General features: G+C 38.0%; 51 protein-coding genes and 1 other RNA gene. 32 read left to right on the top strand and 20 right to left on the bottom strand.

Going from position 1 to position 57,671, the window contains the following annotated elements; translation table 11 throughout:
* The first annotated feature begins 130 nt into the window (after positions 1-130).
* Together H4J59_RS03440 and H4J59_RS03435 are read left to right on the top strand one after the other, a co-directional pair.
* Positions 131-481, top strand: a complete 351-nt coding sequence (locus H4J59_RS03440) for a ribonuclease E inhibitor RraB (RefSeq protein WP_182138052.1) — start codon at positions 131-133, stop codon at positions 479-481.
* Positions 482-497: 16 nt separating this feature from the next.
* On the top strand, positions 498-710 hold the full coding sequence (locus H4J59_RS03435; protein ID WP_182138053.1) for a hypothetical protein: 213 nt from the start codon (positions 498-500) through the stop codon (positions 708-710).
* Between the two features lie 58 nt (positions 711-768).
* Here the strand turns inward: H4J59_RS03435 and H4J59_RS03430 are convergent, their stop codons facing one another.
* Both H4J59_RS03430 and H4J59_RS03425 read right to left on the bottom strand, forming a co-directional pair.
* Entirely contained in the window at positions 769-1,443 is a 675-nt protein-coding gene (locus H4J59_RS03430) for a nitroreductase family protein (protein ID WP_182236829.1), read from the bottom strand.
* Positions 1,444-1,572: 129 nt separating this feature from the next.
* Positions 1,573-1,800, bottom strand: a complete 228-nt coding sequence (locus H4J59_RS03425; protein WP_182236827.1) for a hypothetical protein — start codon at positions 1,798-1,800, stop codon at positions 1,573-1,575.
* A gap of 357 nt (positions 1,801-2,157) precedes the next feature.
* Between H4J59_RS03425 and H4J59_RS03420 the strand changes: the two genes are divergently transcribed.
* Positions 2,158-3,030 carry a universal stress protein gene (locus H4J59_RS03420; protein WP_182236825.1) on the top strand — a complete coding sequence of 291 codons (873 nt, stop codon included), beginning with the start codon at positions 2,158-2,160 and terminating at the stop codon, positions 3,028-3,030.
* Positions 3,031-3,128: 98 nt separating this feature from the next.
* Here the strand turns inward: H4J59_RS03420 and purL are convergent, their stop codons facing one another.
* Positions 3,129-7,064, bottom strand: coding sequence for a phosphoribosylformylglycinamidine synthase (purL, locus tag H4J59_RS03415; RefSeq protein WP_182236824.1), 3,936 nt, complete (start codon positions 7,062-7,064; stop codon positions 3,129-3,131).
* A gap of 196 nt (positions 7,065-7,260) precedes the next feature.
* Between purL and mltF the strand changes: the two genes are divergently transcribed.
* Both mltF and H4J59_RS03405 read left to right on the top strand, forming a co-directional pair.
* Positions 7,261-8,697 (top strand): membrane-bound lytic murein transglycosylase MltF, encoded by a 1,437-nt coding sequence (gene mltF / locus H4J59_RS03410; RefSeq protein ID WP_182236822.1) that lies wholly within the window; start codon positions 7,261-7,263, stop codon positions 8,695-8,697.
* Between the two features lie 830 nt (positions 8,698-9,527).
* Positions 9,528-9,908: a hypothetical protein gene (locus tag H4J59_RS03405; RefSeq protein WP_182236820.1), complete on the top strand. Its 381-nt coding sequence runs from the start codon at positions 9,528-9,530 to the stop codon at positions 9,906-9,908.
* Between the two features lie 111 nt (positions 9,909-10,019).
* Here the strand turns inward: H4J59_RS03405 and tadA are convergent, their stop codons facing one another.
* The 7 genes from tadA to H4J59_RS03370 all read right to left on the bottom strand — a co-directional run bounded on the left by tadA (position 10,020) and on the right by H4J59_RS03370 (position 15,621).
* A complete protein-coding gene (gene tadA / locus H4J59_RS03400) occupies positions 10,020-10,622 on the bottom strand; it encodes a tRNA adenosine(34) deaminase TadA (protein WP_182236818.1) in 603 nt (200 codons plus the stop codon).
* 3 nt (positions 10,623-10,625) lie between these two features.
* The gene (gene hemW / locus H4J59_RS03395) at positions 10,626-11,771 is read right to left on the bottom strand and encodes a radical SAM family heme chaperone HemW (RefSeq protein ID WP_182236816.1); all 1,146 of its coding nucleotides are present in this window, start codon (positions 11,769-11,771) and stop codon (positions 10,626-10,628) included.
* Positions 11,772-12,371 (bottom strand): XTP/dITP diphosphatase, encoded by a 600-nt coding sequence (locus H4J59_RS03390; protein ID WP_182236814.1) that lies wholly within the window; start codon positions 12,369-12,371, stop codon positions 11,772-11,774.
* A gap of 333 nt (positions 12,372-12,704) precedes the next feature.
* Entirely contained in the window at positions 12,705-13,145 is a 441-nt protein-coding gene (locus tag H4J59_RS03385; protein WP_182236813.1) for a DUF4426 domain-containing protein, read from the bottom strand.
* 66 nt (positions 13,146-13,211) lie between these two features.
* A complete protein-coding gene (locus tag H4J59_RS03380) occupies positions 13,212-13,760 on the bottom strand; it encodes a YggT family protein (RefSeq protein WP_182236811.1) in 549 nt (182 codons plus the stop codon).
* A gap of 178 nt (positions 13,761-13,938) precedes the next feature.
* Positions 13,939-14,751, bottom strand: a complete 813-nt coding sequence (proC, locus tag H4J59_RS03375; RefSeq protein ID WP_182190334.1) for a pyrroline-5-carboxylate reductase — start codon at positions 14,749-14,751, stop codon at positions 13,939-13,941.
* Between the two features lie 195 nt (positions 14,752-14,946).
* Entirely contained in the window at positions 14,947-15,621 is a 675-nt protein-coding gene (locus H4J59_RS03370) for a YggS family pyridoxal phosphate-dependent enzyme (RefSeq protein ID WP_182236809.1), read from the bottom strand.
* A 70-nt stretch (positions 15,622-15,691) separates the two neighbouring features.
* Here H4J59_RS03370 and H4J59_RS03365 point away from each other — a divergent pair, with 70 nt between their 5' ends.
* The 3 genes from H4J59_RS03365 to H4J59_RS03355 all read left to right on the top strand — a co-directional run bounded on the left by H4J59_RS03365 (position 15,692) and on the right by H4J59_RS03355 (position 18,742).
* Entirely contained in the window at positions 15,692-16,735 is a 1,044-nt protein-coding gene (locus H4J59_RS03365; RefSeq protein ID WP_182236807.1) for a type IV pilus twitching motility protein PilT, read from the top strand.
* A 35-nt stretch (positions 16,736-16,770) separates the two neighbouring features.
* The gene (locus H4J59_RS03360; protein WP_182236805.1) at positions 16,771-17,898 is read left to right on the top strand and encodes a PilT/PilU family type 4a pilus ATPase; all 1,128 of its coding nucleotides are present in this window, start codon (positions 16,771-16,773) and stop codon (positions 17,896-17,898) included.
* 298 nt (positions 17,899-18,196) lie between these two features.
* Positions 18,197-18,742 carry a DsrE family protein gene (locus H4J59_RS03355; RefSeq protein WP_182236803.1) on the top strand — a complete coding sequence of 182 codons (546 nt, stop codon included), beginning with the start codon at positions 18,197-18,199 and terminating at the stop codon, positions 18,740-18,742.
* Positions 18,743-18,783: 41 nt separating this feature from the next.
* On the opposite strand, the gene H4J59_RS03350 is transcribed toward H4J59_RS03355, so the two are convergent.
* The 9 genes from H4J59_RS03350 to H4J59_RS03310 form a co-directional block, all read right to left on the bottom strand.
* A complete protein-coding gene (locus H4J59_RS03350) occupies positions 18,784-19,716 on the bottom strand; it encodes an AEC family transporter (protein WP_182236801.1) in 933 nt (310 codons plus the stop codon).
* 92 nt (positions 19,717-19,808) lie between these two features.
* A complete protein-coding gene (ruvX, locus tag H4J59_RS03345; RefSeq protein ID WP_182185091.1) occupies positions 19,809-20,246 on the bottom strand; it encodes a Holliday junction resolvase RuvX in 438 nt (145 codons plus the stop codon).
* Complete coding sequence (locus H4J59_RS03340; RefSeq protein WP_182185092.1) at positions 20,246-20,800, bottom strand: YqgE/AlgH family protein; 555 nt, start codon at positions 20,798-20,800, stop codon at positions 20,246-20,248. The genes ruvX and H4J59_RS03340 overlap by 1 nt, the downstream gene beginning before the upstream one ends.
* Positions 20,801-20,877: 77 nt before the next feature.
* Entirely contained in the window at positions 20,878-21,831 is a 954-nt protein-coding gene (gshB, locus tag H4J59_RS03335; protein ID WP_182236799.1) for a glutathione synthase, read from the bottom strand.
* Positions 21,832-21,954: 123 nt separating this feature from the next.
* On the bottom strand, positions 21,955-22,701 hold the full coding sequence (gene rsmE, locus H4J59_RS03330; protein WP_182236797.1) for a 16S rRNA (uracil(1498)-N(3))-methyltransferase: 747 nt from the start codon (positions 22,699-22,701) through the stop codon (positions 21,955-21,957).
* 581 nt (positions 22,702-23,282) lie between these two features.
* Positions 23,283-24,470 (bottom strand): methionine adenosyltransferase, encoded by a 1,188-nt coding sequence (gene metK, locus H4J59_RS03325; RefSeq protein ID WP_182138075.1) that lies wholly within the window; start codon positions 24,468-24,470, stop codon positions 23,283-23,285.
* Between the two features lie 198 nt (positions 24,471-24,668).
* Positions 24,669-25,523, bottom strand: coding sequence for a glutamate racemase (gene murI / locus H4J59_RS03320; protein ID WP_259369374.1), 855 nt, complete (start codon positions 25,521-25,523; stop codon positions 24,669-24,671).
* Positions 25,524-26,130: 607 nt separating this feature from the next.
* Positions 26,131-26,312, bottom strand: a non-coding RNA gene (gene ssrS / locus H4J59_RS03315) — 6S RNA.
* Positions 26,313-26,451: 139 nt separating this feature from the next.
* Positions 26,452-26,757, bottom strand: coding sequence for a cell division protein ZapA (locus tag H4J59_RS03310; protein WP_182236795.1), 306 nt, complete (start codon positions 26,755-26,757; stop codon positions 26,452-26,454).
* A 235-nt stretch (positions 26,758-26,992) separates the two neighbouring features.
* Here H4J59_RS03310 and H4J59_RS03305 point away from each other — a divergent pair, with 235 nt between their 5' ends.
* From H4J59_RS03305 to H4J59_RS03235, 15 genes are all read left to right on the top strand, one after another.
* Positions 26,993-27,562 (top strand): UPF0149 family protein, encoded by a 570-nt coding sequence (locus tag H4J59_RS03305; protein WP_182236793.1) that lies wholly within the window; start codon positions 26,993-26,995, stop codon positions 27,560-27,562.
* Between the two features lie 162 nt (positions 27,563-27,724).
* Entirely contained in the window at positions 27,725-29,062 is a 1,338-nt protein-coding gene (gene pepP, locus H4J59_RS03300; protein WP_182236791.1) for a Xaa-Pro aminopeptidase, read from the top strand.
* A gap of 144 nt (positions 29,063-29,206) precedes the next feature.
* The gene (locus H4J59_RS03295) at positions 29,207-30,607 is read left to right on the top strand and encodes an FAD-dependent monooxygenase (protein ID WP_182236789.1); all 1,401 of its coding nucleotides are present in this window, start codon (positions 29,207-29,209) and stop codon (positions 30,605-30,607) included.
* Positions 30,608-30,998: 391 nt separating this feature from the next.
* Positions 30,999-32,087, top strand: a complete 1,089-nt coding sequence (gcvT, locus tag H4J59_RS03290) for a glycine cleavage system aminomethyltransferase GcvT (RefSeq protein WP_182236787.1) — start codon at positions 30,999-31,001, stop codon at positions 32,085-32,087.
* A gap of 179 nt (positions 32,088-32,266) precedes the next feature.
* Positions 32,267-32,656, top strand: a complete 390-nt coding sequence (gene gcvH, locus H4J59_RS03285) for a glycine cleavage system protein GcvH (RefSeq protein ID WP_182236785.1) — start codon at positions 32,267-32,269, stop codon at positions 32,654-32,656.
* 306 nt (positions 32,657-32,962) lie between these two features.
* Positions 32,963-35,863, top strand: coding sequence for an aminomethyl-transferring glycine dehydrogenase (gene gcvP, locus H4J59_RS03280; protein WP_182236783.1), 2,901 nt, complete (start codon positions 32,963-32,965; stop codon positions 35,861-35,863).
* Positions 35,864-36,901: 1,038 nt separating this feature from the next.
* Positions 36,902-38,293, top strand: coding sequence for a tetratricopeptide repeat protein (locus H4J59_RS03275; RefSeq protein WP_182236781.1), 1,392 nt, complete (start codon positions 36,902-36,904; stop codon positions 38,291-38,293).
* Between the two features lie 107 nt (positions 38,294-38,400).
* The gene (locus H4J59_RS03270) at positions 38,401-38,772 is read left to right on the top strand and encodes a DUF4160 domain-containing protein (RefSeq protein ID WP_182236779.1); all 372 of its coding nucleotides are present in this window, start codon (positions 38,401-38,403) and stop codon (positions 38,770-38,772) included.
* A 473-nt stretch (positions 38,773-39,245) separates the two neighbouring features.
* Positions 39,246-40,298, top strand: a complete 1,053-nt coding sequence (locus H4J59_RS03265; protein ID WP_182236777.1) for a hypothetical protein — start codon at positions 39,246-39,248, stop codon at positions 40,296-40,298.
* A 17-nt stretch (positions 40,299-40,315) separates the two neighbouring features.
* Positions 40,316-41,389 (top strand): hypothetical protein, encoded by a 1,074-nt coding sequence (locus H4J59_RS03260; RefSeq protein ID WP_182236775.1) that lies wholly within the window; start codon positions 40,316-40,318, stop codon positions 41,387-41,389.
* Between the two features lie 33 nt (positions 41,390-41,422).
* On the top strand, positions 41,423-42,220 hold the full coding sequence (locus H4J59_RS03255; RefSeq protein ID WP_182236773.1) for a DNA/RNA non-specific endonuclease: 798 nt from the start codon (positions 41,423-41,425) through the stop codon (positions 42,218-42,220).
* A 20-nt stretch (positions 42,221-42,240) separates the two neighbouring features.
* Positions 42,241-42,858 (top strand): hypothetical protein, encoded by a 618-nt coding sequence (locus H4J59_RS03250; RefSeq protein ID WP_182236771.1) that lies wholly within the window; start codon positions 42,241-42,243, stop codon positions 42,856-42,858.
* 333 nt (positions 42,859-43,191) lie between these two features.
* Positions 43,192-43,467, top strand: a complete 276-nt coding sequence (locus H4J59_RS03245; protein WP_182236769.1) for a hypothetical protein — start codon at positions 43,192-43,194, stop codon at positions 43,465-43,467.
* 68 nt (positions 43,468-43,535) lie between these two features.
* Positions 43,536-43,706, top strand: coding sequence for a hypothetical protein (locus H4J59_RS03240; RefSeq protein ID WP_182236767.1), 171 nt, complete (start codon positions 43,536-43,538; stop codon positions 43,704-43,706).
* Positions 43,707-44,368: 662 nt separating this feature from the next.
* A complete protein-coding gene (locus H4J59_RS03235) occupies positions 44,369-45,931 on the top strand; it encodes a hypothetical protein (RefSeq protein ID WP_182236766.1) in 1,563 nt (520 codons plus the stop codon).
* A 490-nt stretch (positions 45,932-46,421) separates the two neighbouring features.
* Here H4J59_RS03235 and H4J59_RS03230 read toward each other — a convergent pair whose 3' ends face one another.
* The gene (locus H4J59_RS03230; RefSeq protein ID WP_182236765.1) at positions 46,422-47,138 is read right to left on the bottom strand and encodes an HNH endonuclease family protein; all 717 of its coding nucleotides are present in this window, start codon (positions 47,136-47,138) and stop codon (positions 46,422-46,424) included.
* A gap of 318 nt (positions 47,139-47,456) precedes the next feature.
* On the opposite strand from H4J59_RS03230, the gene H4J59_RS03225 reads away from it, so the two are divergent.
* The 9 genes from H4J59_RS03225 (at position 47,457) to H4J59_RS03185 (ending at position 57,463) form a co-directional block, all read left to right on the top strand.
* Entirely contained in the window at positions 47,457-47,870 is a 414-nt protein-coding gene (locus tag H4J59_RS03225) for a LexA family transcriptional regulator (RefSeq protein WP_182236763.1), read from the top strand.
* Complete coding sequence (locus H4J59_RS03220) at positions 47,858-49,111, top strand: Y-family DNA polymerase (protein WP_182236761.1); 1,254 nt, start codon at positions 47,858-47,860, stop codon at positions 49,109-49,111. Before H4J59_RS03225 ends, H4J59_RS03220 begins: the two co-directional genes overlap by 13 nt.
* A gap of 628 nt (positions 49,112-49,739) precedes the next feature.
* Entirely contained in the window at positions 49,740-50,075 is a 336-nt protein-coding gene (locus tag H4J59_RS03215) for a hypothetical protein (protein WP_182236759.1), read from the top strand.
* 118 nt (positions 50,076-50,193) lie between these two features.
* Positions 50,194-51,249, top strand: coding sequence for a hypothetical protein (locus tag H4J59_RS03210; protein ID WP_182236757.1), 1,056 nt, complete (start codon positions 50,194-50,196; stop codon positions 51,247-51,249).
* 36 nt (positions 51,250-51,285) lie between these two features.
* Positions 51,286-52,356: a hypothetical protein gene (locus tag H4J59_RS03205; RefSeq protein WP_220469707.1), complete on the top strand. Its 1,071-nt coding sequence runs from the start codon at positions 51,286-51,288 to the stop codon at positions 52,354-52,356.
* Between the two features lie 137 nt (positions 52,357-52,493).
* Positions 52,494-53,057, top strand: a complete 564-nt coding sequence (locus H4J59_RS03200) for a TIR domain-containing protein (RefSeq protein WP_182236755.1) — start codon at positions 52,494-52,496, stop codon at positions 53,055-53,057.
* Entirely contained in the window at positions 53,054-53,890 is an 837-nt protein-coding gene (locus H4J59_RS03195) for a macro domain-containing protein (RefSeq protein WP_182236753.1), read from the top strand. The genes H4J59_RS03200 and H4J59_RS03195 overlap by 4 nt, the downstream gene beginning before the upstream one ends.
* A gap of 140 nt (positions 53,891-54,030) precedes the next feature.
* Positions 54,031-54,783: a hypothetical protein gene (locus tag H4J59_RS03190; RefSeq protein ID WP_182236752.1), complete on the top strand. Its 753-nt coding sequence runs from the start codon at positions 54,031-54,033 to the stop codon at positions 54,781-54,783.
* A 142-nt stretch (positions 54,784-54,925) separates the two neighbouring features.
* Positions 54,926-57,463: a helix-turn-helix domain-containing protein gene (locus H4J59_RS03185; RefSeq protein ID WP_182236750.1), complete on the top strand. Its 2,538-nt coding sequence runs from the start codon at positions 54,926-54,928 to the stop codon at positions 57,461-57,463.
* Positions 57,464-57,671 lie beyond the last annotated feature (208 nt).

The following is a 57,671-nucleotide window of genomic DNA, read 5'->3' as shown; positions in this document are numbered from 1 at the left end:
AAAGCAACTTATTATTCCTGTAAGGAAATATTGACTATAAATATGTTTAATTAAGTGCAATTGCCCTTGGTTTTTAACTTCAGAGAAAGATAAAATACCCGCAACGGTAAAACTAATATGAGCACAAGCTATGCAACGTAACGAAAAATTATTTCCACTTGATAATGTCGGTAATGCACTATGGGAGATGTTAAATAGCGGTGATGATTTAACTATTGAACGCGAGTTTGAATTTTCCACCATTTTCTCAAGCCAAGACCAAGCCTTAAAATTTGGTCAGTTACTGTTAGAAAATAATCAGAAATTATCTTTTTGTCCTTACGAAGGCGATGACAACCTTCCTTGGGAAATTACCGCTTATCCTTTTATGTCAGCGAGTTATGAAAATATAGCCGCTTATCAAGAGCTATTAATGACTAGCGCGACACCCTTTTCTGGCCAATATGACGGCTGGTATTGTGTTGATGCTAGCAAAACCTAAAGGTTGAGAGTTTTTTATGGATGAACAACAGTTTGATCGTCTAAAAAGTGTCAGCGCTAAATCATTTAATGATCAAAAAGCCTTGATAAAAAAAGTGCTAGCGGGACGAGACATGGCATGTAAGCAATGTGGAACATTTATCAGAGTTACTTTGCCTGAAGACAAAAAAACCACAGGTTTATTTTGTGCTAAAGGTTGCACCAATATCGCTTTAGATTTTGTCATATAACGAGTTAAGTGATTTTTTTTAGCTCGTAGGTTTGACCTAGCTCGTTATGTTTTATTTGCTATAAAAATGTTGCTATATCTTCAAGCGCTTTTTTTGTTGTTGCGTGATCTGGAATGGTCGCGTCTTCACTTGGATAACCAACAATAAGCAGCATATAAGGCCGGCTATTATCATCACGACCACAAATTTTACTTAAAAATGACATGGGTTTTGGGGTATGGGTTAAGGTGACTAGGCCGCTTGAGTGTAAGGCATTAATTAAAAAACCGGTGGCGATACCCACCGACTCATGTACATAATAATTGGTGTTTTTATCTTCTGTAGCAACCCCGCCTTTTTTCTCACTGAAAACCGCAATTAACCATGGGGCATGTTCTAGGTAAGGCTTTTTAGCATCTGTACCTAAAGGCTTTAACGCGTCTAACCATTCCGCACTTGCTCGGCCCTGATAGAAATTACTTTCGTGGATCTCAGCTTGCTGGCGTATTTGTTTTTTAACGTCAATATTGTTGATTGCAACAAAATGCCATGGCTGATGATTAGCGCCACTTGGCGCTGTTCCTGCTGCTTTTATACAGTTTTCAATGATCTGTTTTGCCACCAAGCGATCACTAAAGCTGCGAATACTGTGGCGACGTTTAATATTTTCATAAAATTCAGCTGAGCGCTGTAACATTTCGTCAGGGGTGTATTCAATATAATCACTTAAAGGCGATGAGTTATGGGCCTTCATAAACTAACTTCTCTTATCAAATTTTTTTATAGCTTATCGATAAAACTCATCAAAAGGCAAGCTTATGTCAGCATAATATATTTTAAATGAGCGAGGAGTCGCTGGATATATGAGGGGGAGGGTAGTGATTTAAAGATCGTGGTGTTTTTGATGAGATAACTTAATCAAATAGCTATTGAGCCCAATATAACGACGGGTAACTTCAGCGTTATACACGCCAATGAAAAGGAATAGGGTCATAATTAAGCTAATGGTGGGTAAACTCACCGTTTGAATATAGGCAGACAAGAGTGTGGTGATAACTGCACCCACAACGCAATAGCTTAAGGTTATGCGCAACCAGATGTATGTTGCCATTAGTGCTTTCTCTAGATAGAGCGGCTTTATCGATGTGACTTTTTTCAATGGCTGATTTTCTTATATACAAAGTTAATTATTCATTCATAAGTATAATTAACTAAATAGGAATATATAAGTTAATTTATATTCAAAAATAATATATGAAAGAAGTGAAGTTTATAAACTCAGACCGTTTTTTAAGTGCGAGGTTTAAATACTTTATTTCAATAGCTTATGAGGTTTTATTTTTTAATGCTCGCAAGCGTAGTGAAATAAATAAAAAACCACTTGTGCTAGACAGTATAATTATCAACGCAGAAATTTAAATGGACTAAAATTATTCATTAACTCCTTAGGGATAAATAAGGTTTTAAAATGAAAAACTTTAAGAATATTTTAGTGATTACTGAAGATATTGGCCTAAATCAAACATTACTGCACAAAGCGCTGACGCTTGCGCAACGTGCCAAGGCAAGTTTAACTATTATTGCCAATAATCAAGATAAGGAAATAGCGCAGCATCTTGAGTTGATTTATCAACAAAAAACAGCAGATTTAGCCATGCTAAATGGCTATCAAGCATCAAGACTTAACATGGATATAAAATATTGTGTAGCGCCGTTTTCTCACCAAGCTATACTCGCTGAAATTACTGAACATGCTTATGATTTACTGATTAAAGACATTCATTCAGCACATTTTCAGTGGGGTTTATCTTGGTCTGATAATTATTATTTATTGCGCGAAGGTGAGACAAACCTCTTACTCGTTGGTGAAACACAATGGCCAGACAGAGGTAAGATTCTAGCGGCGCTAGAAACAGAAGAGTCAACTGAAAAACACCAACAACTAAACCATTTTATGATAGATGAAAGTCAGTACTTGGCTAGACTATTAAATAGTGAAGTACATTTGCTCAACTGTTATCAAGAACAGCCAAGCATTTCACTGGCTGACCAACTATTTGCCGAAGGGGTTGAAGAGCCATTACAACAGCATTGGCGTCATTTACAATATTCAGCATTGCGCTATGGTTTACCACCAGAGCAAATACACGTTGAACCGGGATTACCTGAGTACGTTATTCCACATGCAGCTAAAAAGCATCATGCCAATATTGTTACCCTTGGGGCTGGTGAGCATCATGGTTTAATCGATTCACTTAAAGGCCACGCTTGCGAGTATGTTGTTGATGGCTTAACTTGCGATGCCCTCATTTTAAAAGCTAATAGGTGTAATGCACAATAGTACTTATTAGGAGGCATAAAAAAGTTAGGAGGCATAAAAAAAAAGCGCCATCAAGGCGCTTTTTTTATGCTGAGACTTTTTTATCTCAGATTGGCGACCTAAGCAATAAACCTACGCGCGTTGCGGAATATACGTACCCAAGGCGAATCTTCTTGCCATTCGTCAGGGTGCCATGAGTTAGCTACGGTGCGAAACACGCGTTCAGGGTGCGGCATCATAATCGTTACGCGACCATCGGTGGTGGTTAATGCCGTAATACCGTCTGGCGAACCGTTAGGGTTTGCCGGATAAGTTTCAGTGATCTGGCCATAGTTATCAACATAACGCATAGCAACTGTGCCAGATGCATTTGCGCTATCAATAGCATCATCAGAACTAAATTCTGCTCGACCTTCACCGTGCGATACGGCGATAGGCATGCGAGAGCCAGCCATACCATCAAAGAAGATAGATGGCGTTGGTTGTATTTCAACTAAACTAAAGCGCGCTTCAAAGCGCTCTGATTGGTTTTGTACAAAGCGAGGCCATGCGGCTGCACCTGGAATAATTTCTTTCAGGTTTGACAACATTTGACAGCCGTTACACACACCTAATGAGAAAGTATTTTCACGTTCAAAGAATGTTTTGAACATGGCTTTGGCATCTTTGTTGAACAAGATTGATTTTGCCCAACCTTCACCAGCGCCTAATACATCACCGTAAGAGAAACCACCACAAGCCACTAAACCATTAAAGTCAGCTAAATCAGTACGACCAGATAAAATGTCTGACATATGCACATCAATCGCAATAAAACCTGCACGATCAAAGGCCGCTGCCATTTCTACATGAGAGTTAACGCCTTGTTCACGTAAAATGGCTATACGCGGATTGGTACCCTGTTGTGCATCTTTTGCAATTAAATGTGCAACAATATCTTCATTGATATCAAAGCTTAAGTCAGCGCTTAGGCCTGGGTCTTCGGTATCAAATTTAACAAAGTGTTCTTGCTGTGCACATTCTGGGTTATCACGTAGTGACTGCATTTTATAGGTGGTTTGTGCCCACGTAGTACGGTAATAAGTACGAGAGTTTTCTAACACCACTTCGCCATCACGGCTGAAGCGGAGTGTATCTTCGTTATTGATACGGCCAATATCAGTACAACAATCGGCAATACCGTACTCAGCAAAAACAGCCTGAATAGCATCAGCATCGCTAGCAAGAATTTGAATTACTGCGCCAAGCTCCTCATTAAATAATACATCAACGTCGTTGCCTGATATGGATGTTAACTGAGATAAGTCGATATCAACACCGGTATGGCCAGCAAAAGCCATTTCAACCACTGTGGTGAATAAGCCGCCATCAGAAATATCATGGTAAGCGATCAGTTTCTCATCACGTACTAATGTTTGCATGGCATTGAAGAAAGCTTTTAAGGTTTCAGGGCTATCAACATCAGGCGTTTCATTGCCTAACTGTTTATAAACCTGAGCTAAACATGAACCCCCTAAACGCTGTTTACCTTTTGATAAATCAATGGCAATAAGTTGCGTCTCGCCTAAATCTATACGTAGTTCCGGCGTTACCGTTTTACGAATATCTTCAACAACACCAAAAGCGGTGATAATTAATGACATTGGCGAAGTAACAGATTTTTGCTCACCGTTTTCATCCCATTGGGTTTTCATCGACATTGAGTCTTTACCCACGGGGATAGTTAAGCCAAGCGCTGGACAAAGCTCTTCACCAATGGCTTTAACTGCTTCATATAAACCCGCATCTTCACCCGGATGGCCTGCTGGCGACATCCAGTTAGCTGAAAGCTTAATGCGATTTAAATCGCCGATATCAGTACCGGCAATATTAGTTAACGACTCAGCAACCGCTAAACGCGCTGAAGCGCCAAAGTTTAATAACGCTACTGGGGTACGCTCACCTAATGACATAGCTTCGCCGTGGTAAGAGTCAAGTGCTGAAGCGGTAACACCACAATCAGCTACGGGTACTTGCCATGGGCCAACCATTTGGTCGCGATTAACCATGCCAGTTACTGAACGATCGCCTATGGTAATGAGGAAGGTTTTTTCTGCAACCGTGGGGAGTGATAAAATACGTTCTGCCGCATCAGCTAAGGTGATGTCAGCAACAGAGAAATTATCGCCAGCGGCCTTTGCTGTTTCCACGTCCTTGAATATTTTAGGGGTTTTGCCTAATAACACTTCAAGCGGTAAATCAATCGGTGTATCGAGTTTATCATTACCGGCAAAGTGGGCATCAGTCACAGTTAAATGTAGCTCTTCGGTCGCACGACCAACGACAGAAAACGGCGCACGTTCACGATGGCATATTTGTTCAAAAGTCGCTAAATTTTTGTCTGATACGGCAATAACATAACGTTCTTGAGATTCGTTACACCAGATTTCATGTGGCGCCATGCTACGTTCATCATTAGGGACGTTACGCAGTTCAAAAACACCGCCACGACCGCCATCAGCGACTAACTCAGGGAAAGCATTAGATAAACCACCCGCGCCCACATCATGAATAAAAGCAATAGGATTTTCCTCTCCTAGCTGCCAACACTTATCAATAACTTCTTGGCAACGACGTTCCATCTCAGGATTCTCACGTTGCACAGAAGCAAAATCTAAACTTTCAGCGGATTGACCTGATGCCATTGAAGAAGCCGCACCGCCACCTAAACCAATGTTCATTGCGGGGCCGCCAAGGGCAATTAAGTTAGCACCGACAATAATTTCGCGTTTTTGTACGTGTTCATCACGAATATTACCTAAGCCACCGGCCAGCATAATAGGTTTGTGGTAACCACGCACTTCACTGCCATTGAATGAATTCACTTGCTCTTCATAGGTACGAAAGTATCCTAAAATAGCGGGGCGACCAAATTCGTTGTTAAATGCCGCGCCACCTAATGGGCCTTCGGTCATTATATCTAAGGCTGAAACGATACGATTGGGTTTGCCAAAGTCGGTTTCCCAAGGTTGTTCAAAACCGGGGATACGTAAGTTTGAAACTGAAAACCCCACTAAACCTGCTTTGGGTTTTGAGCCGATACCGGTTGCGCCTTCGTCACGAATTTCACCACCTGAGCCAGTTGCTGCACCTGGATAAGGAGAAATAGCGGTAGGGTGGTTATGCGTTTCAACCTTCATTAATATTTGAATGTCTTCATGGTGATAACCATAAATATTAGTGTCTGGGTTTGGAAAGAAACGACCGCCTTTATTGCCCACCATAACCGCGGCGTTATCTTTGTAGGCACTTAAGACAAAATCAGGATTGAGTTCATGGGTGTTGCGGATCATCTTAAATAATGATTTCGGCTGTTTTACACCGTCAATAGTCCAATCGGCGTTAAATATTTTATGACGACAATGTTCTGAATTTGCTTGGGCAAACATGTACAGTTCTATATCGTGGGGATTACGGCCAAGTTTAGTAAAATTTTCGAATAAATAATTAACTTCGTCATCGGCTAAGGCAAGGCCGAGTTCACTATTGGCTCGAACTAAAGCGTTTTTACCGCCGTGTTCAATATCAATGCTGGTAAGTTCACCTGGCTCTGCACTAGCAAAAAGTGCGGTAGCGTCATTGAGATCAGTGAAAATGGCTTCCATCATGCGATCATGAATTAAATTATTCAATGTCGATTGTTGCTCTGTCGTCAATGGCACTGCATTTTCGGTACTGACATAATAAGCTAAACCACGTTCAAGGCGAATAACCTTAGTTAAACCACAGTTGTTGGCAATGTCGGTAGATTTTGATGACCAAGGAGAAATAGTACCAGGTCGTGGGGTTACTAAAATAAATTGCCCAACAGGCTCATGTTCTTCAATTGTCGGACCATACTTAAGCAGTTGCTGTAAAACCTGAGACTCTTCAACGTTTAGTGCTGCTGAAATATGAGCAAAGTGGCTAAATTCAGCATAGATATCCGTGACGGGCAGTTGCAGCTCAGCACACTGATTTAATAGCTTGTTTACTCTAAAATCAGAAAGTGCTGGCGCACCGCGAAAGGTTTTCATCAACATCGACATAGACTATTTCACCGGGTTAAATTAATTAAGGAAATTAAGCATAAAAAACGCGCGTATTATAGATGAAACAGGGCGATTAGAGAAATGATTTGTCTCATTTCAAACTAATTTTATGAGGGTAAAGCTGGTTAAGCAGTAAAAAAATAGCTTTTTAAATAACTCAATTCACGTGACAATGGCCACTATGATAAAAAAACAAATAAAATTATTTGCTCATAAAGTGAATGTACATAAGCTGTTAACCTTATTGTTACTGCCCTGTATCTTTATTTTGTCTGCTTGTGAAACACAAAAAACCTCAGCAAATTTGCAGCGTATTATTGATCGCGGCTATGTAACCGTAGGCACACTTTATGGTAACACTAGCTACTATCTTGATGCCGAGGGGCCGGCAGGTTTTGAATACGAACTTGCGCAAGAATATGCTGAATATTTAGGTGTCGAATTAAAAATGATGCCGAGTTACAACTTAAAAGAGTTATTTCAGCAACTCGATAATGGCAGCGTCGATTTACTCGCTGCTGGGCTAGCGGTAACAGATGAACGTCTGAAAAATTATCACTTTTCGCCAAGTTATGATGAAGTCAGCCAAAAGTTGGTTTTCAAGCAAGGTAATATTCGCCCACGTACATTGGCTGATTTAACCGGCACGTTAGAAGTGCTAGAGCAATCTAGTCACGTGGAAAGTTTAGGGCAATTAAAATTATCTAACCCTGAATTGTCATGGTCGACCACTAACGAGTTAGATAGCGAAGAACTTTTGTTACGTGTACTAATGGATGAAATTGACTATACCATCGCAGACAGTAATGCTTTGGCCATTAGTCGCCGATATTATCCAGAGATCAGTATAGGATTTACTATCAATGAAGCAGAGTCTTTAGCTTGGATGATCAATAAAAATAGCGATGATTCCATTTTTGCTAGTTTAATTGAATTTTTTGGTCAAGTTCATCATAACGGCGTTTTGTTAGCGTTGAATGATAAACATTATGGCCACATTGAAGAGTTCAATTATGTCGATACCCGTATGTATATCAAAGCGATTGAAAAAAAGTTGCCTAAATACCAGCCGCTATTTGAAAAATACGGTCAAGGAGTTGACTGGCGCTTATTAGCGGCCATAAGTTACCAAGAGTCGCATTGGGATCCTCATGCCCGTTCTTATACTGGCGTGCGTGGCATGATGATGTTGACCTTGCCGACAGCAAAACAAATGGGTATAAAAAGTCGCTTAGATGCAGAGCAAAGTATTCGTGGTGGTGCTAAATATATTAAACAACTTATTCAACGTATGCCTGCGCGAGTGCCAGAGCCGGATCGACTTTGGTTTGCGCTAGCATCTTATAATGTTGGCTTAGGGCACTTAAACGATGCGCGTAAAATCACCCGACAACAAGGTGGAGATCATGACCGCTGGGTCGACGTAAAAGAACGTTTACCGCTTCTAAAGCAAAAGAAGTTTTATAAAAAAACTCGTTATGGTTATGCTCGCGGTGATGAACCTGTTCATTACGTAGAGAATATTCGTCGTTACTATGATACGTTAACTTGGATAGACAATCAGACTAAGCAACAACAAGCGAAAAGTGAGTTATCAGTGAATGCGGCTCAAGAATAATGGTTAAGGTATACTAGAATATTATCTGTTATGTCACTAAGTTGTCACAAAAGTGGGTAATACTAGGTCTAATACCTAAGGGATTAAATAAAGGATTAAAAATTCAACAAGGATAAATAGTTAAATTCAGATGTTTTTTGTTCCAGACTAAATATAAGTACCTACAGCTATGTTACAACACGGCTGTTCGGCATTAGCAAAGCCTTGTAGCTTGAGGTAAGTCAGTAGAACAAGGCAAAACAAGTGTTGAGCAATAGTTAGTTTTACAATTGCGCACAGTGAAGAAATTTATTATTTAGACAATTTGAAGGTGATCCATTTGCTAATCTGTTTGGTATAACACTACTATTAGCAGTCTATATATTATTAGTTATACTCATACCAAAGAGGTAAATATGAGAATTAAAAAAATTTTATCAAGTAACCAAAGAAAAAGAACATTAAATCGTAATAAAATGAGATTAGTTAATCGCCGTCATACCCAGTTTGCCTTGGATCTGTGTAGTAACGACCGCCCATGGTTAAATAGCGAAAGCGAGCTAGATTTGAATTGATTTGCTAGCCTTTTAGTCGTGCTTGTCGCGGTTCCTGTCGGTTTTTCAGTCGTTTCGCTCCCAGATTAATTGTACCAACTTCCATTGTAGTCGTCACAAAGTCACGCCATCGCTTTAAATAATCAAACATATATTGCAAATACCATCGGCTTTTTCATTTATTAATCAAAGCGAAAACTTCAGCTGTGAAAAAGAGCGTCTAAGTTGGTGTGAAAAAATCTCATTTAAGCTAAACTTAACTTAATAAAATCAATGTTTAATGAGGTCTTTTTAATTATGCATGAACATGGTACTTTTTCGGTTGTACTCGAGGGGAATTTGTTAAGTATTACTTTATTAGGCACGTTTAATGATATTGCAACACTTTCTGCTTGTCAGCAAATAGAAGCTAAAGTTGAAAGCTTGAATGGTAAAGCCTTTGTTATATTGTTTAATTGTATTGGCTATGAAGGTAGTACACCTGATGCACATAAAATATCCAACCAGTGTTTACTATGGTTAAATAAAAGAAACTATATTGCCCTAGCCAGTATTTATAGCCAACGTATTTATGCTGAGATTGTAAAAAATGAGCAAGCGGCATTACTTGAACTGAAAAGCCGTCGAGAGTTTACTGACCTGCAAGAAGCAAAACTTTGGCTTATAAGCCAGTTGTAGTGTGCAATATTTCTAGCACCACACTCCCAGGGCCATATTTTTGTACAATTTGAGCTGTTTTTCCTCGTTATAATCATTTGGCTATGTTAATTGGCGTTATTCAAATAGTGTTTATTCTGGGATTCTTAGCGCTTTTTTTGCCGCTTGTTTTTCAGCTTTTTTTGCTGCTCGTCGACGTTTAAAAAAACTCGACAGCATAGTACTGCATTCATCAGCTAAAAGACCGGCTGTTACGGCCACTTGATGATTATGTTTTTCATGGTTTATTAATGAAAAAGCACTACTGGCAGCCCCAGTTTTTAAATCGTGACTGGCAAATACTAATCGCTTGATGCGGCTGTGTACCAACAAACCAGCACACATTGGACAAGGCTCAAGGGTAACGTATAGGGTGCAATCTAGTAGACGATAATTTTGTAAATTTTTACCCGCATCACGAATGGCCATCATTTCTGCATGTGCTGAAGGGTCATTATTCATAATAGATTGATTAAAACCTTCGCCAACTATTTCCCCCGCACAAACAACTACAGCGCCAACGGGAATTTCATCATGGCTGTCGGCAATTTTGGCTAGTTCAATAGCGCGGTGCATAAACTTACGATCATCATTAGAAAAATCGTCATTAGAAAAACTGTCGTCAGAAAATCCGTCATCATTTGCTTTACTAACGACTTGCTCCTTGTGTTTATCTGCTAAGGTGTTTTTTATCATAAGCTATAAAAACATTTCCAATAAATCATTAAGGTAGCGGTGGCCAAGTGTGCTGACGGACCAATGTCTACCATTAAATACCATTAGGTTTTTATCTTGGGCTTTTAATAATATCGGTAAAACACTGTTAATGCTTAAGCCGGTATACGCTTGATATTCATCAAGTGAGAAACCTGAAAACAAACGTAAACGATTCATCATGTATTCAAAGGGCAATTCTTCATCGCTTACGGTATGCAGTTTATCCAGTGCTTTTCTACTGATATCTAAATAACCTTTTGGATGTTTTACTTTTACCGTACGGTGAATAGTTTGTTTTTCAACATCAGTAATTTTGCCGTGTGCGCCACAACCAATGCCAAGATAGTCACCAAACTTCCAGTAATTAAGGTTATGCTGACATTGAAATTCAGGCTTACTGTAAGCTGAAATTTCATATTGCTGATAACCGGCTTGGTTTAATAACGCAATGCCTTGGTCTTGGATATTCCAAAGTACTTCATCTTGCGGTAATTTCGGTGGCCGAGAATGAAAGGCAGTATTAGGTTCAATGGTTAATTGATACCAAGAAATATGGCTTGGATTTAAGCTAATAGCCGTTTTTAAATCATCAAGTGCATGGGCTACCGTTTGTTCTGGTAAGCCGTGCATTAAGTCAAGATTAAAACTTTTAACCCCACACTCGTGCGCTAATTTTGCCGCTACTTTAGCTTGCTCGCTATCATGAATACGCCCTAGCTTAATTAATTTATCTGAAGCAAAGCTTTGTACACCCACCGATAATCTTGAAACACCACCATTAAAAAAACCGATGAACTTATCTGCTTCAACCGTGCCTGGATTGGCTTCTAAGGTTATTTCGATATCAACTTTATGCTCAAAGCGTTGTAGAACTTGTGTTAGCAGTTGCTCAATAGCGGGCGCAGAAAACAAACTGGGTGTTCCACCGCCAATAAAAATGGAATGTAAGGGCCTGTTGTTGAGCTTGAAACGAGTAATATCACTGTCTAAATCAAGCAACAGCTGCGAAATATAGTCTTGCTCAGGAATCGCATGCTTTAATGCGTGCGAATTAAAATCGCAATAGGGACATTTTTCTACACACCAAGGTATGTGGATATAAAGCGAAAGTGGCGGTGCAATTAACATCTAAACAAGTTCTTCTAAAAGCAGTGGCACCAATTTCTGTAGTGCTTGGCCACGATGGCTGAGTTGGTTTTTTAGCTCTCTTGGTAATTGTGCCGATGTCATCTGATGTTCAGCTTGCCAAAATACGGGATCATAGCCAAATCCTTGCAGACCTATTTTCTCTCTGCCAATACTACCTTGCCACACGCCATGACAAATAAGCGGCGTTGGATCGTTTTCATGGCGCATATAAACTAGCACACAATGAAAACGAGCACTGCGTTGTTCATCAGCAATGTTTTCTAGGGCGCTTAACAGCTTAGTGGTATTGTCATCATCATTGGCATTTTCGCCGGCATAACGTGCTGAATAAACACCAGGTGCGCCGTTTAACGCGTCAACTTCTAGACCTGAATCATCAGCAATAGCGGGTAAACCCGTGATTTTTGCTGCGTGACGAGCTTTAATAATCGCGTTTTCGACAAAGGTTGTGCCTGTTTCTGCAACATCACTTACATTGAATTCGCTTTGCGGCTTAATTTCAATGTTGTGCGTTGCTAGCAAACTGGCAAGTTCGTTAACTTTACCTTTGTTACCTGTGGCTAATACAATAGTGGTCATGGAAAATACCTTTTATATTCCTAGCTAAAAGCCTAGCTAATGTCTGATTAGCGGCCGAGCTTAAACAAGCCGTTTACAACCTAGGATACTGATAAGTAAACGACTCGATAAATTAATTAAAACAATGGCGCGCATAATACCTTAATCTGCATCAAAGAGGGAACATCAAAGACACAATTACCCAGAACTGAGCACAAGAGGGCGATAATGTAATGAGGTTACTATTAGGGCCAAAAGGCTAGTTTATGTTAACAGCAGGCAATAAAAAACGGCAAATTAATTGCCGTTTATTTGGGTTAAGTCTCATTAGGAGCTTAGCTAGTCAATATAAAACTAGTCAACATAAAATTTTTGAGAAAACTTTAAGTTATGTTGCTTACCTTTATCTGTGATATTAATATCAAAATAGATAGTTTCTTCATTGGTATAACTCACTTGTGCAAGATAATAAACCGCATCACCTTCTTTCACTTCGGTAAATTCTAATGATTTAATTTGCCCAACATCGTTTCTAGCTTTACCGTTAATAAAGACTGTTTTTGACGGATTGCCCGCTTGGGTATTATCCAGCACTGAGATATTGACTAAACCTTTATAGCGGCTGCGTTCAATACCATATGCTTTAGCAATTTCAGGAGTTAAAAATGCCGAACCTAAGGCAATGTAATGTACATTAAGACCATCCATTTTCTTCATGTTTTCAGCGCTACTGGTGGTAATAACAGCTAGTGCTAATAAAGTAATTAATACAAATTTGTTGATGATACTTTTCATGTTGATGACCTTATTATTTAAGTCGTTGATGTTTAGTATATATGACAATCTCAAATTAGATAACCGCTACAACATCGCCCAATACGGTATCCAACCTCTAAAGAGAATATTAAGTACGTTCAATAATAAAAAGGCGATCAGCACAGATAAATCAAGTCCACCAATGCTGGGAATAATACGTCTAATCGGCGCTAAAACCGGTGCAGTCAGTTGATGAAAAATCATTTGTGTTGGATTGTAACCTTGAACTACCCAGCTCATTAACGCCATAACCAACATAATGATAAACAGTAATATTCCGGTTTGTTTAATAAGATATATTAAGCCCAAATACAAAGCAGAAACGATATCAATAGGGCCACTATTGATTAATGGAATAATGATAAAAGTTAACGTGGCGAAAACATAAGCTAAAACAATGGTGGCTAAATCAACACCAGCAATACTTGGGATGATACGGCGCAATGGAATAACTAATGGGTTACTCACTTTGACGATAAATTGACTAAAAGGATTATAAAAATCAGCGCGCACTAATTGTAACCACACTCGCAATACTAAAATCATGAGTACAGTGTCAAAGGCAAATTTAAGCAAGTAATTAATTGCTTCCATCTAAAACTCCAAAATTATGAGAAGGGATTTGATCATCATGTAATAGTTACTCAAGTTACTCAAGTTACTCAAGTGACTCAAGTGACTCAAGTGACTATTAGAAATCTACAAGATTAAAAATCAGCATGTTACTAATTTTTATACAGTTAAAATCTCAAACATGATGATAATAATACTATTAACCATTTTTCGCCATTTCTTTAGCACGATCTACAGCACAATTCATGGCATTTGATACCAGTGACTCTAATCCACCTTCAATCAAAGAACTTAGAGCCGCTTGGGTTGTGCCACCTTTAGAGGTGACGTTTTCACGTAGTTTGCTGATCGGCAACTGATTTTCTATCACCATCTTAGCTGCGCCTAAGGCAGTTTGCTGAACAAGATCTCGACTATCCTGTTCGCTAAACCCATAAGCTATCGCCTGTTTTTGCATAGCTTCCATAAATAAGAAGAAGTAGGCAGGGGCAGAGCCTGACACGGCAATGATATGATCAATCTGTTGTTCTGACGTTAACCATTTAACAATACCGACTGATTCCATAAGCGATGTGGTGAATGCTCTTTCTTCGTCATTAGCGTGATCGTTGGCATATATTCCAGACACGCCAAAACCTAGTTGTGAAGGCGTATTGGGCATGGTTCTGATCACAGTGCATGGTTTATTTAGCGCCTGCTCTATTTGCTTTATGGTGCATCCTGCTGCCACAGAGATAAAACATTTACCGGTAATATCCATATGCTCGCTTAAGTGTTGGCAAACATCGCTAATAAGGTAAGGCTTAACGCCAAGCACGATAACGTCAGCAAATGTTGTTGCTTCAATATTATCTGGTGTTTGCTTAATGCCATGTGTTGCTTGTAATGCTAAGCGTTTTTCGGGCGATGGATTCGACACCATGATATTTTCAGGGTTGAAACCGCCATTGATAAGGCCAGAAATAATAGCGCCGTTCATGTTGCCTGCGCCGATAAAAGCTATTTTTTTCATAATTTTCCTTCAAGAATTACTGATTTGATATTTAGTCGTCGCTCAAACACCGGATTTATACCTGTTCCACTTCAAAATACTAAAATCTGCATTTTGAAGTGGAACAGGTATATATTGTAGTAAACCACCACTATTGTTAGTGGCAGATACCTTTTATATTAACATTATTATATTATTTTTTTTGCACTGATTTACTTAGCTTCTAGCGCCAAATATTGCTGAGCCAATACGTACTAAGGTGGAGCCTGCATTAATGGCAAGTTGTAGGTCAGCAGACATGCCCATTGATAACGTATCCATGGTGCGATATTGCTGTTTATGTTCGATGAACAGGTTCTGCATCTTAACAAAACTTGCCTGAGCCGCATTTTTTTCTGGAATGGCCATCAAACCACGCAGGCATAAATTGTCACAAGTTTCGATAACGCCCAACAGTTCAGGAAGCGCCTCGGGTAAAACGCCAGCTTTACTTAATTCGCCACTAATATTCACTTGTAAACAAATGTTTAGCGGAGTATCTTGACCGGACCTATGCTCGTTAAGACGTTTAGCCACTTTAATTCTGTCTATGCTATGTACCCACGAAAAATGGCTAGCGATTAACTTGGTTTTATTGGTTTGAATTGGACCAATAAAATGCCAAATTATATCTGGCTTATTTTGCAAAGCGATAACTTTTTCCACCGCTTCTTGTACATAGTTCTCGCCAAAATTTCGTTGCCCTGCGTGGTAAGCTTGTTCGAGCATTTCAATAGGTTTAGTTTTACTTACCGCCAGCAAAGTGACTTCATCAGAGTTGCGGTGAGCAAGTTGACAAGCAGAAGCAATTTGCAGTTCAACCGCAGCAATATTATCTTTAATAGCAATCATATTGTTTATTTCAGTTCTCAATGACTTATTAAGTTGTTAGTGCAATTATAAATTAGACTAAGAGGTTTGTATGGATATTACCGAATTATTAGCATTTAGTGTCGAAAATAATGCTTCAGATTTACATTTATCAGCGGGAACCCCCCCGTCTATTCGCGTCGATGGTGATGTGCGTAAGCTAAATATACCAGCATTTGACGAAAAAGATGTTAACGCTTTGGTTTATGATATTATGAATGATAGACAACGCAAAGAGTATGAAGAAAATTTAGAGGTCGATTTTTCTTTTGATGTACCTAATCTAGCGCGTTTTAGGGTCAATGCCTTTAATCAAAATCGTGGCCCTGCCGCAGTTTTTCGTACTATCCCGAGCAAAATACTCTCATTGGATGATTTAGGTTGCCCTGATATTTTCCGAGATATAGCCAATCTTCCTCGTGGCTTAGTATTGGTTACTGGGCCTACAGGCTCAGGTAAATCAACAACGCTGGCCGCAATGGTTGATTATATAAATAAAAATAAGCACGATCATATCTTAACTATTGAAGACCCGATTGAATTTGTGCATCAAAGCCAGTCATGCTTGATTAACCAACGCGAAGTTCATCGCGATACCTTAAGTTTTAGCGCGGCATTACGCTCGGCATTACGTGAAGACCCTGACGTTATTTTGGTGGGTGAAATGCGTGATTTAGAAACCATACGTTTAGCAATGACCGCAGCTGAAACCGGCCATTTAGTTTTTGGTACCTTACATACAACTTCAGCGCCAAAAACAATTGACCGTATTATTGATGTATTTCCGGGCGAAGAAAAAGCTATGGTACGTTCAATGCTTTCTGAGTCATTGCGTGCAGTAATCTCGCAAACCTTGGTTAAAAAAGTGGGTGGCGGCCGTGTTGCTTCACACGAAATTATGATGGGTGTGCCGGCAATTCGTAACCTTATTCGTGAAGATAAAATTGCACAAATGTATTCAGCTATTCAAACGGGTATGTCTCATGGCATGCAAACGATGGATCAATGTTTAAAAAACTTGGTCAACCGCGGTATGATAACTAGGCAAGATGCTATGGACACAGCGTATGATAAAAATCAATTTAATGGTTACTAGTCTTGCGGGTATAAAATAAGGCGAAAGGGAATTAAATGAATTTTCATGATTTATTACAAAAAATGGTGCAGCACGAAGCATCAGATATGTTTGTTACAGCTAAATTGCCTGTTAGTGCAAAAATTAATGGTGAACTCATCGCTATTGATGAGCAAGTTTTGTCGGCGACTGAGGCTTTAGGCTTAGTGCATGACGCTATGTCAGAAAAACAAAAAATTGAGTTTGAAGAAAGCAAAGAATGTAACTTTGCGATTTCAATTGAAGGCATTGGCCGATTTCGTGTTTCGGCATTTTGGCAGCGAGATATGGCGGGTATGGTTGTTCGCCGTATTGTTACCGAAATACCCGAAGCGGATGATTTGGGTTTACCCTCAGTACTAAAAGATGTGGTGATGTCAAAGCGCGGTTTATTGTTATTTGTTGGTGGTACGGGTACCGGTAAGTCAACGTCGATGGCAGCGCTAATTGGCTATCGTAACAAAAATTCCCGTGGCCATATCCTGACGATAGAAGACCCAGTTGAGTTTGTTCACGAGCACGGTAAATGTATGGTAACGCAACGTGAAGTGGGTTTAGACACTGAGAGCTTTGGTGCCGCCTTAAAAAGTTCTTTGCGCCAAGCCCCTGATGTTATACTCATTGGCGAAATTCGTAACCAAGAAACCATGGAGCATGCGTTGAGCTTTGCAGAAACGGGTCACTTATGTATTGCGACCTTGCACGCTAACAATGCAAACCAGGCTATTGATCGTATTATGCATTTAGTACCCGCAGATCAACATGACAAACTACTGTTTGATCTTGCGTTAAATTTACGCGGTATTGTCGCGCAACAATTAATTCCAACGCGTGATGGTAATAGCCGAGTGGCAGCGATTGAAATATTACTTAACTCGCCGTATATCGCGGAGCTAATTAAAAAAGGTGATATCGGTAGTATTAAAGAAGTCATGGAAAAATCTACCGATCAAGGCATGCAAACATTTGACCAAGCATTATTTCATTTGTATCAACAAGAACTTATTAATTACGCTGATGCTTTGCATCATGCTGATTCACCAAATGATTTACGCTTAATGATTAAATTGCGTAGCAATGAGCAAGGGGGAACGGGTTCATTGTCGGGTGTAACGATTGATGGTTTAGCGCCGAAAGAGCAATGATAATTATCTGACAAGTCACTCTTTCTAAACATAAAAGCATGCCTGTATCGGCATGCTTTTATGTTTAGAAAGAGTGGTGATTTTTTAAACGCTATAATAATACCAATCTCACTAATTATCTGATCATTTTTACTGGTTAAAATAACCCACTACTGCGTTATTTATTTAATAATTAGAACAACTAGTTATTAAAATAAATGCCTTATATTTGGCCATTTTTCCTGCGTATAAAGTAGACCACCTAATTAATGAAATTGGTATAAAATAAAGTTTAGCTAGAAAATAAAAGGATCAACCAATGTTATTTACAATACGTGTGTTAATGCTTATTTTAGCCTTCACTACGGCCAATTTTGCCATAGCGGGTGCTGATAAATTTATGGCGGGGCCAGTCATTAAAAACTATGGTAAGCATGCCAAGGTCCAGCAGGATTTTAATTTTGACAAAAATAGTATCTTTAAAGTCGCTTTTGACATCAGCGAGCAAGGAAAAATAGGCGAGGTTAATCGAAAAATCGAAACTCTAGCGCGTTTTATTAACATGCATGTGGCAAATGGTATGCCAGCAAAGAATATTCATTTAGCTTTGGTGGTACATGGTAAAGCGGGTTTTGATTTACTAAAAGGGCTGTTGTACCAAGAAAAATTTCAGCAAAAAAATGCTAATAGCGCACTGTTGCAAGACTTGATGAAAAACCAAGTAAGGGTTTATTTATGTGGTCAATCGGCCGCTTATTACGATATTAGCAATGACATGTTAGCTCCAGGCGTTGAAATGGCCTTGTCTGCAATGACCGCCCATGCAGTATTACAAAGCAAAGGTTATAAGGTTAATCCATTCTAAGACTTTAAAATAAGGCTTTCAATAAGCCTTTTATAAAGCCTTTATAAACTAAAGAGACTCGACAAACCCCATATCCATAAAGGGATAGAAACGATAGACATTAAGGTGGTAATCACTACTATACCGGCTATAGTCTCTTGATGTTTTGCATGTTGTTTGGCAATTAAATAAGCATTTACACCCGTTGGACTTGCACTTAAAATCACTAAAGTCATGGTGGTGAGCGCCGAAAACTGAAATATAAAATGACTGGTTAATAGGATTAAAGTCGGTAACAGTACTAGCTTTATTAGACTGGCAGTAACAATAAATTTAACTTCATTGCGAATTTTATAAAAGGCTAGCGAAGCACCGAGTAAAAAAAGTGCTAAGGTAATTGCAGGTTTACCTAACAATAACAGACTGTTGTTAACAATTATGGGTAACTTTATCGTCATTAAATTAACGATAAAACCACCGGTAATAGCAATCAGTAATGGGTTGTAAAAGGTCTGCTTGAGAAATATCCACCCATTAAACTGTTTAATATTAACCGCCAACACACTGGTAATGCCAATTAGCAGTGCACTGTGTAAACTGATCACTAAAAATATTGTTGGCAATACCTGCTCACCTAGCACCATTAAAGCGATAGGCATGCCAACAATAACATTATTTGAATAACTAGCGCCGAAAGCGTAAACCGCCGATGCAGGAAGATCACGTTTTAAATGCTGATGAAAATAGTAATTTATTATCCAAGCTAGGCCATAAACTAATAATAACGGTAAATAAAAGGCACTATAAATATTCAAATTTATTGTGCTCATATCCGCATTGGCCAACTGTTGAAATAAAAATGCCGGAATAGCGATATTAAAGGTAAATTTACTTAGGGCATCGACTTGGGCTTTGTTAAACCAGTTACTTTTAGCCAGTATAAAACCGAGCAAGCCGACCATAATTAATGGACTAATAAGGGTGAAAATAGCCATTAAACGCTTATGACTCTAACGACAAAGTAAAACTCGCTAAACAAGTACTTGTTAATACTCATCAGGCTAGATTGTAATCACGGTTAATCGGCTTAATATTGATTTTCAAAATAACTTTCTATAATTAATTTTGCTGATGCGGCGTCGATATTATCTTTTTTAAGATTACGGTAACCGCCTTCAGCAAACAGTGCTTCTTTGGCAGTGGCGGTGGTTAGGCGTTCATCTTGAAATTCAACTTTGACGCCAAATCTTCCGGATACTCGGTTACCGAACTTTTTCGCATCATGGGTCAAGGGTTGCTCGCTACCATCCATATTGAGTGGCAAACCCACCACAACAAAGTCAGGTTGCCATTCCTGCATAAATTTGGTCATTTTGTCCCAATCAGGAATACCATCACGCGCTTTTACTGAACCCAAAGGGGAAGCTAAACCGGTTATTTCTTGACCGACAGCAACCCCAATATATTTTTTGCCAAAATCAAAGCCAAGTATTGTTCGTTCGCCAATGGCGGTTTTACTCGCCATTATGCATGTCCTACTTCACTGGATAAATGAGCCATATCAATACCCAATTTATCAGTGGCTTTTTTCCACCTTTGCTCAATAGGGGTATTAAATATAATATCGCCATCAGCGGGGGTAAGTAGCCAAGAGTTAGCTTTAATTTCTTCCTCTAATTGGCCCGGTCCCCAGCCTGCATAGCCTAAGGTCACCATATATTTTTCAGGTGCTTGTGCTGTACCCAGGGCCAATAAAATATCTTTTGAGGTCGTGATCATTACTTCATCAGTTAAGGCTAAAGAACTATTCCAGCCCGTTTGTGTGCTGTGTAAAACAAAGCCTCGGTCTTGTGAAACGGGGCCACCGGTTAAGACTTGTTGGTCTAATTCGGGTGCTGCAATTTTATCTTGATCTATTTGGGTTAATAATTCGTTCAAGGTGACATTGATAGGAAGGTTTATGATCAAACCCATTGCCCCTTCAGCATTATGCTCACAGATATAAGTCACTGTTTTATTAAAATAAGAGTCGTCTAAACTGGGCATAGCAATCAAAAGTTGATTTTCAAAACTATCCATAAATATACCTTAATAATCAGAGAGAAATACGCTAAAGGTCATTTTGCCTTTAGCAATCTTATTGCGATTGGTATTAACTAGCGTTTTCTGATGTTTTGCTCAATAGCATCCATGAGTTTACCGCTAATATTTATTGGGTATGCTGCTTCAATTTCGCGAATACAGGTTGGACTTGTTACATTGATTTCAGTGACTTTGTTGCCAATAACGTCTAAACCAACAAAAAATAAGCCACGTTTTTTCAGTTCTGGTGCAATAGTTTCAGCAATAAATTTGTCGCTAGCACTTAATGGACGCGCTTCACCACGACCACCAGCGGCTAAATTACCGCGGGTTTCTCCTTGTGCAGGAATGCGGGCTAAACAGTAAGGCATAGGTTCACCATTAACGATTAATATGCGTTTATCACCGTCAACGATTTCTGGTAGGTACTCTTGTACCATAGCATATTGTGTTGAATTTGCTGTTAATGTTTCAAGTATTACGCCAACATTGGGATCATTCTCACCAATACGAAATATAGATGAGCCACCCATACCGTCTAAGGGTTTGATGATAATGTCTTTGTTCTCTTTATGAAACTCTCTAATTTTTTGATTATTACGTGTGACTAATGTTTTTGGTGTTAACTCTGGAAACCAAGCGGTAAATAATTTTTCGTTACAATCACGTAAACTTTGTGGCTTATTAACAATCAAAGTGCCCGCAACTTCTGCGCGTTCTAACATGTAGGTGGCATAAATAAACTCAGTGTCAAACGGCGGATCTTTTCGCATTAATACCGCATCTAAGTCAGCTACATTGATGTCTTCTCGTGCATCTAATTCATACCAATGCTCAGTGTCGTCAAATACTTTCACTTTTGCTGCTGTTGCTCGACAAACGCCTTGCTCTAAATAGAGATCTTGCATTTCCATATAATAAATTTCATAACCACGGGCTTGCGCTTCAAGCATCATCGCCATTGAAGAATCTTTTTTTACCTTGACCTGGGCAATAGGGTCCATAACAACGCCAATTTTTATGCTCATGTGTTTTCCTAAAGGTTATATGTTGATAAATGCCATGGCATTATTTATATGCTATAAGCGATTAAATTCTGTTAGCTGGTCTTTCTGCTAGTTGCTCTATGGTGCACGAAACTTAACACTGAGTTAATTTAAATCACCGTAACGACATTGTAATGCCGTTATTGCGGTCAGGGCTGCGGTTTCTGTTCTTAGTACCCGCGGCCCGAGTAAAACATCGTGAAAGCCTGCTGTATTGGCACGAGCAATTTCATCATCACTTAAACCACCTTCTGGCCCAATTAACAGGCGAACCCGTTGGTTTTCGATTGGCAAACTCATAATAGAGTGCTGGGCTTTAGGGTGTAAATTTAGCTTTAATGCTGAACTTTCTTGTTGTAACCATTCATCCAAATAAATGGGTAGGGCAACAACAGGGACAGTGCAACGGCCACTTTGCTCACACGCGCTGATCACTATTTTTTGCCATTGCTGGTGTTTTTTCTCTAAACGCTCGCCGCTAAGCTTTACATTGCAACGTTCACTAAAAATAGGCGTAATGGTATTAACACCTAACTCTACCGATTTTTGCAGAGTAAAGTCCATGCGTTCACCGCGTGAAACACCTTGTGCTAAATGAATATTGAGTGGCGACTCGTTTGCAACAATTTTTTTAGTAATAATCTCTACATCAGCAGACTTTTTATTTACATTACAAAGTCTTGCTTGATACTCAAAATAACCTTCTTGCTCTGCGATGCCATTAAATAGCGTAATGTCATCACCGTCTTTAAGTCGTAATACGCGCACAATATGGCCAAAAGCGTCAGCATTTAATACTTGTGTTTGACCTATTTCAAATGCTTGTGCTTGGTAAATACGAGGGTTACGCATATAAGGTTATCCATGGTTATTGTCGCAGCTATAGATGAGTGATATTACAGTAGCCGTTCAGGTTAAAGTTAATAGCGATTAAAGACCAAAGCTTTGTTGCTAGAAATTATGAGTCATAATTATTTCTAATATAGCCTGTTAATAAGGGCAACTCATCGTAAATTCAATTGTTTATATTAAAAAAATGATATTATTTTTTGTTAGCACTTGTTCAAAATAAAGCAGAAAAACTCGCAGGCTATTAAAACACTTGAAATTGAGATACTGCTGTTCTTGATTGAATTTTTATTAAGATAAGTCACTTGCCAGACGATTTATTATTTGTATCTATCTTATTATATAACTCGTGTTATTTTTCTCTCTTTGTCTGAGTATATCACTGTAATCATTGAGGTTGGTGAAGTACCGTCTAAATAAGTGGCAGCGGATGATGATATTTCGCTAATAGTGACAAGCAATAGCATATTAGGAGTATTTTTATACGTTATGGCTGATAAGCCTATTGCAAATAAAAGCATGAAAATAAAAAAACCGCTCAATGAGCGGTTTTTTTTAAACAGAAGCTTTAATCAAAGTGTGTATTAAATACCAGCTGACAAGCGCAGTGCTTCAGCTTTATCTGTTTTTTCCCAGCTAAATGCGGTGAAGGTATCATCGCCAACGGTCATTTCAAATGGTTCGCGACCAAAGTGACCATAAGCCGCCGTTTGCTTATACATAGGGTGTAGCAAGTCTAACATTTTAGTTATACCGTAAGGGCGCAAGTCAAAGTGTTCACGTACTATTTCAACCAAACGCTCTTCAGACACTTTACCGGTACCAAAAGTATCAATTGAGATTGAGGTCGGCTCAGCAACACCAATAGCGTAAGATATTTGAATTTCACAACGCTCAGCTAAACCTGCTGCGACAATGTTTTTGGCAACATAGCGACCAGCATAAGCCGCACTGCGATCGACTTTTGATGGATCTTTACCCGAAAAAGCACCACCGCCATGACGAGCCATACCGCCATAAGTATCAACAATAATTTTACGACCAGTTAAACCACAATCGCCGACAGGACCACCAATAACAAAGCGACCTGTTGGGTTGATATGATATTTAGTGTCTTTGGTTAATAACTCGGCAGGTAAAACATGTTTAATAATGTTTTCCATTACGGCACTGTGCAAGTCTTCTTGTTTAATATCTGGGTTATGCTGAGTTGACAACACAACGGTATCAATAGCTACAGGCTTGTTATCTTTATAAATAAAGGTTACTTGGCTTTTTGCATCAGGACGTAACCAAGGTAAAATTCCTGATTTACGTGCTTCAGCCTGACGCTCAACTAAACGGTGTGAATAATATAATGGCGCAGGCATCAGGGTTTCGGTTTCATTGGTCGCATAACCAAACATTAAACCTTGATCACCAGCACCTTGGTCTTCTGGATTTTCTCGGTCAACACCTTGGGCAATTTCGGGTGATTGTTGGCCTATTAAGTTCATAATTCCGCATGTTGCGCCATCAAAACCAACATCTGAAGATGTATAGCCAATTTCAGAAATAACATCACGGGTAATTTGTTCTAAATCTACCCAAGCAGAGGTTGAAACCTCACCTGAAATAATAGCAACACCGGTTTTTACCATAGTTTCACAAGCAACGCGTGCATTTTTATCTTTGGCAATAATAGCATCTAAAACCGCATCAGAAATTTGATCGGCAATTTTATCTGGATGTCCTTCTGACACTGACTCAGAAGTAAAAAGGTGTGTAGACATAAAACCTCGGTAAAAATTAACTGAAAAAAAATAATCGTCTTTAATAACGATATTCTAACTGTTTAGTTAATCTTTTTCTAGATTTATTTACGCCTAGATGGCTAAACGTCTTTAGGATGTGGGGGTTTTGAGTAAACTTGGATACTAATTTTTTGAGTATATTGCATTTTAACTAGGTATAAAACTGCAGTTAGGTCATTAAGGATAGCTATTTAAGCATAATGGGCGTTGCCAAATATGACTAAAAAGCGCTTGTTGTCTTAAGCAATACTTCGAACTATAAAAGGTAGTTGTGCCTAAATTTTTACTGGGATTAATGAGCTGATGTAAGGCTAATTGCCGTTTTAATTGCTCAGTTACCGGTTGTGCTGTTTCCATAACAACTACGCTGTCGCCACATATTTCGTTAATCAAGTTTTTGACTAACGGGTAATGTGTGCAACCTAAGACGATAGTATCTACCCCTTTTTCGAGTAAAGGTTGTAAATAGCTCAACAGCATTACTTTGCACTCAGGCGAGTTTTTTTTGTCTTGTTCAATGAGTTCTACCAAGCCGGGACAGGGCTGAATAGTAACATCACTGTTATGACTATATTGCGCAACTAAGGCTAAAAAGCGCTTATTTTCTGCTGTAGCTTTAGTGACTAATATAGCTACTTTTTTGTTTTTACTAACACTTGAGGCCGGCTTTATGGCAGGTTCAACACCAATAACAGGAATTGAAATGTTTTTCCGTAGCTGATCTATAGCATTAACTGTGGCGGTATTGCAGGCAACAACGATAGCTTTAGCGTTACGGGCAATAAACCACTGGGCAATTTCATTAACCCGTTGTTGAATAAATTCAGTAGATTTTTCACCGTAGGGTGCATACAGGGTATCGGCGACATAGAGCAAATTTTCATGGGGTAATTGTTGTTCAATGCACTGCGTGATAGACAAACCACCAACGCCGGAGTCAACTATACCAATAGGATCGGCATTAGCTGTTTGGCGTTTACTTTTTAGGATTGAAGTAGCTGCTTTTATATCAGCTTGGTTTTGCATGGGCATTAATTAAGCACAGCTTAAGTTTGGTGTAGTTAGTTAGGCTAAGTATATTATCAACAAGCAAATGAGATCTATACATATTTTGAGATAGGTATTGATTGCCAAGCTGCCACTCATTGAGATGAGTCCTGAAGGCAGCGGATTTAGGGACGTTTAAAGACGAGTTTTTAGCTGTCAGCTATCAGTAAGTTAAAAAAGTTTGAAGCGTGGTTTTTCCGTGCTTTCCTCCTGTAGTTCTCCTGCTTTTCTCCCTGTGAATTATTTTGTTGTTTTTTACAGGGAGGAAACAATGAGAAAAGAATGAGCGGGGCTTTACCGTGCTTTTCCTCATGCAGTCCTCCTGCTTTTCTTCCTGTGAATTATTTTATTCTTTTTTTACAGGGAGGAAACAATGAGAAGGGAAGGAGGGCTAATTAGCACAGCGGTCTTAAGACAAATTGAACGTTACGATAAGATCTAGCTAGATAGAACTATTGAAAGTTTAAGAATTAACTATGAATATACGGTTGATTTTTTAATGCGATTATTATTGCTTTTCTAGCAATGCGCGAAAATATTGTTGATATTTTAGGATGAATTACAGAATTACAGAATGAGAAAATAGAGGAAAATGACTTCCAAGGTGCCGCAGCTCACATTTGTCCTGAACACCGGGTGTTCAGGGCGGACGTATCATGCTAACCGTAGGCTTCCCGATACGAGCCGGGCTTGCACAATAGTTAATAATCAACATCCTTAGGTAAAACTTATCGGCTCAGGGACATAGTTCACAAACGAACACCCCAGAAGTCAAAAACATTATAGCGAATAATCTCAGTCAAATTAAGTCTTTTATTACTTGTAAGACCTGTTCGCTTAATGCTTGAACAAATTGAATTTTCTTTGAACGAAAGTAGTTTATTTAAAAATAGGTTAAACGATGAATAGTCTATTAGGCAGATTTAGTGCGGTTTACCGCTTGTTCAATGGTGGCTTGTAGTAATTCAATTTTGCTTTGCATTCTTTCGCGTTCTTGCTCTTGCTCATTTCGTGCTTGGATTAAATCATGGGCAAGGTTTAATGACATCATCACCAGCGACTGCTCAACAGTTTTTGTTGAGAATTTTTTCTTGGCGTCTTGTTCTAAGCGTTTGTTTATTTCACTCGCCGCCTGCAACAACGCAGACTCATTTCCAGCTGGACAAGCAACTTTTAGTCGTTTGTTGGCAACATTTATGGTGACTGTGTGTTGGCTCATTGCGTGTATATTCTCAATGCATAATATTAGTTTATTGAGCTCTAAGCTCAAAAAATTGCGCTACTCGCTTGTAATACCAAGAAAAACACTGATAACTAAACTTAGTGCGCCATAAGATGAAACTATAACGGTGAGCGCTACACTATGCAAGTGATCTCTATGGTTTTTTCTGGAATCAAGGCTATGCCAATGTTAAGATGGTTATCAATATCCCCCTGATTGAATTTATATTTTTATGTCTGATAACACCGCTTTAGATTTTTCCGCCGCACAAGCGATATTAACCAGTGAAGGTATTGAGGCACATGCTGCTGAAATTCACGGTGTGCTAACAGGTTTAATTTCTGCAGGCTTTGAATTTGAAAGTAATGATTATATCGCTATGGTTAATGACATGCTTAATAATGCTGAAGGTTTACCGGTAGCCATTAAAAGCTTAGTTAAAGACATTTACAGTGATATTTGGCAAAAAATCCTTGATGACTCATACGGCTTCCAATTAATGCTACCCGATGATGACGACTCAATTATTGAACGTGGACACGCACTAAGTAAGTGGGTGCAAGGCTTCAACTTAGGCTTTGGTTTACAACAAATAAAAAATGCCGCTTTGTCTGAAGATGTTAAAGAAGTATTGGTCGACTTTGGCGAGATTGCTAACTTGTCAGACGAAATGGAAGAAAATGAAGCGACCGAGCAAGCGTATTTTGAAATTGCTGAATATGTTAGAATCTCTGCGCTACTGTGCTTTACTGAATTAGGTGCGCCACCCGCGCAACAAGACACAAGCGCGACCTTGCACTAGCGCTTTGCGGTTAAAGTGCTTTAGTCATAAAGCGCTTAACGCGGACCTTTTAACGCTGACCTTTTTAAAACTGAAACACTAATAACTTAAAAATCAGCTTAAAACACTCAAGGTCGAAAACCTTACTGTTAAAATTTAATTAAAAAAAATAAGCTGGTATCCATGATCAAAAACACCTTATTGCCCGTTGCTGAATTTTGTCAGCGTAGAAATGATTTTATGGCGCAAATGCCGGTAAATAGCATTGCATTAATTTCTGCTGGTCAGGAAGTTACCCGCAGTAATGACACCGAATATCCATTTTGCCAAAATAAGCACTTTTATTATCTTAGCGGTTTTAATGAACCCGATGCCATTTTAGCCTTAATTAAAGGTGATGACACAAGGTCAGCAGAAAGTGTTTTATTTTCTCGTGAAAAAGATCCTCAGCAAGAGATTTGGCATGGCCGACGTGTTGGTCAAGTGCAAGCGGTTGACGTTTATCAGTTTAATAAGTGTTTTAGCTTAGCAGAAATAGATGAGCAATTATTGCCGTTAATGGCAGGTAAAACCGCCGTATTAATTTGCCAGCATGAACAAAAGGCATTCCAGCAACAAGTACTTTCATGGTTAGCCGAGATTAAAAAGGCAGGTCGCACGGGTGTTAAAGCACCAACGACCTTAATTGATTGCAGTAACTTGCTAGATGAAATGCGCTTACATAAATCAAATGCTGAACTTGATATTATGCGCCAGGTTAATGTCATCAGTGGCGGTGCTCATCAAAGAGCAATGCAACAAACTAAAGCTGGTAAGTTTGAATATCAAATAGAAGCAGAGTTATTGCACGAATTTGCCACTAATGGTGCGCGTTACCCAGCTTATGGCTCAATTGTGGCTGGCGGTGATAACGCCAATATTTTACATTACACTGACAATGATGACGTGCTAAACGACGGCGACTTATTACTTATTGATGCCGGTGGTGAGTTAGCGGGTTATGCCGCTGACATTACACGCACATTTCCGGTTAATGGTAAATTTACTGCGGCACAACAAGTGATTTATCAATTAGTGCTTGATAGCCAAAACCTTGCCATTGCCGCGATAAAGCCAGAACAAAACCTTGCTGAATTAAACCGCATAGTGTGTGATTTTCTGACCAGAGGTTTGCATGATTTAGGCATTCTCAAAGGCAATTTAAACATATTATTAGTTCAACGAGCCTGCAAAAAATACTTTATTCATGGCCTTGGACACTGGTTAGGTCTTGATGTGCATGATGTGGGTGATTACCATGCGAGTCAACAGCGAGAGCAATTACGCCCTTTTGTCGCCGGTATGGTGATGACTATCGAACCGGGTATTTATATTCCAAAAAATGATCAAACCGTGGACGAAAAATGGCGTGGTATTGGCGTACGTATTGAAGACAATGTGCTAGTAACCCAAACAGGTTATGAAAACCTAACGGTCAATGCACCAAAAACCATTGCTGAAATTGAAGCCTTGATGGCTTAGTTGTTAGGTAGTCAATCAACGTTGACTTGCCGGTGATTTAAGCCTTAAAGCTGGCTTGCTGTTCCAAGTGCATAGGCAGGAAAATAATCAGCTACCTACAACCTTTTGGGCTTGTGAATGTGAATAACATAAATGTGAAAAACAATGCAAAAATTTGATCTATTAATTGTCGGTGGCGGTACGGTGGGTTTAACACTGGCACTTGCTATTCGCCAACAAAGTCAGTTAAGTGTCGCTATTGTTGATAACGCGCCTATTGAAGCGTTAAGCGTTGAACCTGAGGTGCGCGTTAGTGCTATTAATGCCGCCAGCCAGCAAATATTTAGCCACCTTAATGTTTGGCAAGATATTATCGCGCAACGTGCTCAGCCTTATTACGATATGCACATTTGGGACAAGGCCGGTTATGGACAGCTAAACTTTGCTTTAAAAGATGTTAGCCGCCCAGCCTTAGGTAATAGCCCAGAGCAATTAGGTTTTATTATTGAAAATAAAGCCATTCGTAACGCCTTGTGGCAGAAAGCGGCGCAAGACAGCGGTATTGAGTTTTTTACTGACAGCAAACTCCAGCAATTAAATCCTAGCGATAATGAAGTTTTTGCTACCTTCGAACATAACAGTCATACCAACAGCCAACCTATGCCGATAGTGGCAAAATTGGTGGTTGGTGCTGACGGGGCAAACTCTTTTGTACGTCAACAAATGAACGTACCATTAACCTTTCGAGATTACGATCACCACGCGATCGTCGCTACAGTTAAATGTCAACAAGGCCATCAAAGCACGGCTTGGCAAGTGTTTTTAGATATCGGCCCATTAGCACTATTGCCTTTATATCAAGCGGATTTATGCTCTATTGTTTGGTCAACAAGCCCTGAAGAGGCGATTCGATTAACTGCCTTGTCAGCAGAAGACTTTGGCAAAGAACTTACCGCCGCTAGCGATGGTAAATTAGGGCAAGTATCGCTAGCAAGTGAGCGATTTACCTACCCGTTAACCATGCGTTTTGCGCAAGATTTTGTTAAAGGCAGAATGGTATTGGTGGGCGACGCGGCACATACTATTCACCCGTTAGCTGGGCAGGGTGCTAACTTAGGCTTGCTTGATGCAGCCGCTTTGTCACAAACCATTTGCGAGCAACTTTGCAAAGCACAAGCTAAGGGCACGCTTGATGATAACGCATGGTATAGCAACAAATCGTTACAACAATTTGCTCGCTGGCGCAAAAGTGAAGCAGTAGCAATGATTGCCTCGATGGAGGCGATAAAACAAGCCTTTACCCCTCAGCAAAGCGCGATTAAATTACTTCGTGGCTTGGGTATGTCGTTACTCGATAATATTAAACCGGCAAAAGCATTAATGATTAATCAAGCCTTGGGTTTTAAAGATGATTTACCCCAATTAGCTACCGCACTTTCACAGCAAGTGCCGCAAAAACTATCAGTACAAGTTTCACCACAAGTTCCACAAAAAACGCTACAACAATCATCGGACTCACTACAACAAGTACCGCAACAAGTACCACAACAAAAAAATAGCTCATAGCGTCACACTTATCGCGTTATTTTATTGACTATTTAGTCAAGAAAAACGCTATTTTACTCAATCAGCCAATAACAAATGGGCCGTTTGAGTAAAATAGTACTTTTATTCTTTTCAGCAATATAAAATTTAAGTTTGCTACAAGCTAACTTTTCATACGCTCAAGGAATTATATTTTCAAAAAAGGCCTTTTTGGAAATATAATTTTAAATAGTTTCTTTAGTCGGTTTTAAATTTCAAATATGCTTTATTATCTGTTGAATCAACAGTTACTCAGGGCTATAATCATCCGTACTTTTTATAAATCTTCCGTCTTTATCCTAGGTTTAATCGTGATGCTTATTTTAAGCACTGACAAACTTAGATAAAACAACTAACGTGAGTGAAACGTACGATGACAAATAAAACAGTATTACATGCTAAGCACTTAGAAGCTGGCGCTAAAATGGTTGATTTTTATGGTTGGGAAATGCCGATCAACTACGGTTCTCAAATTGAAGAACATCATGCGGTGCGCAAAGACGCTGGTATGTTCGATGTTTCACACATGACTATTGTTGATGTTCAAGGTGTTGATGCACAGGCGTTTTTACGTCGTTTAGTGATTAACGACGTAGCTAAATTAGATGTTGTCGGTAAAGCACTTTACACAGGTATGTGTAACCTTGAAGGTGGCGTTATCGATGACTTAATCGTTTATTTTTTCAGTAACACCGATTACCGCCTAGTCGTTAACTCAGCGACTCGCGTAAAAGACTTAGCTTGGATCAACGAGCAAGCATCAGCATTTGACGTAGCAATAACTGAACGTCCAGAATTTGCCATGATCGCCGTGCAAGGCCCACAAGCTAAAGCTAAAGTAGCCACTCTATTAGACGCTGAGCAAACGGCTGCTGTTGAAGGCATGAAGCCATTTTTCTCGGCACAAGCCGGCGACTTATTTATTGCCACAACTGGTTACACCGGTGAAAACGGTTATGAAATAGCCTTACCTGCTGACCAAGCTGCCGACCTATGGCAACAATTGCTTGATGTTGGTGTTAAGCCTTGCGGCTTAGGTGCTCGCGATACTTTACGTTTAGAAGCCGGCATGAACCTTTATGGTTTAGACATGGATGAAAGCGTTTCGCCATTAGCCGCTAATATGGCATGGACGATTAGCTGGGAACCTGAAGATCGTAACTTTAACGGTCGTGAAGTATTAGCGGCGCAACGTGCTGCAGGCGACCAACCTAAACTCGTTGGTTTAGTGCTTGAAGAAAAAGGCGTATTGCGCAGTGGCCTTAAAGTGATCACTGAAGCAGGCGAAGGCGTTATTACTTCAGGGACATTTTCTCCAACTTTAGGTTACAGTATCGCAATGGCTCGTTTACCACGTAGTGTAGCGCTAGGTAGCACAGTAGAAGTTGAAATGCGTAAAAAGCTAGTTAAGGTTCAAGTAATTAAGCCAAGTTTTGTGCGTAATGGCAAAAAAGCTTTTTAACTACTTAGGGGCAGGTCAACGCTCATTAGTGAGCGGTAAAACCTAGTCAAAAAATGCTAAAAATTTAAGCTATAGTATGGGATGATTAATGTAGGCAAGCTTCATACTATAGTCGTTAGTACCAATTAGTTAATCTGCTTGGTATATCCAATTTAAAAATAAAGATTAGGACAAAATCAATGAGCAACATTCCTTCAGAATTAAAATATTTAACATCACACGAATGGGTACGCAACGATGGCAACGGTGTTGTTACTGTTGGTATTACTGAGCACGCACAAGGCCTTTTAGGTGACATGGTATTTGTTGAGTTACCTGAAGTGGGCGACACAGTGAGTGCGGGCGACGATGTTGCTGTAGCAGAATCGGTAAAAGCTGCATCAGACATTTACGCACCGATGAGCGGTGAAGTCATTGAAGTGAATGAAAACCTTGAAGACTCACCTGAGTTAGTTAACTCAGAGGCCTTCGTTGGCGGTTGGTTATTTAAATTAAAAATTGCAGATGAAAGTGAGTTCGACAACTTACTTGATGCTGAAGGTTATGCAAACTCAATCGACGAAGATTAAATTTTAGGCATATTATGCTGCGATACACCTTGTTTTTGTTATTTTTTGTGATCATTTAGTCGACTAAATTCGTACAACTCATAACATCAATCGTGTTGCTTATATTAAAGTAACTACTGAACTCAAACACTTAACCTAAGTGCAAAGTTTAAGTACTAGGTTTAAGTACTAGATTAAGTTTGCAGCCATTTATTTGTGCCTAAAAGCCGATTGTTATCAAAAACGATATTTAAGCCCTTAACTCGATCTAATAGTTCAGGGCTTTCTTTTTATTAAATATTATTAACTTTATAGTGAAGCTGTTTTATGACTACTCAATATAATGACTCTTTATCTTTGACTGAATTAGAGCAAAGACAAAATTTTATTCGACGTCACATTGGTCCAAGTGATGAGCAAACACAAGCCATGTTGAAAGATATCGGTGCAGAATCTGTCGATGCCCTTATCGATGAAATTGTACCTAATGATATTCGCTTAGCTGATTTACCTGCTATCGAAGAAAGCAAAACTGAAGTACAAGCTTTAGCCGACTTGAAAGCGGTAGCAAGTTTGAACAAAGTAAACGAGACATATATTGGTTTAGGTTACTACGGCACACTAACGCCTAACGTTATTTTACGTAACGTGTTAGAAAATCCAGGCTGGTACACGGCATATACGCCATACCAACCAGAAATTGCTCAAGGTCGTTTAGAGTCGTTATTAAACTTCCAACAAATGTGTATCGACCTGACCGGTTTAGAGCTAGCGTCGGCGTCACTACTTGATGAAGGCACTGCCGCAGCTGAAGCCATGGCATTAGCTAAACGGGTATCAAAAAACAAGAAATCAAACTTGTTCTTTATCTCAAGTGACGTTTATCCACAAACTATCGACTTAGTTAAACAACGTGCTGAAATGTTTGGTTTCGACATCCTTGTAGCTCCGGCTGCAGAAGTTGTTGAACACGACGTATTTGGCGCCTTATTACAGTACCCAAGTGCCACAGGTGAAATCACTGACATCAGCGATTTAATTGCCAAAGTACATGAGAAAAAAGGCATTGTTGCCGTTGCGGCCGACATCATGAGCTTAGTGCTATTAAAAGCACCAGGCGAATTAGGGGCTGATGCCGTTATTGGTTCAACTCAACGCTTTGGTGTGCCCATGGGTTACGGCGGACCACACGCGGCATTTTTCACGACCTCTGAAAAATACAAACGTTCATTACCAGGTCGTATTATTGGTGTATCAAAAGATACACGCGATAACCCAGCACTGCGTATGGCCATGCAAACACGCGAGCAACACATTCGCCGCGAAAAAGCCAACTCAAACATTTGTACCGCACAAGTATTATTAGCCAACATGGCGGCGTTTTACGCTGTTTACCATGGCCCTAAAGGTTTAAAAACTATCGCACAACGCATTCACCGTTTTGCTGATATTTTATGTTTAGGTACGGCATCAAATGGCTTACCAGCACTTCATCAGCACTATTTTGACACCTTAACTTTTAACGTCAGCAATAAAGATGAAATTGTTGCTCGTGCATTAGCTAATGGCGCTAACTTCCGCACTGATGTTGACGGTCAAATTAGTATTTCATTAGATGAAACAACTACCCGTGAAAACGTGCAAACCTTGTTTGATATTTTATTAGGTGCAGATCACGGCCTAGACGTAGCAGTACTTGACCAGCAAATTATCGCTGCAGGGCAGTCGTCAATTCCAGAGGCCTTACAACGTGAGTCTGCGATTCTAACGCACCCAGTATTTAACTCGTATCACAGTGAAACTGAGATGCTACGTTACATCAAAAAATTAGAAAACAAAGATTTAGCGCTTAATCATTCCATGATTTCATTGGGCTCTTGTACCATGAAATTAAATGCGACAGCGCAAATGATCCCAGTATCATGGCCTGAATTCGCTAACATGCATCCTTTTGCCCCTGTTGATCAAGCGCAAGGTTATAAGCACATGATTGACGAACTAGCCAAATGGTTAGTTGAGTTAACCGGCTACGACAAAATGTCAATGCAACCTAACTCCGGCGCACAAGGTGAATATGCTGGCTTAATTGCCATTCACAAGTACCACGAAAGCCGTGGTGATGCGCATCGTAACATTTGTTTAATTCCATCTTCAGCACACGGTACTAACCCTGCATCAGCGCAAATGGTAGGTATGAAAGTGGTAGTGGTTGCTTGTGATAAAGCCGGTAACGTTGATATGGCCGACTTAAAAGCGAAAGCAAGTGAGTTAGCTGACAGCCTGTCTTGTATCATGATTACTTACCCGTCTACGCACGGTGTATATGAAACCACCATTGCAGAAATTTGTAACATAGTGCATGAGCACGGCGGTCAAGTTTATCTTGATGGCGCAAACATGAATGCCCAAGTGGGTTTAACATCACCGGGTTTCATTGGTGCTGACGTTTCACACTTAAACTTACATAAAACCTTTTCTATTCCACACGGTGGTGGCGGTCCAGGTATGGGTCCTATCGGCGTTAAAGCGCACTTAACACCATTTTTGCCCGACCATGCATTAATTAATGTTGATGAAGAAACTAAAGGTAACGGCGCGGTATCAGCAGCACCTTATGGTAGTGCCGGTATTTTATGTATCTCATACCTTTACTGTGCCTTACTGGGTAAAAAAGGTGTTACCGATGCCACTAAATACGCGATTACTAATGCTAACTACGTAGCAACAAAACTTAGCCCACATTTCCCACTGTTATACGCAGGGAAAAATGGCCGTGTTGCCCACGAATGTATCATTGATTTACGCCCACTTAAGGCAGAATCAGGTGTTACTGAAGTCGATATCGCCAAGCGCTTAATCGATTACGGTTTTCATGCGCCAACCATGTCGTTTCCAGTAGCGGGTACCTTTATGATTGAGCCCACTGAATCTGAGTCAAAAGTGGAACTTGATCGCTTCATCGAAGCTATGATTTCTATTCACGGCGAAGTGCGTAAAGTTACCTCAGGCGAGTGGACAAGTGAAGACAACCCATTACATCATGCACCACACACACTAGCGGATATTACCTCACCTTGGGATCGTGCTTACACGATTCAAGAAGCGGTATTCCCAGTGCCTGCGGCTGCAGCGAATAAATTCTGGCCAACGGTTAACCGTATAGATGATGTTTATGGCGACAGAAATTTAATTTGTAGTTGTCCTCCGGTTTCTAGTTATCAAGACTAACCAATTGTTTGTCATCTGTTAATTAAGTTTGTGAATGTTTAATTAAGTTTGAAAAATTAATTAAGTTTGTGAAACATAAAAGGCGAATCAGAAATGATTCGCCTTTTATGTTTTTATAAATACCGATTATCGAAAAAGTTCGCACATATAGTGTGTCTATTGTCAGTAAGGAATTTAAATTGTTCTGTATTTCGAGTCATTTCTTTATATGCAGGCACGATAGTATGATCCAAAACGTCTTCTCCGCCTACATTGGAGACGTTAGCACATTAATCCTAACGTCCGCTTGAAGCTCATAGCTGTCGTTTGACCTTCCATTAATTGGAATTAACTCTGAGCTAAAATCATACATTTTGTTTAATTAAAACTGCCAATAATAATCATTATTTCTTTGCTCTGTTTATCCTATTAAGTGTCAATCGTCAAAGATTGTCTTACCCTGTCCAATATTATTTCACAGGTTTTATCACCTGACATTCTATAAGAGCTTGTTATTATATAGTTTGAGTCTTTTGATGTGGTTTGGAGTGTTTCTACGTGCCAACTGATAGGGTCATTTTCTCTTATTGAATCTCTGATATATGGTAAAACTAAATACCTTCTGCCATTTAGTGTTTTAGTATATGTGTTTTCAACTGATGTGAAACATAAAAAACTGTTAAAAAATTCGTTAACCTTTGTGTGAAATCCATTTGTTTTTCCTTGCTGTGTGCGGTTGGTCTTATTATCACTTGGTGGTATGACGAGTTTACTTTATGTATATTATTTCTGTCTATTTATTATTGATTTAAACGTAAATCATCTCCTTGAATATTTTGTAGGAATTGCGAAATATCCAAATATGAAGCTCTTCCAATATGATTTATATACTCATCATACTTTTGTGCCGTAATTGAACTTTTGTTAAGTTATGTAGTAAAGTTACTGAATCGAAAGGGTGCATTCCTCTTTTTTCATCAGTTTATTAAAATTTTATAATACCTAACGTGATTTTCCACATTATATTGATTATTTAATCATTAGCGACCGAGATATAAAATGAAAAAAATAGCATTATTAATAACCTCTTCACTTGTTTTTTTGTCTGCATGTGTTTTTGCATCAACTAAATATTATTCAACAAATGAACTCATCCAGTTAGCAGGGCAAGGTGATGCAAAAGCTCAGTTTGAACTGAGTAACCGCTATTGGATTGGCTCTGGTGTTGAGCGTGACTTAAGTAAAAGAATGAAGTTATTAAAGCAGGCTGCATCTGGTGAACACATCGAAGCGATGTATATATATGGAACAATGGTAGAAAACCCAATCGAAGGTCTAAAATATATTAAAATGGCAGCTAATTCTAATTTTGTTCAAGCTGAGTTATTTTTAGGAGAGCATTTCCTTACAACAAACAGTAGCTATGTGGACTATGACATAAACAAGGCTATTAGTTGGCTAGAAAAAGCGTCAAGCAATAGTGGGAAATACGCAGGTGTTGCTGCTTATCGCCTCCATCTTCTGTACATTAGAGATAGATATTCTGCCAATATTGAGATAGCAGAGCAATGGCTAGCCAAGGCATTATCAAAGCATGTTCCAAAAAGCGATTATGAGTTGATAAGCGAAATCTCTTATGGCGAAGACAACATACAAAACCTTTTTTTCATGATATTTGCTGCGAAAAAAGGGTTGGTTGATGCTCAGCGAGAATATGGTAAGGATTATCTTTATGGTGTTAATTACTATAAAGATAACAAAGACCTGAGACCATTCCAGGCTAAATTAGAGAAAGATGGAAAAAAAGCAAAGAAGTGGTTGAGCCTAGCTGCTTCGAAGGGAGATGCCAATGCACTTTATAGTTTGGGTTTTATGTATAAGCATGGTGTGTACCATATTGAAAATAAAAAAGCAGTTTGGCATATAAAACCTGATCACATCAGCTCTGCTACTAGCTATCGAAAAGCTGCACAAGGAGGCCTATCAGAAGCACAAGAAATAGTCGATAGTTTTGGAACTAAAACCGTTGAAGGTTGGAATAAAAAGTATAGTCCTAATTCTGCATTAACTCACCATATTAGTAATATATATGAAGATACATATTTTAGAGCAAAAGTTGGCTATTTATCAGATAATAAAAAGCATATTTATTTTAAAATATACGGTACAAAAGTTGATTGTGACAAAGGTGAGTTTTCTACTTGGGATAATGACAGTGTTTGGCAATTTAATAATCAGGGGGTTTTAATGACTATTATGTGCGATATTAATGCAGATGGAGATGGTTCGATATTCACATACCCTGCTTCCAAAAAAGGGGAGCAATTTGTTATAAACCTGTTTCAACGTGAATCAAATAACATTTCAATAGAGCGCGAAGGTTTCGATTTTAAAATGTCACCTAAAGGCTTTACTAAGGTTTGGGGTAACTCTAGTGGGGATGTATTATAGAGAGGATGCTGGATTCAGAGCAATAGAAAAATCACACGGTTGGTTTTGTTTAATGTAGCCAATAATTTTTCTCCAATTAAAACTTGGTTATATGTTCAGGATAAAATATGAGCCTTGATAAAGAATTTGATGATCTCCAACAGCTCTTTGCTCAGAAAGATCTATTAACTGAGCCAATACGCTCAGCAGGAAGTGGCTTCATGGAGATTCTCTTGTTAAAGAGAAAAAATATGAAAATAAAAATTTACCAAGAAAAAGGTCACCAATTACCACATATTCATATCGACTATGGCAAAAAACGTCACACTGCCAGCTATTCCATAGATTCAGGACAGAGAATTAAGGGAGAATTATCGAAAAAATACGATAGTGATGTTTCAAATTGGCTAAAGCGAAATCGAAAAAAGGTGCTCGAAGTATGGGATTCTTTGCAAGTCGGCATGTCACATGAGCACTTGTTGTCAGAGTTATCAGATTGAAGTGTAGAAAATATGATGATGGTTAAATATGCAGCAATTAGAACTTTTAATCTAAAAGTCTGCGTATAAACTGCCTGAAACAAAATCAATTGCTTTTCTGTAACATTTAAAGAGGTAAAATTTAAGGTTCGTTAGAATAACTATGTATTTTGTCTAAATTGATGCAGCTTTGAATTAAAGCATCTTTGACCGCTTTGTTGCCAGTTACGGTTCGTTCAATCTGGATGGGAGTGTATGACTCCTGCAAGCTCCAAGCGGTCATTTCATATAGTTAATCTGATGACTACTTTATAGAATATCTGTTATTTTTTAAGCGACAACGCTGTATGTAATTGAGTGGCACAGTCACACGTTACTTTCGAATAAAACTCCTCTAATAAAGATAATTAAAGCACTATTGATTGAATAGTATACAATTCATGTTATACCTTTAAGATCAAAATAATAATTCGATTTCACATGGAGGTTAGATAATGAATAAGCCAATGGTCCTAGTAATACACGGAATGGGTACACATAAATCGGGCGAAACAAAAAAGGAAATTGCTGACGGGTTCAATCAAGCCGCAGCTAATTTCGGTCTCACCAACTTTGATATCAATGAAAAAGTTGAATTCTTCCAATTTAATTACTCTGACTTTTTAGATGAAATACGGCTTAAAGATGCCGCAAAAGCAGGTGAATTAGTCAAACATATAGGTCTACTACAAGGTCATGGGTTAGGTGAAAAATCAGCAGCTAAACTGACGGAATTCTTTGCTGATTTTGATGAAAACAAAATATTTTACACGCATTGGATGGATGTTGTGTATTACGGTCTCATGTTTTGGGGAGAGAAAATTCGCGTTGACCTTGCTAAAAAAATAAATGATTTAATGATTGAACGCGAATTGGGAAATAGAAAACTCCATATCATATGCCATAGTTTAGGTACCGCAGTATTGCACGACACGCTAGCAAAACTGTTTAGAAAAGATGCTGATATAACGTCAGAAATCCCTCAATTAGATATTGACCGTTTCCAAATAGACTCGCTATGGACCGTTGCGAATGTTAGCCGGTTACTTAATGTTTTAAACGATATTGCGGACCCAAATCACTCAATAGTGTCATCTGACAATAATGGGTGTGCCAAATTACTATTCAATGTACGCAACGAATTTGACCCCTTCACTTGGTTTAAACGTTATGACCGTCCTATTGAGCACGGAGGTAGGCATATCATTGTTAAAACCGTACGCAAGGTTAATACACACGACTTGAAAGAATATGTTAAAGCACCAGCGGTAGCGGAAGCTTTTTTCTCAAACGTATTAGGGATTATCGTAACTGAAGACGAATATAATCAAGGGATCGCTAAGTACAAACTCACTAGCTTAAACTACAGTTACGACGCGCTAAACAATAAATTTCACGATCTGAAAGAAGAACCCAGTCACACCGGTAAAATAGAGTTACTAATTGATTTAATAAAAGCCGTCGACGAATTTAAAGAACGAATTGACGTCATGATAGAGCAAGACTAAATATTCAAGGAGGATATATGATGAACATTAAGTTAATCGTTACATTCGTTGCCGTAACATTTACACCATTTTTATTTGCCCAAGACAACGAACAGAAAATAAGCTGTGACTACCCCGATAATTTCCTAGATGGCTTTTCAACAAAACATAAAGAACTTCAAAATTTGGCATTAGAAGTCGGCCCTAAGCTTTGTTCAAACTTGTTACTCATCACTGACGAGGAAGTTGAGTCATTTGAGAGCACATTATTCCAATACGCTGAAATGGCAAAACGAGCTGTACAAGACGTCTACCCGGAAGACATATTTCCTGGTGTGAGGAAAATCACAGAAACATGGGAGATTCAGCTAAAAAAATACAAACATAATTTTGATTACATAAATCCCATTAGTATAGATCCAGAAACTAAGGGAATGGATCAAGGAAAAGACCGATTTAAAATGAGGTTTAAATTACAACGTGATTTTGAAGCAAATCTGCTGTTCACTATTCATGATGAGCATAATAATCGATGTCGACAAACATCATTTGGCTTAGACTGTTACAATGCAGCCGAGAACCTTAAATCTGCGATGAAACCAGCATTCAGTCTCGTTAATAACGCAATTTTGAATAATAATGACAAGCGCCTGAGTGGACTTAAAAGTGACTGGGAGGAATTCATTAAAGTTGCACGTTATCAATCCCCCCTTGATGTGTGGTTTACCACAACACTCCAAAAAAACAAATTTAGTGGTATTGATTTAGTCGGTCCTCCTAATTGGCAGGCATTCCTTTTACGACCAAGTATTGTCTACGAAAATATACATGAGTTAGAAAAAGGGAATAGGGATGATGTAAGTATTGCTATTGAATGGATAGGCTTTAATTGGTGGAAAGAAGGGATTGGTTTTTCGTTGACGAGTATATATCACGATAGACCCGAAACCGATGCGCTTGGCTATGGCATTACTCTTCATATAAAAAATAAATATAGCTTCGGATACGTACACAGAAGTGATAATAACGGCAGTATTTTCTTTAACATCGATTTACTAGAATTCTTTGGTGAGAACAAAGCTGTGTATAAGAAATATAAAGAGTATTTATAGCCAAATGGACCACCATAGAAAAAGGAGATGTAATTGAACAAGACATTAAGTATCTTACTTACTTTGCTAGTAAGCCTCCAAGCAAACGCACACTGTGTGAAATCAACTTCCACCAATATTGCCTATTGTGAATATGAACGCTTCAGCATTTGGGTTTCTTGTCAGCAAAAAGCAGCATTACTGTCAATGGCGCAAATTGATATTGATAATGGTAAAGAGGACACTTCAAGTAGAAAATACTATTTAGATGAGTCAGCATCAAAACTTGATTGCCAACAGACTTCAGATAAGACTTATGCTTCTCAAAAAAAGGGGTTTGACGTAGGACATTTAATAGCCATCGACCATTTTGATGACAACAAAATACAAGCACTGCAAACCAATACCATGGTTAATATGGTCCCACAGGCTGAATCCTTTAATAGAAACGGTGCATGGAAAAAGACAGAATCGTTGACGGAGTGCTACAGGGATGATGTTGAACTGACGCCACTTACCGTTTTGGCAGGGGTGATTTTTGGCAATGACCCAAGCAATGATTTTTACTCCCAAAGCCATGGATTACCGGAAACACCTGACTATCTTTGGAAGCTCATTTACTCAGCAACTAGCAAGAGCTATGACTTATGGGTGATGAAGAATTCGAATGAGTCTAAGACGTCTACATTGCCCATGTCCAGACGTACTATTTCTTCGCTTATTACCCTTCTCGAGGGAGAGAATGAACAACATTATATACCCGTCATTGCGGAACTGTTGAAAATAAGCGTTAAAAATCCTGAACAAATCGAGTTAAAAAACAACCCCAAATGTAGGGGGAGAATTGGATAAAAATATTACAGGAGATGATGATGATTACTAAAGAAGAACTAATTAATCAAATGACAATAAATACCAGGAAAGGTTATCTTTATAGTATTTTGAAACTATCTTGTGTGTTTTTCTTGATTGCATTAATAGCTAGTCACTACGGTTTTACTACACTAACGACAGATTTAACCACTGTATCGGATAATACATTTTTAGCTCAAGTTACCTTTATTGGTTTTGTCATTGCGATAAATGAACGAATTATTGAAGCCTTCAAACGAACATTTCGTCGTCGCACATCTGAAGAATATTCGAATGAATTCATATCGGCTAAAGAAGCACTAGCAAAAGATCCCAATAATGTTGAATTAGCTAGCACTGCTAAATTGTGGCGGAGCATTGTAAATGACTATTCATCGGAGACAGGCAGAATGTGCCTTATTGCATCACTAACCGTAGGATGTATTTTAGCTTCTATTGGTGCAGTTCGTATATTGGGAGGACTAGAAAATCCACCGCAATTTAGTAGCCAAGCACACGTCATGTTTTTTGACGCTGTAGATGTAGTACTGACCGGTTGGGTAATTTCAGGAGGATCTGAAGGTTGGACAAATTTTTTGTCTAATGCTCAAAAATTATTCCCTCAAAATAAGGGGTGATAAATCATGTAATTCAATCAAAATTTAACCGAATTATGTTCTATTAGTAAAAGTATTTACTCAGGAGTCCCCTGACTTTGTCCAAGTGAAGCCGAAGATAATTCTATTGATGTGCATCTATACTTTATTACGCAGTCGAAATTTATTGTCTATTTAGAAGGGGGTTATACCAATGCACATGATAATTCTACTAGTCACTAATTCTGACGATTGAAAGATATGAACTATTTATTGCCATAAAATTAGCTAATTTTAAGTTCTTAACTAAAATCTAGGACATAAACTTAATAACAAGGACGTATTATGGCTTTTAGTTCATAAATTGTAGGCTACATGATTGGTGATGTTAAAACCGATTCATTCACCGTTTGGGTTGGAATTGAAGCTAAATATAAAGAAGATAAACTACCTTCTGAATCTCTCGATTTGTATCCCACAACAGCACAAGTTACTTATTTTCCTGTAGATGATCCTACAAACATAAATTCCATTCCTTATCCTTTACCGCTTCAAGTGGTGCGATGTGGGGAAGGAGAGCACAAAAATTTAGCTTATGAAGGCACACGATTACCTTTAGTTGGGCTGGAACCGGACACTCAATATAGTTAAAAAATTAATATTTCTGGAACTAAAGATGAAAAATTTGGGATCACAGAACCTTTCACTGTATCGGGTCTGTGTTTAAGACAGCACCTAGTCAACCTAAATTATTTAAAGTCATGTTTTCTTCATGCCAAAAAGCATTATCTGGTGCTGGTAAAGATGATGTCCAAAATGCATGGGGGATTGCTTATAATAATGGCAAACCCATTTGTGATATAAACGTTTTATTAGGTGATACGCACTAAGCGAATAGTCATGAGCGAAACCAAAAGTGGTTATATTCTATAGCGCAGTTCGAAATTGAAAATCATCAAAAACTTATTGCGAATGTACCAACTTACGCACCGCTTATGATGACCATGATTTTTTGGATGATGACATGGGTGGAGATACTGAAATGGGCAATGAAAAATGAGTTGGAAATTTTTTTTGTATATAGCTATTAATTATCAAGTTCTTAGTTGTAGTGCTGAATTTCCCTATTTAATTGAAAATAGCTCCCTTGGATAATACGAAATAATCTTTCTTTGGCACTTTGGGACGAAAGATCCTTAGAACTAATGCTCTAATTCATCAGGTTTTTTAAAAAGTTCAATGACCGCTTTGGTGGCTCAGGAGCCAGTCAGGATGATGTTCAATCAAGTTTAGAGTGTATGACTCCTGCAAGCTCATAGCTGTCAGTGATAGTTCCTCTCAGAATGTTAACGGGATTTCCGAGGCGCTAAGGACTACTTTTACAGAGAGCGAAGTTCAAACATCAATCGTTCATCAAATACTAAATTCATTGAAGTATGTCGCCTCTAAAAAGCAACACTGTTAAATATTGATTTTAAACATAGTCATACCTTGAGATGGTATTATCATAAGCATATAAAATACCTTATGAATAAATTTAGGAAGGATTCTTTTGTCAAAAAATAAAATATCAGACTTTGTTACTTATTGTGAGAATGAACTAGGTAAAGAAACGTGGATTCCTCTATTTAGAAACCTCGATTCTGATGATAAAACGGTTGATGGTTCGCAATACTCTTGTTTATCTCCAATAGTCGGAAGGGAAGTTTATATGGACTCTTACGGGTGGGATTTATCATACGGTAGCGGTTGTCCTTCAATAATAACGTGTGGTGATGATGTAAGTTATGAAGAACATACATCTGAATTTTTACCGTTGGTTTATGTTCGAGACTTTATAGGAAGAAATGAAAAGTGTAATGAACTTCTTCAAGAATTAGTATTGTACTTGAGATTGTACAATGACGCTAAAAACTCTAAATATGTGATTGATGATGATAATGGAAAAGAGATTGAAGTAATTCGATATTCAAAAAAAGAAATTGTAATTAGAGCTTCATTCTTAAAAGCATTCATGGCAGCAAAACAAATGAATTTACTTTTGTTTTTTGAAAGCACTTTTCATTTTAACGAAAATTTTGATAACGAAGAGATAATTAAAAAAGACAGTATTAGATACGATAAATATTCCAATGACTCATATGTAAAAGGTTATAAGAACTTTACAAGAGTGGTAGGTAAAAAATTAATAGAGTGCCTAGGTTTAACAGAGCAAAATGCATCACCTGTTAGTTTAGAAGAAGACTATGAAGAATTTATCATTGAAGGAGATGAGCACGATTCAAAATCTCATTCGTGTGATCCATCTATTCTAGCTGATTATTTTGGTGGTAATCCCGATTCGCCACACTATTTAACTCAAGTCTTTTTTAGTAAAGATGTTCTACAAAGATACTTTAATGCATCTACAGAATATGAAGTTTCAGATAGCATGATTTATAAAATTGGATATTGGCAGTTAAGAATTGATAATAATTCAAAAGATCATGTTTGTGTCTTTTTAGGTGATTTAGGAAAGGACTTACCCCATTCGGAACAAAAATATTGGAAATGCTTCAATATTGGGGCAGAAGATAAAAAGATGAGCAAAACATACTTTGAAAGGAGTATGTTAGGGCAATGGTCAAATCCTGAAAGCCCCGACTTAATCTTTAAGGGCGTGTTTGAAAGGTTTCAAAATGAATGGTTTGAAAAATTCGGTTGGTATTTATTCTTACCTTTAACGGACTCTGATAAACATTGTTTTAATACATTACATTGCTTAACCAAAAGTGAACAATCTGAATTTGATTCACAAGTTTTATCACTTGTTAAAATAACAATCGACTCGATAAATGTGAAAGGTATAAAAGCGGTTATGCCTAGTGATGAAACGAAATCTATGAAGTTGTTTTCTGCATTTATTAAAACAAAAAAGATAGATTTTGATGCTGCTAGGTTCTTGGGTGGGCTTCAAGGGGTTCGTTCTTCGGGAGTAGCACATAGACGAGGTAAAACGTATGAAAAGACTATTAATCGCCTTGAGATTGACGATAACGACCTAATAACTGCATTCGATAAGATTTTAGATCAAATGACAGAGCTTATTGACTCTCTTACAAAGATATTAGAATAATAATTAATGTAAAATATGATGGTGTCCATGAATTTAAATTGAATCGGAACTAATACAAGCTGTCTTTTTTTGACAGCTTGACTTTAAACCCCTATGACCGCTTTGGTGGCTCAACGGACTATTTATTAAGAAAATTCATGCCTTAATTAGGTCTTCTTTGTGGCTTGAGCTCAAATGGTCAACACAACGCTATCCTTAAAGTAAAGGAGCGTAGCCATGAAAAGAAGGCCTCGTATAATTTATACAGCTCAATAAAGAGCATAAATGTGGGAAAGCTCTCAAAAAGGTAGTTTGCTTAATAATATCTCTAGATTACTCGAACGGCACCATTCATCTGTATCTTGAATTATTGGATAGTATGGAAGTATCTGACCTAATGAGAAACTAAGGGCAATAAAGTTACTTACTGTAAGCACGTATCTATTTGAGTTATAGGCAAGCTTTAGCAAATTTAATTACCATTTATAAGCCAAAGAGGGCCTTGGGTTATCTAGCTACAATATTGTAGTCTAATTTTATCGTAACTCACTTGTTCTTTGTTGCTCAATTCTAAGTTGTATGTCTTATAAACTCTGATAAAACGAGATATATACTGACACTGATTCGCTGGTGGTAGCCACGCATTTAATCCCTTAGCTACCTTTTGTCTATTCAACCTAGCTTCTACACTCAATAGGTTTGCTGGATCATTTGCAAACTTCACTCGCTTGGCTTTAGTCCAATGATTCGCACCGTGAATCCATGCCCACTTGAGCGGTACAACATGGTCAATGTCTATCTCTGAGGCCGAATATATAGTCTCCCCTGAGAATGGTGAAATCCATTTTCCGGAGATGACCATGCATTTTTTTTCTGTTTTAAACTGAATAGGGGACAAGGAATAAGTGATAAGTGTTTCCATTCTGGAATCTTGACAGTCTTTGTTGCTGTCAGCCCAACCATGACCAAACATCTTTCGTGAATAGTTTGATGATTTTTGTTTTGATACTGAAGATGAGGATGAACCTTTGGGAAGTCGGCCACCAGCATCTATACATGACGCTAAACTATCAAATGAAGTGAAGTTTTTAGTGCGTTCATAATACGGACTAGTTGACTCGTGGCAAATACCGGAGTTTGATTTTTTTATTGTGTTAGCGTTGGCTAAAGGTGTCAGTAAAATAAGGTTGAGCAGTATGCAAGGGAATAATAAACTTTTGAATGTCATGTATAAGTACCGAATAAATGTTTGGTTTAGTAGTAACTTTAGGAATATATCTTTGGCTTTTAAGCCTTCTCAGTTATGGAGGACTGGCGACGTTATTAAGAAGTTCATAGAAGGTCACATTGAAAACCCACAGTGATTAAGACCAACCTAGTAATACTCAACTTACCTTAATAGTATTTAGCATCAAAGCATTAAGTTTAATTCATTACCAATATTTTATGCGCCATTGGTTCTAGTTATACCTAATTGATGATCGCACTTCATAATATACCCAAAACCAACTATACTGTATTTATGTACAGTGTAATTGGTTTTTTTATGAAAGTAATACCCGTTTATATTGAAGCAGGCATATCCGGCTTTGAATCACCGGCAGCAGAATATCAAGAACTAAATCTCTCATTAGAGGAGTTACTTCTTCAGCACCCTAATGCGACTTTCTTTGGTCTCGCTAATGGACGGTCAATGGAAGGCAGAGGGATTTTTAATGGCGATGTACTTGTTGTTGATAGGGTGGAGCATATTAGTAATGGCTCTGTAATTGTAGCAAATTTTAATGGCTGCTTTGTGTGCAAAATAATTGATACCGATAATGCATTGTTGTTATCTGCCTCTGACGAACACAAGCCCATTAAAATAAGCGAAAGCGATGACTTTCAAATAGAAGGAGTAGTAAATGTATCCTTCAGGTTGCACAAAAAACTCCCCGTACTGCTGTCATGTTTGGGTTAGTTGATGCTGTTTCTTTCTATGCACGTGCAGAGAAGGTTTTTGACCCAAGCATTAGGCATAAACCTGTTGTCGTTTTAACGAACAACGACGGCTGTATATGTGCTGTCTGCCCTATCGCTAGGCAGCTAGGAGTACCTAAATTTGTCCCTTATTTTAAGGTTAAGTCTTTTCTAGCAAAGCACGGTGTCGTTGTTCGTTCTTCAAACTATGAACTGTATGCAGACCTAAGTGAAAGAATGATGAATGTTATTGCGCGTTACTCAGATAACCATTATGTCTATTCTATTGATGAATCGTTCTTACATTTCAAAAACTTTAGCTGTGTTGATAACTGGCACGAATACGGCCATGTAATACGCAAGGCGGTGTGGCGAGAAACACGTTTACCCGTTGGTGTTGGCTTCGGCGCGACCTTAACATTAGCCAAAGCCGCGAACCATGCATCGAAGAAGTTATCAGGTTTTGATGGTGTCGCTGTGATAGATGATAAAGCCTCTCGTAAAGAAATCCTCTCTAGAATGTCACTGACCGAAGTGTGGGGTATTGGCAATAAGCTGGGCAAACGACTAAGTATATTAGGGCTTAAAAATGGATGGGATTTAGCTAATCAATCACCTAAAGCAATGCGAAGTCAGTTCGGTGTCGTCGTTGAGCGAACTGTAAATGAACTGAATGGCATGCAGTGCTTAAATTGGGATGAAATAGGGCAAGACAAACAGCAGATATTTTCTACACGTAGCTTTGGTCAGCGAGTAACTGACCCTCGTGCGCTTAAAGCTGCACTATCAAGTCACGCCAGTCTTATTGGGGCAAAAGTTAGAAGACAAGGCTCTTTGATTAAACGATTAGTTATTTTTGCATCAAGCTCGCCACATGATGACAGTTACTATAAAAAATCTGTTATTTATGAATTCCCCATTGCGACTGATAATACCTTAAAGCTAGTAGGTGCTATTTCTTACGTATTTGATAGTATTTATAGTAAAGGTGTTAGCTTTTATCGCTGCGGAGTAGGTGGCGTTGAACTAGAGAATAGTCAATTTCAGCAACAAGATATGTTTAGTCTTAGTGTGAATAACCCGCCTTTAATGAAATGTTATGACCAAATAAATCATCGCTATGGTAGAGGCGCAGTTGAAGTCGCTGTCGCTGAAAAAAACGAAAAGTGGGCAATGAGACGAAACTTCTTATCACCTCGCTCTACGAGTAACTGGTCAGAAATACCTAAGATAAACTGTTGAGGTTAATATGTGTGGTCGATTTAGCGTAAACAAAGTAATTTCACCTATAGTGAGTGAGCTGTTTAATACGCCTTTCAATACAAAAACGAATGCCCGTATTTATTACGAAGAAGATAAATACTCTTGGTTCAATCTTCGCCTCAAGACCTTGAACCATTACTTCAGCATGTGAATAATGAAATGATTAATGTTGAACGCAGTAATTAAGTTTATGGTTAACTAAGCCGCATTCCTGACATTCCAGCTAAAAATCTTGCCATATATTTTCTAATGAATTAACTACTAGCGTAAACGCTGTAATACCCTTTTATATGGAAGTCAGTATGATTTTTAGAGGTGTGTTAATAAGACGCCTTAGTAACACGCCATTTATTATAATAAACACTAAATAAAGTCACTTAACCATCTGAATTTAATGTATTTAATTTATTTTTTGTTCAGGTTGTATTACTGAGAGGTGTTAGTAACACGCCCTAATATACATGTGATTTAGCATTACTAGTTTCTAATGCTTTGAAAGTATGTGATATTAATGTTAATTTAACGTTACTTATGGTGCGTGTGATACTGAGACGTACACATAATATGCTGTTATGTATATCTTGGATTTTGGAGTCTAATCACAAGCATGAATAAAGTAGTATATGGATTTTTAATCTTTATTATTGGTTTAAGCCTAGGGTATCTTATACCCAAGCAGTCAACAGCTAAGCCTCAAGATGAAATGATGTGGGCACAATCTTCTCAGTTTGGTGTGATGCTTAGTTATGTCATGATGCCAGTCGAAGACAAAGAAAGCTTTAATCAAAATTTCAATCAGTTTTTGCAAAAACAATCTGATTTATTTATTAATTACTCAAAGCAAACAGAAGATGCTGCTTTATCAAATTGGTTAGATAAAAAAGCAGAATCAGTAGATGAATATTTATCTATACAAAAACAAGTAAAACCAACTTCTGAGTAAATATACATAACAAAAAAATCAACAAGGACACGTAACAGTTGGCTACGTTTCGCTACACAATTTTAGCCAACCATTACTTAGCCTGTTATTTAGGCGTTAGGCGTATTCAGGAGTATCAATGAAAGCAGATGATTTATTCATGAAGGAGATAAGAAAAAGTAGAACTTTCATTTTAGGTGCTGGATTCTCAGCTGGTGCTGGAGTTCCATTAACTGCTGAACTTCTTTCGAAGGCAATGAGTAAGTTTGAAAACGAGTGTAATGGTATCTTTCAAAGGGTTAATAATTACGCTAGAGAATGTTTTGAAATTGATGAAAATGAAGTGGTTGATTACTCTAAAGTTGGTTTTTTGGAACTATGTACGTTTTTAGAATATATCGAACTAAAAGAATATGGTGGAGGTGAGCGATGGTCGAGTAATGGCTCAAAAGAGAAAATAAACCTTCGATACTTTTTAGCTAAAACTTTGATTGAAATAACACCATCCGAAAACGATATCCCTAGGATATATATAGACTTTGTTAATGAATTACATGAAAGAGATATCGTTATTTCATTCAATTGGGATCCTTTGTTAGAGCGCGCGTTAGACTTCGTAAATAAAGCTTATACATACACATACGAAGATAAAAAAATAACAATATGCAAGTTACATGGGTCTGTTAATTGGCGCTTAGGTGAGGCTCCTGACTATGCCAAGTCACCAATTGATTTGGGCTGGAAGTCAATGAAATATACAGAAGGGATGATGGATAAAGAAATGTATTTTTCAACTAGTGTATTGTCAAAACATCATTGGTTTAATGGAATACGAAATTCTGAAATTGAGCCCTTTCTTGTATTACCAGGTTATGGAAAATCATTCGATGTAAGAGCTAACGCTGTTATGTGGTATAAGCCTGAATTTGTATTTGGTTCTACTCATGATGTTTATATTATTGGTCTTAGTCTTGCTCCTGATGATTTTTTTATTCGAAGTTATTTCTTGTCAACCTTGCCATATTTAACGGATTCTATCGCGACACATAAAAGAACTATCCACATTATAAATCCTGACCAGAGTGTGGAAGATAATTATTCTTTTGTTACTAAAACCCAACAGTGTGTTATTCATTGCGAATACTTCGATATTAAACATATAGATAGTATGCGTAAAAATAGACAATCCGCCTAATATGCTGTTAGGCGAAACTAAAATTAAGGCATATCTGTGACAATAAAGGTTTTCTATTCTTGGCAAAGTGATATCAATGTGAAATACAATCGATATTTTCAACTAGATTGCCTTAAAGCTGCTGTAAAGAAAGTCAATCAAGAGTTCGATCTTAAAGAATCAATGCGAGAAGATCATGATACGAAAGGCGTTTCTGGCTCTCCCGATATCGCTACAACTATTTTATCCAAAATAGAAAACAGCGATATATTTATTGGTGACATTACTTTTGTATCGTTCTCTGAGAAAAATAGAGCTTTATCCAACCCAAATGTATTAATCGAATTAGGGTATGCAATGCATGCATTGGGTGATGAAAGAGTGATTAACGTTATTAATACTGCGTTTGGTGAACCAGAGAACAATATACCTTTTGATTTAGCTCATAAGCGTTGGCCAATTAGTTATGATTTAAGTGATAAAAATTTCTCTGATAAAGCGACAGTTAAGGAAAAGCTAATTGAGTCATTTGTTAGTGCCTTAAAGCCCTACGCCAAACAGCCAAAAGTTGTTGGCCCTAAATTTTCCAGCAATGGAGACAAAGTTAAACATCAAGAAACTTTGAGGAAGCGGCTTTCTGAATATATTCAAAAAATCAATCACGAAAAATTAAAGCGTCGAGTTATTCTTCGAGATCTAGACCGCGCAGATCATTATCCTGAAGTATCAGATGATGAGGGAATATCACCTTGGTTCAAAGTTGAATTAGCACAACTCTACCATCGAGGTGTTCAAGTATTTCTACAAGCTGGTGCACTTTCGATTTGTGAAGATGGAAGTTATAGGTTCAGAGATACAAAAAATGGCGAGCAAGGTGAAGAAAGGGTTTTTCTCGTAGGTGAAATACCTTTCATTAATATTGAAACTATTAATTTTGATGGTGACGAATACGATTATTTTCCTCATATTTTCTGTCACTTTTCGGAAAAAAATCAAGAACCGTATGAACGTTTAATTTTCTGTAAAGAAATTGATATGGGACATGGTTATAAGCACTATTCAGTAATTGAAACATTAGATAACGTTCAAGAAAATAGTAAAAAGTATGGGTTGGAATATTTCGCCTAACAAACTGTTAAACAAGGATAAAAAACAGTTGGCTTTTGCTTCTTCGTCGCTAATTTAGCCTACTATTTTATTGCCTGTTAATAGGGCGTTAGGGGGCTAATCAATATCCCTCAGAATTTATCCAATATGGAGAAAGCATGGCATACCGAAACGGAAATTACGCAGCCTTTCATGTTGCAGAACCATTCAACTCAAGTGTGCTTGGAGCGCATGCTACAAAAGATTTTTGTTATTATAGTATGTTGCGAGCGTGGAAAGGAAAAATAGCATCATTTCCATTTAATGATTCACATGGTAAAACCTACAATGTCCGTGATAATAGCCTCTGGGAAACAACGTTAAAACCAAGGTTAAGGGAACGTATCAGGAGCTCTAAAAATATAGTGCTTTTTTTAAGTTCTAATACTTTGAACTCAAGAGCACTTAGAGAGGAAATCGATTACGGAATTAACAACCAAGGACTTCCCGTGATTGTTATTTACCCTGAATATGACAGTAAATCGAGTCTTCTTGTCAACGGAAAGTTGAAGCAGTCAGTAAAAAATCTTTGGACTAAATTGCCAGCTTTCAATAATTCAATGAGTAGTGTTCCAACACTCCATATTCCAATGAAAAAAGAAATAATAGAAAATGCATTAAATAATAATGATTTTATGTTGTCGACAAAAACGAGCGCAGATTATTATTGGTATAACGTATGACTAAAGTTAGGTTTTTCGACAAAAGAGTTTTCGATAACTTTCTAAAAATAATTTCAATAATAAGTGTTGCGTTGTCCTTGATTGTTCTTTTTGTAGATATACCTAAAGAATGTAAGACTACTTATGGGTGGATTTTTATAGCTTCGTTAGTTGTCATTTATGTAGTTATTTGGATTTGGTCAAACAACCTTAATAAGATTGATATCAATGTTGAAGGAAGTGAAGTAACTATAAAAGTGGGTGATATATTCTTGGAATCGGGATTAAAAGCAATAGCTTTTAATGAGTATTTTGACACTCTGGTAGATAATAAGGTTATTTCAAAAAATTCACTAAATGGAGTGTTTATTGATAGCCATCTTGATGAGCCTATTTCGAAGTTGGATAACTATATTGATAATTATTCATTTGATGAAAGTGAATTAATTGGAAGTAACAAAAATAGAGTGCTAGGAAAGAAAGTTAGATATCAAGTCGGATCCGTTTGTGTATACAAAAATTTCTTATTAACCGCATTTACTAAGTTTGATGATAATAACAAGGCATCACTTACTATGCCTGAGTACTTAGAGTTTTTAATAAACTTCTGGGACAAGGTCAATAATGTATATGCGCAACAGAATGTGTCAACACCAATATTTGGTTCAGGAATAACACGAATTAAAGGTCACAAAACCATAAGCGATGAAGATCTTTTAAAAATAATGTTGTGGACGTTTCGTATTAGTGAAATGCGATTTAAACACCCCGCAAAACTTAAGATTATTATCCATAAGGATAAAATTGGAAAAATTAATCTTCTAGATATCAAATCTGCGAGAAATGGAATTTGAATACCAGCTCAGTTAACTGCGCCCCTAACAGCTGTTAAACAAGGACAAAAAACAGTTGGTTTTTGCTCCTTCGTCGCATATTTTAGCCAACTATTTTATTGCCTGTTAACATGGCGTTAGGCTTTTAATCTAGGGTGTCGATGAATAAATTTAATTTAATCGAAAATGCAAATGATTCTTTAGAACATGCATTAAGGCATATGGGGTCTATTGAAAATGATGGACTTGGTAACTGGAAACGGATCATTGTAGATCTAGCGCATGTGGTTGAATTGTTGTTTAAAGAAAAATTAAGGCAAATACATCCCGCTTTTGTTTTCACAAATATTGATAAATATCCTTCTATAACTGCACATACTGTTAGCTGTGATCTTGCCTGTAAAAGACTTGAAACAATTGGAAAAATTGATTTTTCTAAAGACGCTCTTAAAGCTATTAAAACTGCACGAGAGAAAAGAAATCAAATTGAGCATTTTGAATTTTCAATTTCAGAACGAGAAGCTAATGTATTAATAGGGCAAGTTTTACTATTTATATTCGACTTTTCTGATAAAAAATTAAATCTAGGATGGGAATCGCTTCATCTCCAAGAAAAAAAACATCCTGAATTTAAAAAATATACTGAGTTTTATAATGAGTATCTAAAAGAAGCAGAAGTGCAAATTGAAGAAGATGAAATTTACGTAATAGAGTGCTCCTCATGCCATAACGTATCTTTTGATGTTGATAAAGAGACTTGCTTAGTTTGTAGCCACCGTGAAGATGTTTTAGATTGTAATTGGTGTAGTTCGCCTTACATATTTTCATCTTGTGAATATAACGAAAGTGCAGAGTTATGCCCTGATTGCGAATCAAAAGATGGTTATGCGTCAGCAAATTGTGAGAAGTATTAAAAAAGCCTAACAACTTAAAGAGGGACAAAATAAAGTTGGCTATTTTGTTCACTCCGTTCACCTATTTTAGCCAACTCAATTTTGCCCCTTAAGTGGGCGTTACGTGTCAACTACACGCCGAAAATTAGATTAGATGAGCCATATGGATATTATTAAAATCAAGAAAGAAATATATGAGTCAATATTGAATGGTGATGTTTCTAAATCAGTCGTAGAAAAGCTAGTAAAAAACGACGGAACGTTGCTGTCGAAAGAGTGCGAGCTTTGGGATTATAAAAAAAAATTTGAAGAATCGAATGATGCATATCTTAAAGCACTAAAGTCGATAATTAGTTTCCATAACACTTATGGTGGGTACATAATTTTCGGTGTAGATGAGACTGAGAAAGATACTTCTTTTGTTCTTTGTGGTATTGAAAATAATCTTATTGACCAGCAGAGGCTTAGGGGGCGGTTTGATCGATACTTTAGTCAACGATTAGATCTTACATATGAAGAAATAAACATTTCATCTGGGAACGGCGATATTCTCGTTGGTCTACTTCACATCCCGAAAAGGGACAATAAAACTCATTCAATAGCAGCGACAAGTGAGGGGACTAATTCAAAAGGAAAAATAATTTTAGCTAAGGATGCAGCGTATATTAGGAAGATAGATGAGTGTAAGCAGGTAATCTCCCAGCTTGATTTTGAGTTCCTTGTGTCCAGTAGAGATTTTTATTCTGAGGGGGAAGAAAAAAAAGTAAGAAAAAATGTAATTGAACACAATCTACCAGATAAAAATTTCATATGCCCAGAATTTATTGGAAGATTTGAGATGCTTCAAGAATTGTGGTCTTGGCTATCAGATGATTTTCAATATACCAAGGTTTTAGCTGCTGATGGAGGCAAGGGAAAAACTTCTATTGCTTATGAATTTTGCCAACTCATAATTAAGTCCGGAACTGGCTTGTTCGAGCAGGTGATGTGGCTGACCGCCAAGAAACAACAATTTAAAGCTTCTTATAATAAATACGCCGAAACGCCAGAAACACATTACAATGATCTCGAATCTCTCCTCAAAGAGGTATGTTTGAGAACAGGGTCTTTATCGGAAGAGGTAAATGAACTTACCTTGCAGCAGCTTCAAAGGGAAACTAGAGATGGCTTGAATTTGATTCCATCATTAGTTGTTATTGATGATATTGATTCAAATTCTCCAGAAGAACAAAGACGCATTATGGAGATTGCACGTTCTATATCTAGTACCTCATCCAGAATATTAATGACCACGAGGGCTAATAATATCTACTCGAACGATTCTTCAATTCTAGTTCCAGGCTTGGAAGGCGAAGAATATAAAGAATTAGTTAACTCTCTTTGCAGCTCTCTTGGGCTTCAAAAATATAATGATCATAATATTGAGAAGTTAAACGTAGTATCTGAAGGATCACCATTATTCACTGAATCAATACTAAGACTTTGTAAACTAGGTCTTTCAGTAGAACACGCTATAGAGGATTGGTCTGGAAAGAGTGGAGATGCAGTTCGAGAAGCGGCGTTAAGGAAAGAGGTTCTGGAGCTTTCACCTGAAGCGACAAAAATACTATTGACGATTAGCTATATAGGATCCTTATCACGAAGCGAGTTACACCAATACACAGATTTCGGAAATATTGAAATTAGTGAAGCAATTGAGCAGCTTGGAAACCTATTTCTCATTAGTAGCATTGAATTTATTGAGGAGGAACCTCGATTTGAAAGTACTTCCTCAATCAGCAAGCTTGTACTTTCCATAGCAAGCGATATTGTTCCAAATTCTCAGGAATATATCATCAGATTGAGAGAAATATGCGAGGGTTTAGAAGCAAGTTCTCAAGTGCATATACCTGAAGTTGGTGCAGCAGTGAGACAATGTAATTCTCTCTTGAAAGAAAAAAGGTTTGAAGACTCAAGAAATACAGTTTTTTCGCTTATAAAAGAACCAAGATATAAGGAAAACAGTGACCTATATTTCATTCTCGCTAAGACGGATTATGAGGATCCTAATATTAATGATGAGGTTGTTAGGAAGTCTTTCTCAGAAGCGTTCATCAAAGGTCAGCGAAAGCCAGTTTTTTTTGAAATGTGGTATCAAACGGAAAGTAATAGCGGGAGTAGTAGTGCAATATTAGATGTCTGCGAAAATGCTCTACGGAGTATTGGAAAATTTGATACACAATGGGGAGAAAGATGCGCAATTGCTAGTTATAAGCTAGCGCTGAGAACAGAGAGCTTTGATAATAAAATTCGTTATCTTGTTACCTCTTATGGGCATTCGTCGAGGCTAATAAAAACGTCGAAAAAAGAAAAGTGGGAGCAGTTTAAAGAACAAAACATTAAAGTTGTCGACGCTATATGGGATGAGTCTCTACATAATGGCAAGTATGAGATTGCTGGTCGCGCAATCATAAATGCTATTAATGGCGGCGACATCCGAAGTGTTAACTTTAATAGAATGATTGAAGTGTCTCCGTACTTTGAAGGTGAGAATTCAGTTTCCGATGAGGCTTTTCGAGACTTTACGTATTGCCTTCAGTGGGCACCTAAACTTATTCGTAACAGTAATGGTAGCAGAGAAACGCTAGCCCTAAATCTGGAACAGGCATATCGAAAATTGATAGCATCAACACGTAACAAGAAAATTCAGGTGACAGCATAGCTGTACCTGATTTCGGCGTTATTGATACAAAAACTAATCCACCTTGCTTGATTAGTTTCTATAGTTAATGTCTTCTTTGTGGCCAGCCTGTGTGAAAACTATTTCGAACTTGCGTAATTGGATAATATCAACGTAAAAAGGCTCCGTAGATTAAATTCTGTAGTACGTTTGAGGTAAAACCACCTGTTAATTCACGTAGCGTCGCATA

This window comes from Colwellia sp. MB02u-10 (assembly GCF_014077185.1).
Classification (GTDB): Bacteria; Pseudomonadota; Gammaproteobacteria; order Enterobacterales; family Alteromonadaceae; genus Cognaticolwellia.
The sequence above is the reverse complement of the archived record's forward strand: the minus strand, read 5'-3'. Positions and strand labels throughout refer to the sequence as shown.

Coding starts and splice junctions, on each gene's coding strand:
- H4J59_RS03440 (WP_182138052.1), top strand. CDS start 131: ATGCAACGTAACGAAAAATTATTTCCACTTGATAATGTCGGTAATGCA.
- H4J59_RS03435 (WP_182138053.1), top strand. CDS start 498: ATGGATGAACAACAGTTTGATCGTCTAAAAAGTGTCAGCGCTAAATCA.
- H4J59_RS03430 (WP_182236829.1), bottom strand. CDS start 1,443: ATGAAGGCCCATAACTCATCGCCTTTAAGTGATTATATTGAATACACC.
- H4J59_RS03425 (WP_182236827.1), bottom strand. CDS start 1,800: ATGGCAACATACATCTGGTTGCGCATAACCTTAAGCTATTGCGTTGTG.
- H4J59_RS03420 (WP_182236825.1), top strand. CDS start 2,158: ATGAAAAACTTTAAGAATATTTTAGTGATTACTGAAGATATTGGCCTA.
- purL (WP_182236824.1), bottom strand. CDS start 7,064: ATGAAAACCTTTCGCGGTGCGCCAGCACTTTCTGATTTTAGAGTAAAC.
- mltF (WP_182236822.1), top strand. CDS start 7,261: ATGATAAAAAAACAAATAAAATTATTTGCTCATAAAGTGAATGTACAT.
- H4J59_RS03405 (WP_182236820.1), top strand. CDS start 9,528: ATGCATGAACATGGTACTTTTTCGGTTGTACTCGAGGGGAATTTGTTA.
- tadA (WP_182236818.1), bottom strand. CDS start 10,622: ATGATAAAAAACACCTTAGCAGATAAACACAAGGAGCAAGTCGTTAGT.
- hemW (WP_182236816.1), bottom strand. CDS start 11,771: ATGTTAATTGCACCGCCACTTTCGCTTTATATCCACATACCTTGGTGT.
- H4J59_RS03390 (WP_182236814.1), bottom strand. CDS start 12,371: ATGACCACTATTGTATTAGCCACAGGTAACAAAGGTAAAGTTAACGAA.
- H4J59_RS03385 (WP_182236813.1), bottom strand. CDS start 13,145: ATGAAAAGTATCATCAACAAATTTGTATTAATTACTTTATTAGCACTA.
- H4J59_RS03380 (WP_182236811.1), bottom strand. CDS start 13,760: ATGGAAGCAATTAATTACTTGCTTAAATTTGCCTTTGACACTGTACTC.
- proC (WP_182190334.1), bottom strand. CDS start 14,751: ATGAAAAAAATAGCTTTTATCGGCGCAGGCAACATGAACGGCGCTATT.
- H4J59_RS03370 (WP_182236809.1), bottom strand. CDS start 15,621: ATGATTGCTATTAAAGATAATATTGCTGCGGTTGAACTGCAAATTGCT.
- H4J59_RS03365 (WP_182236807.1), top strand. CDS start 15,692: ATGGATATTACCGAATTATTAGCATTTAGTGTCGAAAATAATGCTTCA.
- H4J59_RS03360 (WP_182236805.1), top strand. CDS start 16,771: ATGAATTTTCATGATTTATTACAAAAAATGGTGCAGCACGAAGCATCA.
- H4J59_RS03355 (WP_182236803.1), top strand. CDS start 18,197: ATGTTATTTACAATACGTGTGTTAATGCTTATTTTAGCCTTCACTACG.
- H4J59_RS03350 (WP_182236801.1), bottom strand. CDS start 19,716: ATGGCTATTTTCACCCTTATTAGTCCATTAATTATGGTCGGCTTGCTC.
- ruvX (WP_182185091.1), bottom strand. CDS start 20,246: ATGGCGAGTAAAACCGCCATTGGCGAACGAACAATACTTGGCTTTGAT.
- H4J59_RS03340 (WP_182185092.1), bottom strand. CDS start 20,800: ATGGATAGTTTTGAAAATCAACTTTTGATTGCTATGCCCAGTTTAGAC.
- gshB (WP_182236799.1), bottom strand. CDS start 21,831: ATGAGCATAAAAATTGGCGTTGTTATGGACCCTATTGCCCAGGTCAAG.
- rsmE (WP_182236797.1), bottom strand. CDS start 22,701: ATGCGTAACCCTCGTATTTACCAAGCACAAGCATTTGAAATAGGTCAA.
- metK (WP_182138075.1), bottom strand. CDS start 24,470: ATGTCTACACACCTTTTTACTTCTGAGTCAGTGTCAGAAGGACATCCA.
- murI (WP_259369374.1), bottom strand. CDS start 25,523: ATGCCCATGCAAAACCAAGCTGATATAAAAGCAGCTACTTCAATCCTA.
- H4J59_RS03310 (WP_182236795.1), bottom strand. CDS start 26,757: ATGAGCCAACACACAGTCACCATAAATGTTGCCAACAAACGACTAAAA.
- H4J59_RS03305 (WP_182236793.1), top strand. CDS start 26,993: ATGTCTGATAACACCGCTTTAGATTTTTCCGCCGCACAAGCGATATTA.
- pepP (WP_182236791.1), top strand. CDS start 27,725: ATGATCAAAAACACCTTATTGCCCGTTGCTGAATTTTGTCAGCGTAGA.
- H4J59_RS03295 (WP_182236789.1), top strand. CDS start 29,207: ATGCAAAAATTTGATCTATTAATTGTCGGTGGCGGTACGGTGGGTTTA.
- gcvT (WP_182236787.1), top strand. CDS start 30,999: ATGACAAATAAAACAGTATTACATGCTAAGCACTTAGAAGCTGGCGCT.
- gcvH (WP_182236785.1), top strand. CDS start 32,267: ATGAGCAACATTCCTTCAGAATTAAAATATTTAACATCACACGAATGG.
- gcvP (WP_182236783.1), top strand. CDS start 32,963: ATGACTACTCAATATAATGACTCTTTATCTTTGACTGAATTAGAGCAA.
- H4J59_RS03275 (WP_182236781.1), top strand. CDS start 36,902: ATGAAAAAAATAGCATTATTAATAACCTCTTCACTTGTTTTTTTGTCT.
- H4J59_RS03270 (WP_182236779.1), top strand. CDS start 38,401: ATGAGCCTTGATAAAGAATTTGATGATCTCCAACAGCTCTTTGCTCAG.
- H4J59_RS03265 (WP_182236777.1), top strand. CDS start 39,246: ATGAATAAGCCAATGGTCCTAGTAATACACGGAATGGGTACACATAAA.
- H4J59_RS03260 (WP_182236775.1), top strand. CDS start 40,316: ATGATGAACATTAAGTTAATCGTTACATTCGTTGCCGTAACATTTACA.
- H4J59_RS03250 (WP_182236771.1), top strand. CDS start 42,241: ATGATTACTAAAGAAGAACTAATTAATCAAATGACAATAAATACCAGG.
- H4J59_RS03245 (WP_182236769.1), top strand. CDS start 43,192: ATGATTGGTGATGTTAAAACCGATTCATTCACCGTTTGGGTTGGAATT.
- H4J59_RS03230 (WP_182236765.1), bottom strand. CDS start 47,138: ATGACATTCAAAAGTTTATTATTCCCTTGCATACTGCTCAACCTTATT.
- H4J59_RS03225 (WP_182236763.1), top strand. CDS start 47,457: ATGAAAGTAATACCCGTTTATATTGAAGCAGGCATATCCGGCTTTGAA.
- H4J59_RS03220 (WP_182236761.1), top strand. CDS start 47,858: ATGTTTGGGTTAGTTGATGCTGTTTCTTTCTATGCACGTGCAGAGAAG.
- H4J59_RS03215 (WP_182236759.1), top strand. CDS start 49,740: ATGAATAAAGTAGTATATGGATTTTTAATCTTTATTATTGGTTTAAGC.
- H4J59_RS03210 (WP_182236757.1), top strand. CDS start 50,194: ATGAAAGCAGATGATTTATTCATGAAGGAGATAAGAAAAAGTAGAACT.
- H4J59_RS03200 (WP_182236755.1), top strand. CDS start 52,494: ATGGCATACCGAAACGGAAATTACGCAGCCTTTCATGTTGCAGAACCA.
- H4J59_RS03195 (WP_182236753.1), top strand. CDS start 53,054: ATGACTAAAGTTAGGTTTTTCGACAAAAGAGTTTTCGATAACTTTCTA.
- H4J59_RS03190 (WP_182236752.1), top strand. CDS start 54,031: ATGAATAAATTTAATTTAATCGAAAATGCAAATGATTCTTTAGAACAT.
- H4J59_RS03185 (WP_182236750.1), top strand. CDS start 54,926: ATGGATATTATTAAAATCAAGAAAGAAATATATGAGTCAATATTGAAT.